Raw genomic sequence first — 57671 nt, 5'->3', positions numbered from 1 at the left:
CAAGGCGGTGTTCAATCTGCGCGGCGACGACGGCGCAAAGACGGGCGGCCTCGCGGTTGACAGCAATCTCGGCTGGAAGGGCGCGGAGTCCTATGTGGCGACTGTTCCCCAGGTCTTTGACCTCTGGCAGGACCCGCAGGAGCGCTACGACATCTTCATGAACAACTACACGGAGCGCACATGGTCCATGGTTACGATTAGTGGCGCGATCAAGGATCTGATGAAGACTTACGTGAAGTATCCTCCGAGGAAGATCCAGAGCGAGACCTACGCGGGACCGATCACGATCCAACAGTACGAGCGGTTCCAGTTCTTCAGGGAAGCGCTCGCAAAGGATGGCTTTGCCATAGGCCTGCCCAACGGCAACTGAACTCGCTCGACGGAGCGGTCCGAAATCTCGGGCCGTTCCGACATCGTGAACGGCTGTATCGGAGGACAAGTGGCTGTGAAGGGAAGCTCCGTTGATCGTCGTACGATTCTGGCTGGTCTGCTGGTGTCGGCGGCCACGCTGTCGGTCTCGGGCCGGTCTGCGCGGGCCCAGAGTGATCCTCTTCCGTCCTGGAACGAAGGACAAGCGAAGACGTCGATCCTGGACTTCGTCTCCGCGGTGACAAGGGAGGGAGCGCCGGACTTCGTGCCTGCGCCGGAGCGTATCGCGACCTTCGACAATGACGGTACGCTCTGGTGTGAGCAGCCGATGTATGTGCAGCTCGCGTTCGCGTTGGACCGGGTCAAGGCCTTGTCCGCCAAGCACCCGAAATGGAAGCAGAAACAGCCGTTCAAGGCAGTGCTTGACAACGATATCGCGATGCTTGCCAAGGCAGGTGAGAAGGGCTTGGTCGAATTGGTCATGGCGACCCATGCCGGCATGACCACGGCCGAGTTCGAACAAATCGCCAGCGAGTGGATTGGCAGCGCGCGTCATCCGAAATACGACAAGCCTTATACCGATCTGGTCTACCAGCCGATGCGCGAGCTGCTTGCCTATCTCAGGGCCAACGGCTTCAAGACCTTCATCGTCTCAGGCGGCGGCATCGAATTCATGCGGCCCTGGAGCGAGCGCATCTACGGCATCCTGCCCGAGCAGGTCGTGGGATCGAGCATCAAGACTCAGTTCAAGGTCGACAAGGACGGGGCGGTGCTGGTGCGTCTGCCGACCATCGATCTCGTCGACGATGGTCCCGGCAAGCCGGTCGGCATCAATTCGCATATCGGCCGTCGCCCCATTGCGGCCTTTGGCAACTCCGATGGCGACTTCCAGATGCTGCAATGGACAACCGGCGCGCGCGGCCGCCGCTTCGGTCTGCTCGTGCATCACACGGATGCTGAGCGCGAATACGCCTACGACCGCAAGTCGCCCTTCGGCAAGCTCGACAAGGCCATCGACGCGGCCGGCGCCAACGGCTGGACGGTTGTCAGTATGAAAGATGATTGGAAACGTGTGTTCAGCTTCCAATAGATGAAAGAGCCAACGATGACGATCAGAAGACGCCAAGATCTCCAGCAAGAGGTGATATCCGTCGTGAAGACAATCTTCGTCGCCATCGCCGTCGCGACACTTGCAGCGTCAAGTGCGCGGGCACAAACTCCGCTTTCGGCCTATGCTGATTCAAAAGGCTTTGTCGACGTGCAGGCGCTGACATGCGCGCAGCTCGCCGGAACGTATCAGGAAGACGCCGATATGCTGGCCGCGTGGTATAGCGGCTGGTACAACGGTCTGGCTAAGAAGCACTTTGCCCACATCACACGGGCAAAGTCCGGAGAGCATCAGCTCATCCTCTATTGCAGGGCCCATCCAGATCTCAAGATCGTTGAAGCGATCGACACGCTCCTGAAGAACGAGAAGTAACTCGGCAATGGTGCCCAAATCATTACCGCGCCGGGGCATGGAGTCCGTACCAATGTTGTCGTCTGCCAAACTCGCAGTCGATCCTCATGCGGGCTCAATCGAGGGCATGGTTTGGGTCCCTGGCGGGACGTTCCACATGGGATCGAACGACCATTATCCCGAGGAGGCGCCCGTTCATCGCGTGGCGGTGGACGGGTTCTGGCTCGATCGTACCCCGGTGACGAATCGACAATTCAAGCAATTCGTCAACGCCACAGGTCACGTGACGACGGCGCAAGTAACCCCGGATCCGAAGGACTACCCCGGCGCACGTCCCGAAATGCTCTATGCGGGCTCGCTGGTGTTCTTGCCGCAAGCGAAGATCTCAGACCTGCGCGACTGGAGTCAGTGGTGGTCATTTATGAAAGATGCGAACTGGCGCCACCCTTATGGCCCGAAGAGCAACATCAGGGACCTCGATGATCATCCGGTCGTGCACGTGGCCTATGCCGATGCGCTGGCCTACGCGCAATGGGCGGGCAAGGACCTCCCGACGGAGGCCGAATGGGAATTTGCCGCGCGCGGTGGCCTGGACGGCGTGGAATACGCATGGGGCGATGCATTCGTGCCGAACGGCAAGCATATGGCCAACACCTGGCAGGGGAGCTTCCCGGCTCAGAACCTCTGCGAGGATGGTTTTGAGCGCACCTCGCCGGTGATGACATTTCCGCCGAACAATTACGGCGTCTACGATATGATCGGGAATGTCTGGGAATGGACCTCCGATTGGTGGTCGACCAGGCATGAGGCCGATGCAGCCAAGGCGTGTTGCATTCCGCAAAATCCGCGTGGCGGGCCCGAAAGTGCGAGCATGGATCCCCGCCTGCCCCATATCCAGATTCCACGAAAGGTCTTGAAGGGCGGCTCGCATCTGTGCGCTCCCAATTATTGCCGTCGCTATCGTCCGGCCGCGCGGCATGCAGAACCGATCGACACGTCGACGAGCCATGTGGGCTTCCGATGCATTGTGCGCGCAGGACCTCGCGAGGGGGGTCAGTCGCGCAATTTGTGATGGCCATTCGCCGACTTGGCCGGAAGGAGACGAGACGATGTTTGAACGGATCGTGCAGGCGCTGCGCACTTCGCTTGTCTACGTAGGCATGATGACCCTCGTCCTGGGCCTTCAAGATGTGCCCGCATTGGCGCAGGCGCCGGCACCTGAGGCGTCGCCAGCCGCTCCAGCGAGTCCGCCTCAAACCCAAACCCCGCCTCAACCCCAAGGCGGCGGCGCGGCTCCCGGCGCGAGCCCAAGCCCTGCGCCTGCAACGAGTGCGGCCCCGCCGCCGACAGCCGCGCTGACCCAGGGACAGATCGAACAACTGGTCGCGCCGATCGCGCTCTATCCCGATTCCTTGCTCTCGCAAATCTTCATGGCTTCGACCTACCCGCTGGAGGTGGTGGAAGCCGCACGCTGGTCGAAGGAGAATACGAACGTCAAAGGCGAGGCGCTCGAGGACGCCATGCAGAAGCAATCGTGGGATCCGAGCGTGAAGGCGCTCGCCGCAATTCCACAGACTTTGCAGATGATGAACGACAAGCTGGAATGGACCCAGCAGCTTGGCGATGCATTTCTGGCGCAGCAGCAGGACGTCATGGATGCCGTCCAGAAATTGCGCGCGCAAGCGGATGCCGCGGGCAATCTCAAGTCCACGCCACAGCAGAAGGTGACGAAATCTGCGCCGCCGGCCGGTGTTGCGCCGCCGCCGGGTATGCAGCAGGCCATCGCCATCGAACCCGTCGACCCCGACACTTATTACGTTCCGGTCTATGATCCCGGCGTCGTCTACGGCGCATGGGATTATCCAGCCTACCAGCCGTTCTACTGGTATCCGCCTGGCTATGTTGCAGCAGGGGTGATCGGCTTTACCGCCGGCGTCGCGGTGGGCGCCGCGATCTGGGGACGTTGCGACTGGTGGCGGCGCGACGTGAACATCAACGTCAATCGTTACAACCGGTTCAATCGCACCAGCATCGTCAATGGCGGATGGACCCATAATCCGGCGCATCGCGGTGGCGTGGCCTATCACAATGCTAACGTCGCGGCCCGCTTCGGCGGCGGCAATACGGCTGCCGCGCGGGAAGCTCTGAGGGGTCGCTCAAATCCGGGTCAGCGGAATTTTTCCAACGCAGGCAGGGGTCCCAAGAACGCTGGCGCGCGGCCGGGAGGCAATCGCCCGGCGAACGTCTCGCGGGGTGGTGGCCATAAGCAGGCTGGACGCGCGCGGAGCGGCGCGGGCAGGCACGCCGCTGGCTCGGGGCGGCACGTCAGCCGTCCTGGCGGCGGTGCGCGCCCTCACATCAACCGTGGCGGCGGTGCACCGCAGATTCATGCAGGCGGCGGTGGTGGGCCGCGATTTCATGCGGGCGGCGGCATACGCGGCGGTGGCGCGATGCGCGGTGGCGGCGGCCATGGTGGCGGCTTCCATGGAGGCGGCGGTCGCCGTCGGTAGCACTCTGACAGTCAGGCGTAGTCAACTCGAAGAAGCAGGGAAAAGCTCATGAAGTTCGAAAAGAAAGACCATTGTCGGGGTTCCGGGATGAATGAAGGTCCCAATCGCCATTCCCGGTCCGGCGGGATGCTTCGAACTATCTTCGCTGCAGCGCTCGTTGCAACGAGCCTCTCTCCTCTCGTCTGCTCGCCCGCATCTGCGCAACAGCCCAACGTCGCAAAGCCGAACATCCTGGTGATCTTCGGCGACGATGTCGGTCAGTCCAACATCAGCGTCTATACGCGCGGATTGGTCGGTTACAGGACGCCGAACATCGACCGCATCGCCAACGAAGGCATGTTGTTCACCGACTATTATGCGGAGAACAGCTGCACAGCTGGACGCTCCACATTCATCACCGGCCAGGTCTGCCTGCGTACCGGCCTTTGCAAGGTCGGCATTCCCGGCGCCACGGTGGGCCTGCAAGATCGTGACGTCACGATCGCTCAGGCCATCAAGGCGCGCGGCTACGCTACCGGACAGTTCGGCAAAAACCATCTCGGCGACCGCGACGAGTTCTTGCCGACCAAGCATGGCTTCGACGAGTTCTTCGGCAATCTCTACCATCTTAATGCCGAGGAAGAGCCCGAACGGCCCTACTACCCCAAGAACGATACGACATTCACCAAAAGCAATACGCCGCGTGGCGTGCTCAAGGCCTCGGCCGACGGCAAGATCGAGGACACCGGCCCGCTCAACAGGAAGCGGATGGAGACGATCGACGACGAGACGACGGCTGCGGCTATCGACTTCATGCAGCGGCAGGCGAAGGCCAATAAACCATTCTTCACCTGGATGAACACGACTCGCATGCACGCGTTTACTCACGTTCGTCCGTCAATGCAGGGCCAGAGCGGCATGCCTGGCAACGAATATGCCGACGGCATGATCGAGCACGACGGCGATGTCGGCAAGCTGCTCAAGGTGCTCGACGATCTCGGCATCGCCGACAACACCATCGTCGTCTACACCACCGACAACGGGCCCAATCAATGGTCGTGGCCGGACGCAGCGACGACGCCGTTCCGCAGCGAGAAGGACACGAATTGGGAGGGTGCATTCCGGGTGCCGGCAATGGTCCGGTGGCCCGGGCGCGTCAAGGCTGGCGAAGTCTCGAACGAGATGATCTCCGGTCTCGACTGGTTCCCGACGCTGCTGGCGGCAGCTGGCGACACCGATATCAAGGACCGGTTGCTGAAGGGCACCGATCTGGGCGGCAAGACGTTCAAGGTGCACCTCGACGGCTACAATCAACTGCCGTTGTTGACAGGCCAGGGCAAGTCCGCTCGGAACGATTTCTACTACTTCAATGACGATGGCGAGATGGTCGCCTATCGCTACAACGACTGGAAGCTCGTGTACTGCGAGCAGCGGCAGCCGGGTGGCTTTATCGTGTGGGCCAACCCGTTCACATGCTTGCGGGCGCCGAAGGTCTTCAATCTGCGGATGGACCCCTTCGAGCGTGCCGATGTTGTCTCGGATCAGTACTACGATTGGCTGGCCAAGAATGCCTACCTTCTTCAGTACGGCACCTGGCGGGTGGCGCCGTTCCTTCAGACCTTCAAGGACTATCCACCGAGCCAGCGCTCCGCGAGCTTCAGCATCGACCAGATGATCGAGGCGATGATGAAGACGCTCGACAAGGCAGGGACGAAGTAGGGGTCGCAAGCACAATGCCCTGGTCGCCAATCGCGGCGGCCGGGCATCATTCAATCAATGAGAGCCATGCCGGAACCTCGCATCAATAAATCGAGTGCCGCGACAGAGCCCGAAAGTTCAAAGGGAGCTTCGGCCGCCCGCGATGCCGTGCTCGAGCTGAAATCGCGGATTGGAAAGTCTGTGCTCGGCCAGGACCATCTCGTTGAAAGCATGCTGATCGGGCTGCTTGCCAACGGCAATCTGCTGATCGAGAGTCTTCCCGGTCTTGCCAAGACCCGTGCGGTCAAGACACTGGCGAAACATCTTGCGGCCGATCTGTCGCGCGTCCAGTTCACGCCGGACCTGCTGCCGTCGGATGTGACCGGTGCGGAAATCTATGTCCAGACCGAAAAGGGCGGCCAATTCGAGTTCCAAAAGGGACCGATATTCGCCAATCTGGTGCTTGCCGACGAGATCAACCGCGCGCCGGCCAAGGTGCAGTCGGCGCTGCTGGAGGCGATGGAGGAGCGCCAGGTCACCGTCGCCGGCAAGACCTACAAGATGCCCGACCTGTTCATGGTGCTCGCGACCGAGAATCCGATCGAACAGGAGGGCACCTATTCGCTGCCGGAAGCCCAGCTCGACCGCTTCCTGATGCATGTCGTCATCACCTATCCCGATGAAGCCGTCGAAGGCGAGATCATCAAACTCAATCGCAACGAGAACGCGCAGAAGCCGAAGGATCACGCTGCGGAGCCCGCGCCCATACCGCAGCAGGCCGTCCTGGACGCGCGCGGCGAGATCGACGGCGTTTTTGTCTCCGACCTTGCCCAGAAGTACATGGTCGACGTGATCTTCGCGACGCGCTTCCCCAGCCGCTATGGCGATCCGCTGGGCAAATGGATTCAAGTCGGCGCCAGCCCGCGTGGCAGCCTCGCGCTCGATCGGTGCGCGCGTGCCCGCGCCTGGCTCGACGAATACCAGTTCGTGACGCCAGACCACATCCGCGCGGTGATCCACGACTGCCTGCGGCATAGGCTGATCCTCAGCTACGAGGCCGTGTCACAGGGGATTACGCCCGACCAGGTGATCGACAAGATCATCGAACTGGTTGCGTCAGCCTGAGGCCGTCAATGACCGAGACATTAGCCAAAACGCCTGGTGTCTATGTCGGTCTCGACGATCTCATCGCGCTCGAACTCCGCGGGAGCAAGATTTCGTTCCTGCCGCGCCAGCCCGTGCACAGCCTGCTGTCCGGCCGCTTTGCCTCGCGCGTGCGTGGCCGTGGTCTCAGCTTCGAGGAGATCAGGGACTATCGCGCCGGGGATGATGTCCGCTCCATCGACTGGAAGGTGACAGCACGGCTGCAGAAGCCCCATATCCGCGTCTTCAACGAGGAGCGCGATCGGCAGGCGGTCCTCCTGGTCGACCAGCGCCTGTCGATGTTCTTCGGCAGCCGGCTTGCGATGAAATCGGTGACCGCGGCGCAAGCCGCGGCGATCGGCGCATGGCGCGTGCTCGGTGTCGGCGACCGTGTCGGCGCCATCGTATTCAACGACAAGGATCTGATCGAGGTGAGGGCGCGGCGCAGCCGGGCAACCGTGCTTCAGATCCTGTCGGCCATCGTGACTCAGAACCAGGCACTCGGCGTCGGGCGCGGTCTCGTTTCCGCGCCCACGATGCTAAACGCGGCGTTGGAGCATGCGCGGCGCCGCGCCCTGCATGACGCGCTCGTGGTCGTGATAAGCGATTTCGATGGTGCCGACAATGCGACGCGCCAGATGATCGGCGCGATGGCGCAGCACAATGACGTCGTAGCCTTGCTGGTCCATGATCCCCTGCAGAGCGATTTGCCGCCTTCCGCCAGCATGACCGTGACCGATGGCGAGTTGCAGATCCAGCTCGAGGTTGGTCGCGACACCGTTCGCAAGAGCATTTCGCAGGCCACGGAGGAGCGTCTGAAGGGCGTGTTTGCGCTGACGCACGAGCTCGGTGTTCCCGTGCTGCCGCTCAGCGCAGCCGAAGGAACTCCAGCGCAGCTTCGCCGCCTGCTCGGCGGGATGCCGGCCAGGCACGGACGCGGCGGCGGTGGCCAAAGGACGGAGGCGACCCTTGGCTGACGCTCAACCCATCGATCCCGTTGCAGGGCTCATCGATATCCCACTGCCCCCAGAGATCAGCCTGTGGCCGCAGACCTGGGAGGCGCGGATTGCGATTGTGCTGCTGCTTGCGGTCGTGGTCGCTGTGCTCTGGCGCCTGGTGCATTATCGGCGCGTCAATCGCTATCGCCGGGAGGCGCTCGCCGAATTGCGGTTGATGGCGGAGACGAGCCCCGCTGGGCCTGAAGATTTGCTGACGCGACTGACCCTGCTGGTCCGGCGGACTGCGCTCGCGGCATTTCCGCGCGAGCAGGTGGCATCCCTGGCCGGCCCGGCATGGCTTTCCTTCCTTGACCGTTCTTATGGCGGGCAGGAGTTTTCGCAAGGTATTGGGCGCCTGCTTGTCAGCGGGCCCTATCAGAAAATTCAGCCGGACGAAGCCGAGCTGAAATCGCTCTCGAATCTGGTGTGCCGCTGGATCGGGGGACACCATGCTTGAATTCGCCTGGCCATGGATGTTTCTGCTGCTGCCGCTGCCGGTCCTCGTCTGGTGGTTGTTGCCGCCTTACCGCGCGCAACAGGCCTCGATCCAGGTGCCGTTCTTCGAGCGGTTGGCCGCCGCGACCGGGCAGACGCCGCAACGGGGTGCCGTGGTACTCGAGCGCCGCGCCGTGCAGATGATCGCAGCGATCGCGATCTGGATTCTCCTGGTTGCAGCCTTGGCCAAGCCGCAATGGGTCGGCGATCCCGTGACGCGGGAAGTTTCCGCGCGCGACCTGATCCTGGCCATCGACATCTCGGGATCGATGGAGCAGCGCGATTTCAAGGCGCCTGACGGCGCGACGCTGACGCGCCTCGACGGCGTCAGGCGCGTCATCAAGGATTTCATCGCGCGGCGGAAGGGCGATCGCATCGCGCTGATCCTGTTCGGCACCAGGGCCTATGTGCAGGTCCCGTTCACGCAGGATCTGCAGACCGCGCAGCAATTGCTCGACCAGACCGCCGTCGGCATGGCGGGCCAGCAGACCGCGATCGGCGATACTATCGGGCTTGCCATCAAGACGTTCGTGACGAGCACGGCAAAACAGAAGCTTCTGGTCCTCCTGACCGACGGCAACGACACGGCAAGCCGCGTGCCACCCGAGCATGCCGCGGATATCGCACGCCAGAACGACGTGACCGTCTACACGATCGGGGTCGGCGATCCCGCGGCATCCGGCGAAAATCGCGTCGATCTCAGCGTACTGCAGTCCGTCGCGAGCACCACCGGCGGTCATTCCTTCCGGGCCGAGGATGGTATGCAGCTGCAGGCAATCTATGCCGATATCGACCGGCTCGCGCCGGCCAAGCTCCAGACGCTGTCGTGGCGGCCGAAGCTGCCGCTCTTTCAATGGCCGCTCGGCGCGGCCGTCGTCCTCGGCCTGTTGCTGTGGATCGCATTGCTGCTCGGCAGCGAATGGCGCCGGGTGAAGGCTGTCAGCCATGCATGACGCCGCCGCCATATCGTTCCACCTGCTGCGTCCGCTGTGGCTCGCCGCACTCATACCGGTCGCCGCCGTGTTCGCGCTCTTGCTCTGGCGACAAAGCGTACGGGCGCAATGGGGCGGTGTGATTGCGCCGCATCTCCTAGCCCATCTGATCGTTCAGCCCGGCCCGGGGCGCAGCGTCAATCCGCTCTATCTCGTCGCGGCCGCCATGACGATCGGCATAATCGCGCTGTCCGGCCCGACCTGGCGGCGCGAGTTGCCGCCCTTCGTCGAGGACAAGGCACCGCTGATGATCGCGCTCGCGGTCGGGTCCTCGATGAGCGAGAGCGACGTCGCGCCCTCGCGCCTCGAGCGCGCCAAGCAGAAGATTGCGGACCTCCTCGCGGCCCGTGCCGGCGCCAGAACCGGTCTCGTCGCGTATGCCGGGACCGCTCATCTCGTGATGCCCTTAACCGATGACCGCGCGGTCATCGCGCCCTTCCTCGCCGCGCTGGCGCCGGGATTGATGCCGGCCGATGGCAAGGACGTGGCCGATGCGGTTGCCCTGGCCGCACAGTCGCTCGCGACCGAGCCGGTTGCCGGCACGATCATGGTTGTTGCCGACGACCTGGGCACCGCCGACGCTGCCGCGATCCGGCAGGCGGCTGGGCGCAACAATCTCGTGATGCTCGCCGTGGCCGCGGGCACCACATCCGCTGCACTCGGAAGCGACGCCGTCAAGGTCAGCATAGATGGAAGCGACATCCTGCGGCTGGAGCGGCGGATCGAAACGCGCTTTCAGTCCGCGCAGGGCGATGCTTTTGGCACGCGATGGCAGGACGAAGGCTTTTGGCTGCTGCTGCCGCTCGTGCTGCTGATCCTGCTTTGGTTCCGGCGCGGTACGACCGTGGCATGGGTTGTTGCCCTGCTCATCGTAACGCATGCCGGTCAATCGCGGGCCGGCGAGGCCTTGCGCGTCATTAATCTTTGGTTGACGCCGGATCAGCAGGGCCGGCTCGCGTTCGACCGCGGCGACTATCGCGCCGCCGCAACGCTATTTGCCGACCCGATGTGGCGCGGCCTTTCCGCATATCGCGCCTATGATTTCATTGTGGCTGCGCAGGAATTTGCAAAGGTCAAAACCCTCGATGGCACGTTTGCGCTGGGCAACGCCCAAGCCCAAAACCACGCCTTCGAAAAGGCGATCGCGGCCTACGACGACGTGCTGAAGGTGCAGCCGAACAATGTCGCCGCCAAGAGCAATCGTGCGATCGTGCAGGCCGCTCTCGACGCCAAGGAGACGAAGCGGCGCAAGCAGGAGCAAGGCGATGACTCGCCGCCGGATCAGAAGGCCGACGAGATGCGCATCGATCCCAAGCAGAAAGGCGGCAAGACGATCAAGGTTACGCCGCAGGACGTCACGACCGCAGGGGCGGCGGAGGCCTGGATGCGCCAGGTGCAGACTTCGCCCGCAGATTTCCTGAAGCTGAAATTCGCAGTCCAGGCGGCGGCGCCGGTGCAGAAGGGAGCGTCGCCATGAGGTGCTGGCTCGCCGTCTTCGCCGTTGCGATCGCGCTGCCGTCGCAAAATGCGCTCGCGCAGCAGGCTGTTGGGCCCGAGCCGGTCGTCAAAGTGACGATCGATCCGCCACGCGTCGTGGTCGGGCAGCCGGCGACGATCCATATCGTCGTGCTGGCGCCGAACTACATGACGTCACCGCCCGAGTTGCCGGGCTTTCAGGTGCGCAATGCCGTGACGCGGCAGCTGCAGAGCGTCAACACTAACGAGCAGCGGGACGGCGTCGCTTACGCGGGCGTGCAGTTCGAATACGCCATCTATCCGCAGGAGCCCGGCTCCTACGCCGTCTCCGGCCAGAAGGCACATATCAAGTATGCGGCTGAGCCACCGGCGACGCGCGAGGTCGACGTCACGCTGCCCGATGTTTCCTTTGAGGCTTTCATTCCCGACGCGGCCGTCGAGCTGCAACCCTTTTTGTCTGCCGGCAAGCTGACGGTCGAGCAGGAGGTCAAGCGCTCGTCGGATCAGCTCAGGGCCGGCGATGCCGTGACGCGCACAGTGACGATCAGGGCGGAAGGTACGCCCGCGATGCTGCTGCCGCCGCAGTCGTTCGCGACGATCGACGGGCTGAGGCTCTATCCGGCGCAGCCGTCGCTCGAGGACCGCACGGACGGACGCACCGACGTCATGACGTCGACCCGGATCGATTCGGCGACCTACATGCTGGAGCGGCCCGGCGATTATGTGCTGCCCGCGATCGATTTCGGCTGGTGGAATGTCGGAAGCGGTAAAGTCGAGACGGTTCATCTCGATGTCGTGCCGTTGAAGGTCGCGGTCAATCCCGCTGCGCTCGGCACGGCGCCTGCTGGCGGGTCGAGCAGGAGTTGGACCTGGGATGGCTTCGTCGACTTCGCCGCAGAACACTGGCCATTCGCACTGCTCGCCGTTCTCGGCATCGCCGCACTCGCGTGGTTCGGACCGGGCGTGGTGCGGCGATTCGCCGACCACCATCGCAGGCGGCGACAGGCTAATTTGCAATCCGAAGCCTTTGCCTTCGGTAGGCTTCGTCGCGCGGTTCGTCACCGCGATGCAAGGGCCGCGTACTTCGCCTTGCTCGACTGGTTGCCGCATCTGGATGCAGCGCCGCCGGACAATACGCTTGGCGCTTTCAAGGCGATTGCGCGCGACCCTTCGCTAGACCTGCAGCTTGGGGTTCTCGAAGGCGAACTATTCGGAGCTCAGCGCGACGCAGGCCACTGGTCACCGAGTCAATTGTGGCGCGGCGTCGCCGTCGCCCGGCGCAGCGTGCGCTCGCGCGCGCGGGTCCACACGAACACACGTCTACCCCAGCACCTGAATCCGGCCGCGGCTTCTAGCGCTTCGGCTTACGTGGGCAGAAAGCCTGCCCGATGAGCGAAGGAGGAGGCCGAGCAAGCAGACTGCAAGACCCGAACCAACGACCGTAATCAAAGTTGGACATCAAGGAGCGCCGAATGAGCACCGAGAAGAAGCAGGACAACACCGTCGCCGATCCTACCCATGCTGACAATTCCACCATGAACCGCCGCGCCGTGCTGCTCGGCTCGTCATCACTTGTCGCCGCAGCGACGTTAACATCGCAGGCACTCGCACAAGCGCAAAAGGCGGCTCCCGCAGCAACTCCGGCGCCAGGCGCCTCGGGCCGCAAGCCGAACATACTGGTCATCTTCGGCGACGACATCGGCATCCCGCAGATCAGCGCCTATACCATGGGCATGATGGGATATCGCACGCCCAACATCGACCGCATCGCGAGCGAAGGGGCGATCTTCACCGACGCCTACGGCCAGCAGAGCTGCACCGCCGGCCGCGCCTCCTTCATTCTCGGCCAGGAGCCATTCCGGACCGGCCTGCTCACGATCGGCATGCCCGGCGATCCCCACGGCATCCAGGACTGGATGCCGACGATCGCCGATGCCATGAAGACGCAAGGTTACGCCACCGGGCAGTTCGGCAAGAACCATCTGGGTGATCGCGACGAGCATTTGCCGACGAAGCATGGCTTTGACGAGTTTTTCGGCAATCTCTACCATCTCAATGCCGAAGAGGAGCCGGAGGGCTATTTCTATCCGAAGGATCCGAACTTCCGGAAGCAATTCGGTCCGCGCGGCGTCATCAAATCGTCCGCTGATGGAAAGATCGAGGACACCGGTCCGCTGAATACAGCGCGCATGCCGACGGTCGACGAGGAATTCCTTGGCGCAGCCAAGGACTTCATCGGCCGGCAAGCCAAGGCGGACAAGCCGTTCTTTGTCTGGTTCAACTCGACGCGCATGCACGTCTTTACCCATCTGAAAAAGGAATCGCTGGGCAAGACCGGCAAGGGCATCCATGCCGACGGCATGGTGGAGCATGACGGGATGGTGGGAGAGCTGCTCAAGCAGCTCGACGATCTCGGCATCGCCGACAACACCATCGTACTCTACACGACCGACAACGGTGCCGAGATCGCGCTGTGGCCCGACGGAGCCATGACGCCATTCCATGGCGAGAAGGGCACGACGTGGGAAGGCGGCATGCGCATTCCCATGATGGTGCGCTGGCCGGGCGTGGTGAAGCCCGGTACCCAGTACAACGACATCATCTCGCTGATCGACTGGTTTCCGACCTTGGCCGCAGCGGCAGGGATCCCTGATGTCAAGGAGAGGATGAAGACCGGTTTCGCGGGTGCCAACGGGAAGAACTTTAAGGTCCATCTCGATGGATACAATTTCTTGCCGTACTTGAAGGGCGATGCCAAGGAGGGCCCGCGCGACGCGATCTACTACTTCGATCAGGGCGGCAATCTCAATGCCATCCGGTGGAAGGACTGGAAGCTGAGCTTTGCCTCGTCGAAGGGAAACATCGCAACAGGCACGCGCGAGGTGACGGCTTGGTCGTTGATCACCAATCTGCGCATGGACCCATACGAACGTGGTCTGGAAGAAGGCGGAGAGGCGATGAAATTCCTTGCCCAGAACATGTGGTTGATCGTGCCGGTGCAGGGCAAGATCAAGGAGTTCTTCTCCGATTTCGACCAGTTCCCCTATCAGGAAGGCAGTTCGCTGAACGCGGGCAGCATCAACTACGGAATGCTCCGGCAACAGGCGGCGCTGAAACGGCTCAACGAGCTTGAAACGCTCAAGCCGCGATAGGAGACGGCCAGGGATGACGGCGCGGCGAAAAAGGCGATTGCCGATTTCGTCGCGCGCGTCGCAACACAACGATACCACCGTAAACAATCTCAAGAGGTGCTTTGATGTCCAATCACACCCGCACGATATCGTTCGCAACCGCCGTCCTGATGGTCACGTCGAGCGCTTCCATGCCGGGCGGAATTGCCTTGGCGGCGCCGCTGTCACCCGCGACAATTCACCAGAACATCAGGGCACCGCCTGATCTCATCGAGGTGCGCGCTGCCGGTCACCGCGGCGGAGCTGCCGTTGGCCCGCGCGGTGGCGCCGTGGTGCACCGCGGCGGCGCCGCGGTCGGCCCTCGCAGCGGAGCCTATCACGGCCGAACCGCGGTCCGCGGGCCGCGCGGCAATGTCGCGGTTCGCAGCACCACGGTTGTGCGCGGAGGCGGCGGCTGGGCACGGCCCGGCAACTACCGCTGGCCAAGAGGCGGCGCTATCGCCGCCAGTGCGGCGATCGGTTTCGTGAGCGCGGCCACGGCGGCTGCCTGGGCGGGTGCGGCACCCGCACCCGGCATGTGTTGGTACTACACCGACCCGTCCCGGACACAGGGATTTTGGGATTATTGCCGGTGATGCGGGGCCGTCCTGAGGCGATCGCCTTTGAAAGCAGCCGGGCCTTCAGCGGCCCGGTCCGGGACGTTGACGCAAGCGGGATGACACCTGCGATCGCCGATCAGGGCGCCGACAGGGGCAAGCGATCGATTCAAGTTCGAAAAATGAGGTTCGATGATGTTTCTTCGTGCTGTGGCAGCTGCTGCTTCCCTATTCGTGATCTCGTCAACATGCGCGTCCGCGCAATCCGTCTCCTCGGCCGAGGCCAAGGCGATTGCGAAGGACGCCTATGTCTATTCCTACGCGATGATAGAGAGCTATCAGACTTGGCGCACCCAGGCGGTCGACAAGGCCGCAAATGGGTATGTCGGCGGCTTCAACGTGTTCCGGCATTATTCGGAGCCGTTCACGCCTGATAACAAGGACATCGTGACGCCGAACAACGACACGCCGTACTCCTGGGCGTGGCTTGATTTGCGCGCGGAGCCGATGGTGGTCAGCGTGCCGTCGGTTCCGAAGGATCGTTACTACGTGATGCAATGGATCGACCTGTTCACCCAGAATTTTGCTTACATCGGCGTGCGATCGACGGGCTTCGGCGCCAGCAACTACCTGATTGCCGGACCGAAATGGCGCGGCAGGAAGCCGGCCGGAATCAAGGACGTGTTCAAGTCTGAAACCGAGATCGTCGGAACGCTGACGCGTACCGCGCTGCAGGGACCCGAGGACGTTCCGAACGTCAAGGCGATCCAGGCGCAATACAAGCTTCAGCCGCTGAGTGCCTTCCTGAAGCAGCCCGCGCCGCCGGCACCGCCGCCGATCGAATTCCCGCTATATGACAAGGCCAAGGCTCGCACCCATGATTTCATCGGCTATCTGAACTTCCTGCTGCAATTCGCAGAACCGCCCGTTCCAAGCGAGTTCGCGATCCGCAAGCGCTTCGAGAAGATTGGTATCGGACCCGACCGGCCGTGGGACGCTTCGAAGGTCGATCCCGCGACGCTCGCTGCGATCGATGCCGGCGTGAAAGAAGGGCAGGCGGAGATCGATGCACTGGCAGCCAAGACCTTCAGCACCAACGGTCTGTTCGGTTCCCGCGCGCAGTTGAAGACCAACTATTTGCAACGCGACGTCGGCGCCATGAAGGGACTTTACGGTAACTCGCTCGAGGAAGCCTGGTACGGCGGCTACGTTTGCGACGGCAGCAAGTCGGCCATGGTGCATTTTACCAAGCCCAATCTGCCTCCGGCAAAATTCTTCTGGTCGATGACCATGTACACGATCCCGGACCGGTTTCTCTACGCCAATCCGATCAACCGCTACTCGATCGGCGATCGTACCAAGGGCCTTCAATACGGCAAGGACGGCTCGCTGACGATCTATGTGAGCAACGCCTCGCCGGGAACGGACAAGGAGAGCAACTGGTTGCCGGCGCCGGCGGGGAAGTGCAGCCTGGTCGCGCGCGTCTATGGCCCGAGCAAGGCTGCCATGACCGGGGCATGGAAGCTGCCGCCGCTGGAGCCGATGCAATGAGGAAGGGCTGGACTGTACCGTACGCCTTTATCGGCCAGGGCCTGAGATCATGACCGGCAAGAGGGATATTCCAAGAACCGCAGCCGGCCAGCTAGAGGATTGCCAATGAGCGGTTACGACATCTTCGCCTGGATCGTGCTCGTCATCCTGCTGGTGAGCGCGATCGGGGTCGTCTGCATCGCGGGTTGGTTGCCGGGGCACATCGCGAAATCCCGCAACCACCCCTACGCGGAGGCGGTGACAGTCGCCGGCTGGATCACGCTGTTCTTCGGCTTCGCCCTGTGGCCGGTTGCGCTGATCTGGGCTTATGTCGACGTTCCCGCGCGCAAGGGGGGAGACGTCTGATGGCGGTCGCGATTCTCAATATCTACCTGTTGCTGCTGTTCTTGCTGGTGCGCTTCAAGATCGTGCCCTTCAATGCGTTCTGGAAGGCCTCGCCCTTCATCGTGCTGGTGCTCGTGATGTTTGGCCTCCTGGTTCCGATGGGCTGGGGCGCCCCGCAAGGCAACGCGCTCGTGGCGCGCAATGCCGTCTCGATCGTGCCGGAAGTGGCGGGCGAGGTGATGGACGTGCCGGTGGTGGCGAACACTCCGCTGAAGACCGGCGACGTGTTGTTCAAGATCGATCCGACGCCCTACGCGGCACAGGTGAAAACCATCGAGGCGCAGTTCAAGCTCGCCAAGACGCGGCTCGGCCAGATGACGCAACTCTACGAACGCGACGCCGGCCGCGCCTTTGACGTCGAGCAGCGCCAGGCTGAGGTCGACCAGCTCGCAGGGCAGCTCGAGGCGGCACAATGGAATCTCGACAAGACTGTCGTGCGCGCACCGGCCGATGGCTATGTCACCAATCTTGCTCTCCGCAAGGGGGCGCGAGTGGGGACTTTATCACTGTCTCCGGTGATGGCCTTCATCGACACCTCCAACACCATCATCGGCGTCGAGATTAACCAGATCGATGCGCGCTACGTCGGGCCAGGGCAGGCCGTCGAAGTCACTTTCAAGTTCGCGCCGGGACAAATCTATGCCGGCAAGGTCGAGAGCGTGCTTCAGGCGATCGCGACCGGCCAGATCCAGACCTCGGGTACGGCGGTGGTGTCGAAAGCGATCGAGGCCGCTCCTTTCATCGTGCGGGTCAAGCTTGATGACGGCGCCTTTGCCGACCGCCTGCCGGCCGGCAGCACCGGAACGGCCGCGATCTACACCGAGCATTTGAAGCCGACCCACATCGTTCGCCGCGTGGTCCTACGCCAGCTCGCAATCCTCAACTACGTCAATCCGTTCTAGGGAGAATCGGTCCATGCGGAAGAGGATCGTCAGAGTGCCTGATGCTTTTGCAAGAGGAGAGGTCATGAGAAGAATTGCCATTTGCGCTGCTCTGGTTGCTGCCCTGTTCGCAGGGATCACATGCTTCAGTTCGGCATCGCGAGCCGATACGGGAAGGGTCGCTGTGGTCTTCACCAAGGGCGGGTTCATTGTCGGGGTGGGTGGGGGCGAAGGCGTGCTGATCAATCACGGCAGGCAATACCCCTTCACCGTTTCGGGCATGAGCGTGGGCTTCACGATCGGCGCCTCGACGACTAGGCTCACGGGACGGGCGCTTAACCTCAGAGGACCTGCATCATTCGAAGGCAGCTACAGCGCAATCGGCGCCGGCGGCGCGATTGCGGCCGGCGCGGGTGGTGTTCAGCTCCAGAATGGCAACGGCGTGATCCTCCAGCTCAGTGGACCGAGAGTCGGGGCTGAAGTGTCGGCGGCCGTCGGCGGGGTCACTATTCGATTGAAATAGATATGCGCGATGAAGCTGCGCCCTCATCGCGGCTGGATGGGCGATGTCGCCATCCGGATGATTGTTGACCGCCACCCAGGGTTACGATTTGCGGCGGTCCAGGGTGTCTGGTTCTGAATGGAAGCCGGATGCGGGATGCAAATGGAGAACAGCGGCTGCAGTCATGCAGCCGGCTAAAGAAAGAGGAAAACGCGGGTAAAGGCTCGTTGGATTCCATCTCGTCGATGGCTGCTCCGGAGTTTTTCGGCATCTGCGAATGCGGGTGTGTGCGGTGGATGTGCCATGAGTTTTCGTGTCACTCTTACGACCTCAGTCATGTTGATGATCGGCCTGTTGGCCGCTCTGCTGGTTTTTGTCCAGATCCGCACGCTCGATCTTGCTATTGAAGACGCCGCCTCCTCGACGATGGAGGCGGCCAGCAAGAACACGATTTCGCTGCTGCAGTACCAGGTAGAGATGCTCTCGCGGGCAACCCGAACGCTGGCTTTCAGTCCGGCGATTGCCGGATCAGACGAGCCGGACGCCGCGAGTTCGTCGGCGGCGCTGATGAGAAACAATCTTTTACAGTGGCCCGCATTGGACAGCATCTATGTCGGTTATGGCAACGGCCACTGGCTCCAGGTTCAACGGTTGGTCGGCTTGAAGGGCGAGCAGCGCAGTCGGGTGGGAGGTCCACCCGAAGCGGCATTTGCCGTCACGGTCACCCGCTGGAATGGTGCTCAGGAAATGCCGACCACGCGCGTGTTTCAGGACGCGACCGGCAACCGGATCGCACAAATTGAAATACCGCCACGCGGCTACGATGCCCGGCAGCGCGATTGGTACCTCAATGCCCGGGAAACCGGGCAATTAGTCGCCTCCGCGCCCTATCTTTCGTTCAATCTGCGCGTCCCTATGATCACGTTCAGCGCGCCTATTCAAGGATCAGCGTTGGGAGTTGTCGGCGTCGATCTCAAGCTCGACGTCTATAGCGCTTCGGAGCCGATCCTGAAGTTCGGCAAGAGCGGCTATCTCTCGATCTTCGACGCCAGTGATACCGTGATCGCGCACCGCGACTACGCCGCCATGTTTGCTCGTTCGTCTGCCAATCCAAACGGCGCCAGGCTTCCAAGCACGGATGATCTCAAGGGCAGCATCGAGGGCGAGATCATCGCCGAGTGGGACAAGGCGAGTCCCTATTGGTGCAAGCTGCGTTGGAGCGACCACAAGGTGTATTTTGCTCGCCTCGAAACCATCGCCATTGGTCCAACATTGACGGGAAATGTTCTGCTTGTCGCGCCTGAGGATGATTTTGCTTCTGGCATCAGAGATCTCAACAGGAGGGCGAAGATCCTGGCGGTGATCGCATGCTGTCTGTTCATCCCGGCGGCCTGGATTTTCGGCAGCGGAATGTCAAAGACAGTCAAGGACATCACGGTCGAAGCAGACCGCCTCCACACCATGGCGCCGCCGCCAGGCCGGCCGATCGGATCTTTCGTCACGGAGCTCAATACCCTGGGCAGGACGATACACAAGTCTCAACGCGCCATCTGGTCGTTTTCGCGGCTCGTACCGCGCGAGATCGTCCGAGGTGTACTCGACTACTCGATCTCCACAGAGCTTGGCGGCAAAAGGCAGGAGATCACGACCCTGTTCACCGATGTAAGAAACTTCACCACCATCGCCGAAGCAGCCGATCCCGATACTCTCATGCAGCAGACGTCTCGATACTTCTCGGCCCTGACGGACGTGATCCTAACGCAGGGTGGCACAGTCGATAAATTCATCGGTGATGCCGTGATGGCGTTTTGGAACGCGCCGAATCCGCAAGCCGATCATTGCGAGCGCGCATGTCGTGCCGCGCTGCAAGCGAAAGCCGTCAACGAAGCCATCAATCGTCAGTTCGACGCAGAGGGATTGCCCCCGTTCCACACGCGCTTCGGAATCCATGCCGGCGAGGCCGTTGTCGGCAATGTTGGTTCGTCCGAACGCATGAACTACACGGCACTCGGCAACGTCGTGAATCTCGCCGCGCGACTGGAAGGACTGAACAAGGACTACGGAACGCAAATTCTGGTCAGCGACGCCGTGCACGCACGGGTCAAGCATCGCTTCCGCTGCCGGTTCGTAGATTCGGCCGTCGCCAAAGGAATGGCTGCCGAGACCCGGGTCTACGAGCTCCTCGAGGAGAAAGCTGACGGCGATGTCGAGGATTCGAACCCGTTGAATCCTACTTTGTGATCGAATGTTTCGTTGGTGTTACGGTTGACGTGGGGGCGGCATTCGAAATAGCGAAGGTCAACCACACGTTCCAGCCGTCCGGGCGATTCTCTGCCGCGAATTCTTTGTAACCCTTCAGGTTCAGATACCCCTGCTTGTCGCCGATTGGAAATAGATAGCCCAGTTGAGGACCTGCACCGAGAACGCGCGACCTGAATCCGCCCAGAAATGGTGCCGCGCCGAAGTCGTCGGTGATCTGCTGATAGGCATACCCGACGAGGCCGACAAAAAGCTGCTTGGACAGGAAGTGCGATGCTCCCCAGTCGAAGTGGAAATCGATGCCGTTTTGATATTGTGTGGTCGGATTCTTGAAATTGTAGGTGAACCCGGCGACGCCGGAGAACTCGTTGCCTGTCGCCGGATTGAGGTAGGTATAGCCGCCGCCCAGATCGATCCCGCCATGCCCAATGCCGATGTTGGATAGACGTGTCGATTCGTAGGCGCCCACGGGAATGTCGCCGAATCCGTACACCATATAGTTGTGAACACCCTGGTTCCACTTCAACGAGATCAGCGGATAGAGGTCACCTACGCCGGTCAGTGAATCCGACAAAAATCCATTGCGTGTCGCGACGATTGGTCCAACCTGCGCGGTCAGCGTGCCGGCGATGCTGGTGTCGAGGTGGCCGACAATCCCGGTGACGCCGACGGCAAGCTGACCGCCGAGCACCGGCGTGGCGAACGTATATGTCGGTGCAACAAAAAATAAATCGCCATTGGCCTTGAGATTGGCGTTGAGACTGACGTTTGCCGTTGCAGGGACTTGGCCTATCTGGATTTGACGTGCTGCCGCAACGTTGCCTGAAGCTTCCACGCTGGTGTGATAGGCCACCATCCCGAGCGACCAGCCGGGAACGGCCGGCGCAGCAGCGAGGCTGCCGAACTGGCCCGGAAGCCAAAGCGAAACACCATTTTCATCCGCGCGAGCTGCTTGAGAAAACAACGCCAGCGCCGCGGAAGCGGCGATCGCGATTCGGCAGACAGTTGAGAAAACAATCTTCATTGTACCCCCGAACGCCGTCAAGATCACAAGTAGAGCAGAATCGAAGCCGGGAATCTGTAGCCGTTCGGTCACAAGTCGCTGCGAAATCGAAGTGGATCTTTGCAGTGCATCTCCAAATGTGCCGGCCTCACAATACCGTCGAGCGTGCAGCTTTAATCCCTTACCTTGAAATCCTTCACCCGAAGGCGGCTTCGGTGGTCCGCACGCGCTTCCTCGCCAGACGGATTGAGGCCACGAAAATATGCCTTCTGCCAGCGCTGCTGCGTTGCTTCCGATCCCGGCTGCTGCAAGTCGCTATTGAAGGCGCTGCGACCGTCAGACCATAGCTTGTATTCACGCTCGGTGTCGGGTGCCCCCGATAGGGGCAACGTCTCCGGCTCGATTTGCTCGAGACTTCCCCGTTCTACTGGAAAGAGATGGCAATATGGCTCCCCGTGCTCAAACCGGATTTTCGTGCTCGAACGCGTGAATCGCCAATTCATCGTGAAGGTGTACGGCGACCAATCCGTTTCGATAATCCCGCTCAGCGGCGCAATGGCGTCTTTCGGCCTGTTGATCGGGCCGGTCACAAAAAGGTCGAAACCGGGATCCGTGCGAAACAGGCAGGGGACATGGAACGTCAAAACGCCATGACCGAAATGGCTCACGGCGGGCGCCACTGTGCCGAGATCAGGTTTGATCCGAATGGTCTCCTTGTGGTTGAGCCCGTCCCAGCGCGCCGAGAACCCGGACGGGCAGAGCAGTTCCCAGCCGTGAGCATTTGCGATGTTCAGCGGCAGGCAGCGATACGCGAACCGCTGGTCGCTGGCATCCATCCAGTCGCGTTCGAGCGGAGCAGGACGGATGTCCAGTTCATGTCCGTCGAGCGTGTAGGCCACAAGCTTCGGCATCGATCCTGCTATTGTCTCATTGCGCGAACCAGCCGGTAGCTCCATTTGGCGCACCGGTGAATTTGTAGCTCAACCCTAGGCGAATGACGTCGTCGCTCAATTTGGCCGAATGTGTCCATGCAAATGGGCTCAGCGCACCGACATTCTGTGGTGCCGGGGCGCTGCGATCGCCGAGGTCGACGTGAAGATACTCGAACTTGGCCGTCCACGGGCCGCTCACAACGGTTTCCCAGCCGAAGCCCGCCGTCCAGCCCGGCTTCACGCGCGAGTCAGCCCCCGCAAATCGAAAGCCGGAGAAGCCAGGGAAATCCGCCGCGGTCGCAAAGGCAAACTCCGCATACGCCAAGCCCGCGGTCACGTAGAACATGTTCGAAGGGTTGGCCAGGAACCCGAGGCGTCCGCGGATGGTCCCGAGATAGTTCGATCGAAAGCTGTTCTCCCAGGTGTTGTTGACTCCCGGCGCCAGCGGGAATGGTCCGCGCAGCTCCGACGATTGCAGATCGGTGTAGTTCAAATCTGTTTCGAGCCCGACGACCGTCTTGCCATACTGCACATTGCAGGAGACGCCTCCGCCGGCCGTAGCCCCGCCTTTGCGTCGAGCGGCGTTCGAGCCCGCCTGCTGGGTTGCAAGTTGGGGGAGAGTTCCGGTGATCTGAGCAAACTCAACGACGGCTCCATTCGGCGCCGAAGAGAATTCGGCATTGGCCGAACCATAGCCGGCGTTCACGCCGATGCTGCAGCCGGTCCAGCTATACGGCAGAATCGGCTTGGCCTTGACCGGCATGAAGGCAGCAAACGCCGAGCTCGCCTCGTCGAACCGCATGCGAAAATGCGCCTTCGCCTCCCACGCATCGATCCCGGGCGTAAAGAAGGACAGATAGCCGCCTGAGAGCCACAACTCAGCCTGGGATCCGAGCCGGGTCCGGACGCCGCCGCGCAATTGCCCGTGCAAGCGCGAGAGCTCGATATCCGTGCCGTTGATCGTTGTGATGGTGTTGACCAGTTGCTGCGTGTCGTACCGCAATGTGGCCTGGACGAACGGCTGCAGCATAAATCGGGAATCAAGACCGAAATCCCGGTTGAGCTCCACCGAGCCTTCCACATGGCCCCAGCTATAGGCCTGGCCGGGGATGGAAAATCCCTGACCGCTCGTGACACCCGAGACGTCGTCGTGAGCATGAAAAACCGTAAATCGAGGCAGGACACGCATCCAGGGCGTATCGATGATCTGGGTGATGCTCGAGGACAGGAAGACGCGGTCGACGGGCATATTGGCGCCGTGCCCGAAAGCGTCGAAGGCGCGATCGAGTCGCGCGTACCCAAGCCAGGCATCGAACAGCGTTGTTGGGGTGATGAGCCATCCCAGATAAGGCCCGCCGCCAATTCCCGATTGGTAAATCGACGCATTCAGTCCGTCATACGTGACTTTGGTGCTTTCCGGATTGAGCGCGATACCCGCAATGAGGTCCGGGCCGACACGATAGTCGAGCCCGTACGTGAGTTCCGACAGCGTGCCCTGCGACGTGAGCCCGACGACCCGGTCGGTGAAATTGACCTGGCGCGGCGTGACCCATGCGTGCCAACCGTGGCCCATCGATGCCGAGGTCGGACTGTTGGCAACGCTTGCGTACTGGTTGAACCCGGCCAGGATCGCGTCCGAGAGGAAGTAGCTGCGCGCAAAATCCGTCCCCAATGCGCGTGCGAAATTCGCATGCGGCACCGGCATCGGCGGCGGAGGTGGAGGTGGCCCGGGTGGTGCTGGCGGCGGCGGTGGCCCCGGCGGAGGTGGCGGAGGCGGTGGTGAGGGCGGTGACGGCGGCGGGAATGGCCCGAAATCTGGAAACGGTATGAAGCCGTTCCAGTGCCGTGGAAGCCGCGGAATTGGCGGCGGCGGCGGCCCCGGCGGTGGTGGCCCCGGTGGAGGCGGCGGCGGTGATGGCGGCGATATGGAACACAACTGGTTGGTGAATGCATTCACCTCGTTCGAAAGGGACTTTTCACCGAGCAGCGGTCCCAGGGCACTGCCATAGGCCCTGAACTTCTCATGATCATCGAATGACGGGGGGAATACTTCGATGGCCGGGTCTGTCCTCATGTCGAGGAAGGTCGGCCCGCCGGTCAGCGTTCCGCTCTTGCTGAAGCGCCACATGAAACCGATTTGCGGATCGCCTTGTACGCTGCTCGCATTGATGCAGTAATCATTCGTTGCGGGCCGGTAGCCATCGTATCGAAGGTGGATGCGATCCGCCGCAACCGCGACCTGGCCGTAGGCGAGCGTTACCGCCGTTCCCAATAGCAACGAGCGGAACCGCCACAGGTCGGCGGGGAAGCACAAGCGCTGCGGGTCGAATGCGACCGGATCTCCGGCTGGCGTTACCGAAGGCGAAGCCGATTGAATTCGCGGTACATCCATCCGCGGTCTCCAAAGCCAGCCCGATTCAACTCTAGTATTCGTCGATAGAATTTTCAGCCGCGAAAATGCGGCGCGAGGGATTGCCACTACAGATTGTCTGCCGGTGTTGTACCGCGCAACTTCTCGTTACAATTGCTGATATTGCCACGTCGTCGACGGCCGACGTCCGCCGCGGCAAAGACGCTGCGGCGTGGGAACGCAAAGCACTCTCGACGTGCGGATCCTTCGTTGACGTCGTCAAGCAGCCAAGTTCTTCGCTCCAGGCCCGGTCTGGTGGTTCTCACAGACAAAGCCTAAGCCGAAGCAGATGGGACAGTTGAGATGGAAGCGCAGGCGACGCGATGTGGCTGCGCAGCAGTACGGTTTCATCAAGCACGCCAACGCGCCCGAGACAGTCCATCCCAGCCTGTGGCGGCAATCCCGGCTCATCAACATCTCCGCCCTGTTCGAGATAGTGGAAGGCATCTATCAGGTCCGCAACCAGGACCAGTCCAACATGACGATCATCGAGGGCAGCGAAGGCATCACGATCGTCGATCCGCTGGTCTCGGCGGAGACGGCGAAGGTCGCCCTTGCGATATTGTCCCTAGTAGGACGGAACCTAGTCCCCAATCAACGAACCTCAATGAGAGCGCGGCAAATGGCTCGCTGTGAGTTGTTCTGATACATGGCCAGACCCTTCGGGCCGACCAGTTAGACGCCATGAATGCTCTTGGCATTATACGTCACTTTTCCCCAGCCAACGACTTTGATTCGTTCGGGCGCAGTTTTGTCCATCCAGCAGTCCGGGTTGATTTCACTCGAAACAATTCTCGCGATTTGTCTAAACCTCTGGGAGCGAATTCCTCGGCAAGCCGACGACCCTGTTCTTCTTTGGACGCCGTTTTCGACATGACCAACCGCAGCGCGGGTTGACGCCTCCATGCAGCGGTTCCGTAGGACCGGTGCGAACATGTCCGTATCTTGATCGCCTCTGTTCTTGAAGCAAACTTTCGAGGGCTAAGCTGCCGGTTGAGCCGGTGGGATGGGCTATCCAAGAAGCAACGGATCAAGGGAGAGGATGATGTTGAATGCAAGAACACTGAGCACTTTAGGCCTACTTGTGCTGGCGCTTGGCAGTGCCCGTCCAGCCGATGCTGCGCCAAAGAAAGATACCGACGCAATCCGTGCTGAATGTTTCAGACAGGCGAACGAAGCTGCCTCGGCTGCTGCCGGCAGCATGACAAGCGGAGCCACGGCCATGCGAAACTCCGCAGGCTATTCCGCCTACCGCGATTGCGCGCGTAAGAACGGGATTCGCCCGTAACCGTGCCCAGTCCCTTCACGGCTGACAGAGGGCCGCCGACAGGCGGTCTTTTGCCGGCGCGAACCAAAGCGAACAGGCCGCGTTTGACCGGATTGAAAGTTCTGCCCGGGTCAATGTGACCGCGCCTTGCGCAGGCCAGTCGTGAGAGCGTCAACAACTTGATCAGCCGCGCCATTGCGGCGAAGAAAACCTGCGGGATCGCTCGCCAATGGTTCATGTCGCGACAGCTTTGCAAGTGCGACCTCAGCGTCGTCGCGACGATCCAGTTCTGCATTCGCGATCGCGATCAATAACTGGCTGAACCCCGTATCGCTCAACGCCGCCTGTTCGGCTACATGCAGCATCTGCTCATACTGGCCTTGGATATACAGATCAACGGCGATGAAATGAAAATACCAGGGCGGAGGGCTCAACGAGCCTTCTATCGCCCGCTTGAGCAGTGGGACGCCCTCGGCAAAGTTTCCTCGGATCGAGAGCCGCCAACCGAACTGGCCGAGCGCATCGGGATCGTTCGGATTGAGTCGGATCGCTTGTCGGCTAATGCGATCACTTTCTTCATAGCGGCCCAAAAAATGATAAGTCGCGGCAAGGGCTTTCAGCGCAAGGGGACTATTTTGCTGGAGCTTGACCGCGCGCGACGTTGCTTCCAGAGCTTCGGCGTATTCCTTTTGAGTATTGCCGGCCCCGGTGTAGCCCAGGCGTCCCGCGTGAACATGCAGCCATCCGAGCATCGCCCATGCGTCACTGTATCGGGGATCCCGTCGAACGGTTTCCTTGAGACACTCCATGACAGGAGCGAAAAGCGCATGCGAGAAAGTGCGCTGATATTCATAAGCCCGCAACACGCAGTTGTAGCTTGCCATGCTGCGCGGGGACGGGCTGTTGCGAATGTCGTTCCGCAGCACGCCCGACGGTTGGCCGATGAGACCCGCAATTTCGCCCGCGAGTTCCTTTTGAGTCTCCATGAGCAATCGGGGATCGGCCGATCGGGTGTATGTTCGCGCCCAAACTATCTCCCTGTTGCTCGCGTTTGATACAGTTGTCGTCACCCGCACTTCGTCGGCATTAGTTTGCACGCTTCCGCTGATGGCGTAGACAACGTCAAGGCCGTTGCCGAATTGCGCGGCGGCTGAACTCGGGGGCTGGCCGCCACCTGTCGGCGAGGTGAAAAGCCGAAAGCCTTCAAACTGAATCAGATTGCTGGTCAATTCTTGACCAATGCCCGCGGCGAAATGGCGCGCACTTTCTCCAGGGCTCAGTGCCTCAAACGGCATGAGGAGGACCGCAGGCTCGCGCGAGGATACAAGCGGGGGCGATCGTGGCATCCAAATCCACAGCGCGGCGAGCCCAATGGACAGAATGGCCGCCGAGGCGGCAGCGATCAGCACTCTCCAAGAGAGGTCGGACCTCCTTGGATCGCGGACGCGCTTCGCGCCGTTCACTTGCGCAGTATCAGCAGACATCAACGGCGGTACGGGCGAGCGGGCGAACCACCCGAAATAAGGAACATACGATCCCTTGGGGACGACAATACGCACGGCATCGTCTCGTCCGGCGCCTACATAGTAGCTGTCCAAGTCTCGCCGCAAGCGGCGCGCCTCGAGACGGACGACCGGATCAGCTTGAGGATCGAACGTCTCCTTGCGGCCGAATACGGCCAAGGCAACAGTATAGCCCTTCAGGCTATCGCCACGGCCGGCAAGCGTCTCCTCGACAATAAAGCGCAGGAATGCGCGACGACGCTCGCTGGCCGGGAAGTGCTGGCTAGAGAGAATGCATTCCAACTCGGCACGTACGTGTGTTGGCGGGACCTCTGCGTCCTCGCGAGCCACGACGTCCACAGAACCGCTTCCCGGCTCGGGAGACAAGGGTACATCACGCATTAGACTGGCGAGCCCATGATTGCTCGACGAAACGATAATTTTTACCAGCGCTTTTTGCTGCGCGGCGATCGGCTTTTCCGTGCTTTTTCGTCGGATCCTGGAGAGCGGCGATGAAGACGTCGGCGGCCCGCGTCCCCGTTACAGTGACAGAGAAGCTGCCAGCCATGTGCGAACGCTAGATTCACCGCCCTAAAAGCCTTGTCGTCGGCGATCGCTGAATACCCGACGCAATCCAGGCCTTTGCCAAGCGGAGGGACGTAGTAGGGCCGCGTCAGCCAGGCGGTCTTGCCTTGGGGCGATCCGTCTTCCATGGAGCAAATTGGCAAGAGGGCCACAGGCCAAGGCACATTCCGACTCCTCGTTAGCGTGAGCGCCGCCGCGCCGCCTCGCACTATCCTTGAAAGAAACGCGCCAAATCCGCCTCCAACCGAGGCAGCACGATGCCATTCAAGGAAGAGCTTGCCGCAGGCGAGGTCTGTGCGTGAGCCGGCGACGCTGTCAAGAGTACTGCGCCGACGGCTGCTGCAGCGAGAAGCGAATGCTTCATGACGACTTCTCCATCTTAGAGGAAAAGAATCGTTCCTGGTTCAACCCGCGCCGCACAGCGGCCAGCAACCCGCTGAACCGGCGACAGCAAGCTCCCGCCGATCACGCTCGACAAACGCATTCGACGGCACGTACATCGAGGTAAATAGCGGATTGATTGAATTTGGATACCAAAACTCGCGCAAGATGTCAATGTGCCATTGATGGTCCGTCGGATTTGTGGAACTCTAAGCGCTTACGAGTAGGCTCAATAGCGATGAAAGCACAAAATAGCGTCGCGACGGGAGAGGCTGCACGCCGATTGAATGTCGCGCCCGCAACGATCCAGCGATGGGTCGATAGCGGTCTATTACGCGCAGAACGAACAAACGGCGGTCATCGACGCATACCCGTGGCTGAATTGCGGCGTCTGATCGCATCGATGCGTCCTCCAGAGTTGGCAAAGCCGCTGGCTGCGTGGCTCGATGCTATGCTCACCGGAGATTCACTGCGACTAAAGACGATGTTTCTCGTTGCTCGAGAGCGCTGTGGAGATTGGGCGCAGGTGGCCGACGAGCTTGCGTCGGTCATCGTTGAAATCGGGAGGCTTTGGGAAGCTGGTGATTGCAATGTGTTCCAGGAACATATTGCAAGCGAGGCGTTCCGACGCGCTGCGGCGGCCTGCGTTAATGAAATTTCGTCGGATGGCAACGCCTCACGTGTTGCCATCCTGCAGACTATGCCTGGGGAGCGACACACGTTGGGACTGTCGCTCGCGGAGTTGGTGCTGGTAGAAGCGGGTTTGCAAGTTCACTGGGTCGGCGAAGGCCCGCCCGCGGAAGAACTTGCTCCCCTACTCAAAAAGTTGAAGCCGGACGTTCTTGTCGTCTCGGGGTCTTCATACATGACCCGCCGGGCGACAGCGACTTATCAAGATCACCTGCGTCAAACGCTTACGAGTCGGCGTCTTAAATTGTTTCTGGCGGGAAGTGCGCCATGGGTACCGATGCGGAATGCGCGCCTCGTGGGTTCCTTCCGGGAGCTTCACACATTGCTCGGGCGGCTCCCAGCGAGCAACATGGGGCCAAGAAAGGCGCAGGTGGTCCAGCGTTCAATGCGCACTAAGGAACGGTAATTCGAAGCGCCAAGCGCAAGTAACCATTGAGTGCCCGGCATCATTCTCAGGACCGAGTTTGCGGCCCGAGCTTATCATGTTCTATCTCCTCAAGTGAGGAGCCTCAAATGAGGCGCTGCCGGCAACCAGCATGGGAATTACTTAGCCAGACGACGCCGGAAATGCCTGACGCACACAAGCTTGGTGGCATCGCCAATCTCAGCGTTGGTAACAGCGACGAGATTGACACTTATGTCGATCTCGTCGAAGCGAGCACCGTGCAGGCCTTCCTCGAGGAGCTGAATGCCGGTCGCGTGCAGTTCACCAACATCGACATCGATCGTCGCCCCGCCAGCCATGTTGGGGCGATCGATGATACCGATCGGCTGCGGGTCTTCGTCGATGGCAGGCCCACGCTGCGCGTTGCCGTCCCGCCCCTCTAGCCAGTTATCCCGATCTTCCGTCAGGAAACCGTAAAGGCGTTAAAATTCAGAGAGCTGGAGGCCGTTTCGTCGCCGTGAGTAAACCGGAGCGCGGTCACGACTGCCGCAATAGCCTCAGGGTTCTTCAGAGCCACCGTAGGTCCGCTTCGCCCAGCAAAACCATAATGCGGGATTCCGCCCCTTTAGTGCAACCGGAATCGACTCGCGGCCAGCTGTCCCAATGGCTAAATGCTCAGGGCGAGCCGCTCTTGCGAAACTCGATCAGCGGAGCAGACGGGAAAGCTGCGGCTGGAGACGCTTGAGCCGTTCTCACGGTCCTCCGACTATGAGGCCTCAACGACAGGCCGTACCTTGAGGGGCGCTCGCCGCTTCACGCTGGCCTGCCGTGCGGCGAAGGCCGCAGCGGGAGGTTAAGTCGCTGCGGCCCACGCGTCGTCAAATGAAGCCGGGTTAAAAACACCAAGTGAAATATGCAGCCAGCCCGTAACAAAAAGTTCTGCCGCACCTTTGTCTCTATTGCAAACATAAGTTCGTCGAAACCGAAACCCTCTGTTCCGAGGGCGGAACAATTCTGGTTTCTGCCGCTGCGAAGGCACAGAGACCCGGTCATGGTGGGCTCGGTCGAGACCCGGTTACTGGCATTTCGCTAATAGGACCGACTGCGGACGGCCTTGAGTCCTCAGCCCCTCGCTGAAATTAAGCTTTCCGGCGGGTTCTTTTTGACTGTGCGGGATTGAGCGCGTTCACTCTATAATGTTGATGGAGATGAGGGTGATCAGTTGGTTGTTAGTCATCATAATCGCCGCCAGCGTTGCGGTCCTGATAGCTCCACGCGATTGACGCCATCCGTTCTGAAGCCGAGCGCAGCGGCGGAAAGTGGCGCCTAATCTGATGACGCGGAAACAGTCGGCTTGCTTGTAACGATCGCCCAATTAAAGACGGTCCTAGACTGATGAGAATTGTCGGCAAACCTTATCAGTCAGCAGCAATTGATATTCGGCGAAATCTACGTGGTGGATACTCGACGAGAAGCGCCATGTGTGCGCGTTTCAATTTAACCTGAGTTAAGCAGGACGTCAGCAGAAGCAGGGTGGCCACAAAAATGGCCTTTAGTAGACCAAATTGTTTGTAGCCTCTGCAGGCGGGGCAGGACACGCGTAGGAGTCCTGCATGTTGAAGCTTGTCTTTTTCACTTCGCTTGTTTTCATCACCGGCTCAATCCCATCTGAGGCGCGTCCCTTCCGCAACCAGAAAATCGCCGAATGCAACGTGTCGATGCCGTGTGACTTCTCGTACCTGAACGCTGGTCCCAGGAGCGCACGACGCGCGGGTTGGCTGCAGATGCGCGAACGAGGGACTTCAACTGAAAATGCTTTGAATGCATTTGCGAGCGCGAGTGAGCCCGAGGGCAGCGTGATCGGTGGTCGTCCGGCCGGATGCCCGCCCTCATATTGCGGTTGTGGCGCCGCGATCCTTGCGTTCGGTCGGGTCATTCCGGAGTTGAACGTTGCGGCGAATTGGCTCCGTTTGCCCCGTACACGCCTGCACCGGGAATGGTCGCTGCACGCCACGGCCACGTGTTTGTATTGGAACAGCACGTTGGGGGCGACATGTGGATGGCGTACGACGCCAACTCTGGCGGGCATGCAACACGCGTTCATGCTCGCTCATTGCGCGGATATACAGTCGTGAATCCGCACGCGACCTAATCGGGGAACCCATCCTTAATGCGGCGCTCTCAGCAACGAAGCCTCTGTCTCGGAATTGGTCAGGCGTTCGCGCGCAAATGATAGGCGCCGGATGATGCCAATCTGGCAATACGGTTGCTACTGATTACCGGCTGGTGAGTCCTTGGGGGATTGGATTCCCACGCCGCCGCAAGTCGGGCGCTTTTGAGCTGGCCGTCGTCGGAGCGACGAGCCATCCCAGATGCTGCGCCTCCATCGTGACGCTCACATTTCTACGACTCTGACTGTGGCGCAAGAGAGCAACACTCCGCAGGGCTACAAATGTTAATTTGCGCAGCTACCGCGAGTCAGGCCACCTCCGTGCAATGAACCACCAGGTACGGAGGTAGCAATGAAGGTCGCGTCTGCCGTTTTGTTCCTGATCACGATGAGCTCTGACGCGTATGCCGCACGCCAACACAGGCCCGGAGACCGGATCTCCTGCTCGGAAGTCAGATACTACGTAGCAAGGTATTCAGCAGCCCTGGCTGAAATGTATGCCCGTAGTCAGGGTACTACCGACGTCCAGATAGAGCGGGCGCGGCGTTGCTTGTCTTCGAACAAGACGGCCGAAACAGGGCAACAGCGATCCTACAGTGAATGAGAAGGGCCAATGAAGCCGCAGCTGTGGTCGCTTAGTTATGCAAAAGAGGCGGTTTCGCCGCCAGTAGGCTCCAAGTAAACCGAAGCCATATCATCGACTGATTAGCTTTCGCACGGAAGCCTATTTTATGATGTAGAGAGCGCGGGTGCTACGGCTCCTTGCAACGGAGCCGCCAGCTTCCGCGATAAGATCACACGATTGTTTTTAGATACAGACTGGGGTCGAAATATTTGCTTGCCGGCGTGAAATCCTTGATGCCTGCATTGGCCATGAAGAAATCCGTAGATTGCTGCAGCCAGTTGGTGACCGTCCCGTCTGAATACATGCGCTTCCAGTCCTTGGACGTGAACATCTTCTGGGCCTTAAATGACTCGTTGATGTCCGCCAGCGGTGTTTGGCTATAGTGGTCCTTTTGCAGTTTATCCATTGCTTCGGTACTGTTCGCGATGATGTAGTCATTGGCATCCGCCCAACCACGGATGAGCTTCGCCAGCGTTTCCTTGTTTGGCTCGTAATAATCGTTGGCCGCCGCCCAGCCGCCGATGATAGCGGCCTTTGGATAGTAGGCTGATGCATCGGCGAGCTTGACCGCGCCTGGCACCTTGTCGCGAACCGTGACGTTGAAGGGTACCCAAAGAGCGACGGCCGGTACCGCGCCGGAGATAAAGGCGGTCACGGCGGCTGGCATGGTCTGGTTAACGAGTTCGACCTCCCTCGGATCGACCTTGTTGGCGCGAAGCGCGGTATCCAAGAACACATGCGCGGTGGTACCGGTCGCGGTCGCGATCCGCTTGCCCTTAAGGTCCTCAAACGACTTGATGCCCTGGTCGCCGCGAACCCAGAGCTGTGCCGTCGCGACCTCAATGTCGTTGATCAGGAACACCTTGCCCTGACCCCGGGCCGGGAAGTTCGAAAGCACGGCGCCGGTTGCCAGCACGTCGAGGCTGCCGCCGATCAGCGCCTGGAAGATCTCCAAGCCGGTGTTGAATTGTCGCAGCTCGAGATCGAGGCCCTGCTTTTCGAAGGAACCGCGATCCATGCCGGTCCAGATCTGGCCATCGACGGCGACAGTGTGAAGATAACCGACGCGGACCTTCGTTTTCGCTTGCGCGATCGCCGGTGCCGAGGCCGTGAAGGTGCCAAGCGCAAGGCCCGCCGTCGTGCCCAGAAATTGTCTGCGATCCATGGTGTATCCTCCAGTTTGCTTGTTATTCCGAGAATGATGCCGGACGCATTTGCGCCTGCTGGGCGCGATACTCGTCCATCACCAGTTGCTTGATGTAGCTTCGCAGCTCGCCGAATTCGGGCCGCTCCTGGATCGATTCATCGCGCGGATAGGCGAACGGCACGTCGATGATCTCCCTGATCCGTGCCGGCCGGGCGGTCACCACGACGATTCGGGAGGCGAGATAGATCGCCTCTTCCACGGAGTGGGTGATCAGCATGACCGTCTTGCCTTCAGTCTCAAGCACCTTGAGCAGCAGGTTCTGCATGTTGGAACGGGTCTGGGCATCGAGTGCGCCAAACGGCTCATCCATCAGCAGGAACTGCGGCTTGACAGCGTAGGCACGCGCGATCGCGAGCCGCTGACGCATGCCGCCGGACAAATGCTTGGGATAGGAGCTGGCGAAGTCGGACAATCCCATCAGACCCAGATAGTGATCGCAGATGGCATCGCGCTCGCCTGCCGCGACGCGGTTGGCGCTGAGCGTCAGGCCGAAAGCGATGTTCTGCTTCACAGTCAGCCACGGGAAGACTCCATACTCCTGAAAGATGACGCCGCGCTCGGGTCCGGGACCCGCGACGGGACGTCCGTCGAACAGCACATTTCCGGTCGTCGGCCTCTGGAAACCCGCGAGCATGCTCATCATCGTGGTCTTGCCACAGCCGGAGGGCCCGATCACGGCGATGAAGTCGCCATCGTTGATGTCGTAGCTGACGTCCTCGACGACGTTGAGCCGGCCCTTCGGAGTCTCAAAAGACAACGAAACGTTTTCGAATCGCGCACGCTTCGTCATGCGACGACCCGATCCTGCCACACCAACAGCCGCGCCGTGATCCTGCGCAGGATCATGTCCATGATCAGAGCGATGAGGCCGATGCAAATGATGCCGACATAAATGACATCGAGCAGGAAATAGGTCGAGGCATTCTGGATCATCGCACCAAGTCCGCGCTGGGCCGCGATCAGCTCGGATGCAACGAGAGTCGCCCACGCCACACCCAATGCGACCCGCAACGCGGTGAGGATATGCGGGACGGTGAGGGGAATGATGACCTTGCGGAAGATTTCCGCCTGACTCGCGCCGAGCGTCTGCGCTACGCGGATGTAGAGGGGCGTGATCTGCGAGACGCCTTCATACATCACGATCACGCCGGAGAAGAATGAGGCGTAGAACAGGATGACCAGTTTTGCGACCTCGTCCACGCCGAAATAGACAATCACCAGCGGGATCAGCGCGATTGGTGGCAGCGCGCGGAAAAAGTTGATCATCGGGTCGGCGAAGGTGCGGGCCGGGCGATACCAGCCGAGCAGGAAGCCAACGGGCACCGCTGCAAGAATCCCGAGCGCGACGCCGAAGAAGACGCGTCTGGTCGAGACGAAGATGTCGACGAGGAGGCCTTCCTTCGTGAGGAGCTCGAAGAACTTGGCGGCGACCTGGTGCGGCGCGGGGATCAGCGAGACATTGACGAAGCCGCTCCAGCGCACCGTGTACCAGAGCAGGATTGCACCGACCCACGGAATCAATCCGAGACCAAAGCGTCTTACGCCAGCTCCGTTCATTCGACGCGTCCACCTGGATAGCGGTTGATGTTTTCCAAGTCATATTATAAATAGGATGACCATACAAGAGCGCCTTTGGTCATAGGCATAGCAGGCCTTTTGAGCATGACATCGTCGTCTTTCACCATTCGCAGCCTCCAGGCTTTCGGCTATCGCTATCCGTTGACGACACACGTCACCACCTCGTTCGGGCGGATGGCCGATCGGCCTGCTGTTTTCGTTCGCGTCGAGGATACGGACGGTTACGTGGGTTGGGGCGAGGTGTGGTGCAATTTTCCAGCGCCGGGCGCCGAGCATCGTGTTCGGCTGGTCAACGAGGTGCTCGCGCCGGCCCTTGTCGGATTCAAGGCGCAAGGACCATCAGCTGCTTTCGAGCGCCTGACGCAGGGAACCTCGGTGCTCGCGCTGCAATCCGGCGAAGCGGGTCCCTTCGCGCAGGCGATCGCCGGCATCGATCTTGCTGTCTGGGATCTCCACGCGCGCCGCCAGAACGTTGCGCTGTGGAAGTTGCTCGGCGGATCTCGGAACAGGATCAAGGTCTACGCCAGCGGCATCAATCCGATCGGATCGGAGAAAACGGCGGAGGCAGCGCTTGCACGCGGTTACCGCGCCCTGAAACTGAAGATAGGTTTTGATCCAGCTGTCGACCGCGCCAATCTTGCAGCACTGCGGCGGCTTGTTGGCGAGGGCGTGCTTGCCGCCGACGTCAACCAGGCCTGGACCATCGCTCAGGCGCTTGAGCTTGCTCCGCAGCTGGAGGCCTTCGGCCTCGGCTGGCTCGAGGAGCCGATCCGCGCCGACCGCCCGCGGCAGGAGTGGAAGCAGCTCCGCGAGAAGATCCGCTTTCCGCTCGCCGCCGGCGAGAACATCGCCAGCCACGCCGGATTTGCCGAGGTGCTGGGCGAGCCGGTTCTCGGCGTGGTCCAGCCTGATATCGCGAAATGGGGTGGACTGTCGGCTTGCGAGGGCATCGCCCGCGACATCCTGCAGTCAGGAAAGATGTTCTGTCCGCATTATCTTGGCGCCGGCGTCGGACTTCTTGCATCGGCCCACCTTCTGGCCGGCGTCGGCGGGGACGGGCTGCTGGAAGTCGATTGCAATGAGAACCCGCTCCGCGATCGCTTCTGTGGTCCCGTGCTTGAAGTCCGGGACGGAACGATCGAGCTCGGCGACGGGCCGGGTCTCGGCCTCACGCCTGATCTCGCGTCGATCGAACAGTACCGGACCGCCTGATGTCATCGCACGGCTACGATTACATTATCGTCGGCGCGGGCTCCGCCGGCTGCGTGGTCGCAAACCGGTTATCAGCCGATCCCGCCTGCCGCGTGCTGCTGCTGGAAGCCGGTGGATCGAACCGGAACTTTTGGCTCAGGCTTCCGGTCGGATACTACCGGACCATCTACAACGAACGCTTCTCGCGCCTGTTCAGGACAGAACCATCGGAGGGAAGCGGGGGCCGCGCCATTGTCTGGCCGCGCGGTCGTGTGCTCGGCGGGTCCTCATCGATCAACGGCCTGATCTTCATCCGCGGCCAGCACGAAGATTTTGACGATTGGGACCGCCTCGGCGCCGATGGCTGGAGCTATCGCGAACTCCTGCCTTATTTCCGGCGCTACGAACGCTACCGCGGCGGCGAGAGCCAGTTTCACGGTGGCCTTGGGGAGTTCGAGGTCTCTGATCTCCGCAACGACAATCGGGCATCCAGGGCCTGGGTCGAGGCGGGTGTGCAGTTTGGCCTGCCACCCAATCCCGACTTCAACGGCGCAACCACGCTCGGCGTCGGCACTTACCAGCTCGGCATCGGGCGCCACTGGCGGACCAGCTCCGCCTCCGCGTTTCTGCAACCGGTTGCCGGCCGTCGGAATCTTTCCATCATCACCCATGCGCATGTCAGCAGGGTCGTTTTCAACGGTCACGTCGCGACCGGCGTCGAATGGATTAGCAATGGACAGGTGCACAGCGCAACAGCCGATCGCGAGGTCATCCTGTCGGGTGGGGCCCTGCAGTCGCCGCAGATCCTCCAGCTCTCCGGCGTCGGTCCGGCTGATGTACTGCGCAAGCTCGGCATCCCCGTCGTTTCCGATGCTCCGGAAGTGGGCGCCAATCTTCAGGACCACTATCAAGCTCGGCTGATCGTCCGCCTGAAGGAGCGGATCTCGCTCAACGATCAGGTCCGAAATCCGGTCGAGCTTGCGAAGATGGGCTTGCAGTGGATGCTCGCTGGCAGCGGTCCGTTGACGGTTGGCGCGGGGCAGGTCGGCGGCGCAGCCTGCACGGAATACGCGGTCGGAGGCCGGCCGGACGTGCAGTTCAACGTGATGCCGCTCTCAGTCGACAAGCCCGGTGAGCCGCTGCACAGCTATTCCGGCTTCACCGCCTCGGTTTGGCAATGCCATGGAAAGTCGCGTGGACGGCTTGTGATCAGCTCGACCGATCCGTTCAAGCAGCCGCGCATTGAGCCGAATTATTTTGCCGAGGAAATCGACCGCAAGACCATTGTTGCGGGCCTGAAGATTCTGCGCGAGATTTATCAGCAGAGGGCGTTTCGCACGCTCTGGGACGTCGAGATGGTGCCGGGCGAGGCGGCAAGGGATGATGCCGGGCTGTGGGACTTTGCGCGTAATACCGGGGGCACGGTGTTTCACTGTGTCGGCACCTGTCGCATGGGCAGGGATGCGCAGGCCGTGCTCGATCCGCAGCTGCGCGTGCGCGGCGTCGAGCGGTTGCGGGTGATCGATGCCTCGGTGATGCCGCAGATCACGTCGGCCAACACGAATGCGACCAGCCTGATGATCGGCGAACGCGGTGCCGCGCTGGTCATGGCTTGATCGCGCGGCCTGAATTCCGGAGGGCGAGATGGAATTGAGTTCCGACAGTCACGTCCCCAAGTACGCGCAGATTGCCGACATCTTCCGCCAGCGGATTGCGCGCGGCACCTGGACCCGTGGCTTTCGCCTGCCAGCCAACGAGGACCTTGCGGCCGAGTTCGGCGTGTCGCGCGTCACCATCCGTCAGGCGGTCGAGCTGCTTGCCCGCGACGGCGTGATCGAGGCCCAGCAGGGACGAGGCACGTTTGTCACGGGCACCGTGCGGCAGGATCGCTGGCTTAAGGTCGAGACTACGCTGTCCGATCTCGCCGACATGTACCGCGACACCTCTCCGGAGATCATCAACATCTCGGAGAGCCGCAGCAACGCGCCGCTGCTTGCCGAGGACGGCAAGCCGGCCGAGAAATACGTCTTCATGCGCCGTCTGCACTCACGCGGGAAGCAGCCTTACTGCGTCATTTCCATCTATCTCGACGAGAAGATCTTTCGCAGGTCGCCAAAGCGTTTCCGCAATGAGACCGTGATTCCGATCCTCAACGATCTCAAGGATCCCGCGATCGCCAGCGCCCGTCAGACGCTCACGATTGGCACCGCGGATCTCGAGGCGGCGCGGCTGCTGCGCGTGCCCCTGAACTCTCCCGTGGCCGAAGTCCGTCGCGTCTTCACAACCAGCGACCGCACCGTGATCTATCTCGGCGAAGTCACCTATCGAGGAGATTTCGTGCGTATCGACATGGACCTGCGGCCATAGAGCCTAATCCGTAAGAGCGCAGAGCGGCTTTCGGGCAAGGTCACGCTCAAACCCGGACTTTGACCGTCTAACGGGAAAATAATTCCTGGTTCCGACGCTCAAGTTCTTCGCCATAGGTCCGCAGCACGTGGGATTCGCTCAGCGTGCCGATCGCTGTGCGACTGTCGGCGCCGTCGACGACTGCAAGGACGTCGGCCTCGCTGCGCTCGAAAGCTTTCAGGATCTCGCGGACCGGGGTGGTCGGGAGCAGGTATTCACCCTGTTGCTGCGCCAGCGACCCGAGCAGTTCCTCGTCCTGACTGGCCACGGAATGCAGCGTGGCGGCGGGCACGATGCCCGCATAGATGCCGTTGGGATCGCGCAATACGATTTGGCGGACCAGCGCCGGCGAGAACTGCCTTTGCGCCTCGCCGATCGGCATCGTCGTCAGCGCATTCTCGAAGTCGGCGCGCATCAGGGATGCCGCGCTCATCTGCCGGACCCAGCCAATGTCCTGCGGGCCGCGGATCGCCTCGCCGCGCAGATGGAAGCGCCATGTCGCGAAGCTGTATCCGAACAGCTCGCGGACGATCAGCGCGCAGACCGACGAGGCGACCACGGCGCCAACGGTGACGGAGAAATCGCCGGTGATCTCGAGCGCGAGACAGACCATGCTGAAGGGTGCTCCGAGCACGCCGGTTCCGAGCGCGGCGAGCGCTGCAATCGCGGCGGTGCCGGGCTGAAGCGCGATCGTGGGAAGAGGCCCGGTCAGCACGACGCTGTAGAGCTGCCCGATCAGCGCGCCGAGCAGGAGCGAGGCGAAGAACAGGCCGCCGCGAAAGCCCGAGCCGAGCGAGATGGCGGAGGCCAGGATCTTGAACACGATGGTGGTCGTGAGCAGGAGCCAGGTCGGATTGCTGACCAGCAGAATCTGCATCGCGCCGTGGCCGGCGCCGAGCACGGTCGGCGTCAGCAGGGCGAGGCCGCCGAGCAGCAGGCCTCCGAGGATCGGCCGTACGAATCCCTTGAATACCGTGATGCGCTGAAAGCACCGTTCCGAGAACGCGACTGCGAGCATGACGATAATGCTGACGAAGGCGCAGATGACGCCGATCAGCACGGTTTGCCCGATCATCTCGACGGACACCGGTGAGGGGAAGCCGGGCACCATCAGGAACGACTGGTGCGTCAATTGCCGCGCGACCAGCCACGCAGTAACGGCGCTGGCGGTGACCGGAACAAGTGCGGCGGAAGTGTACGCGCCCAGCACGACCTCGAAGGCGTAGAAGGCGCCGGCCAGAGGTGCAGAAAACGCAGCGCTGATCGCACCCGCGGCGCCGCAGGCGACCAGGAGCCGCATGTCGTTACGTCGTGCGGCGAGGCGCTGGCCGACATGAGAACCGAACATCGCGCAGATCTGCGTGTAGCCGGCCTCCAGTCCGACCGACCCGCCGAAGCCGTTGGAGAGCAGGGTCTGCATCGAAATCAGGAGGCTGCCGCGAAACGACAGCCGGCCGCCATAGAGGGCATTCGCCTCGATCGCGTCGGCGAGCTGCTGGCCCTTTACGCGTCGGGCGAAGTAGAGCCCGATCAGCGCGAGCACAAGGCCGCCGAGCATCGGGATCAGCAGTGTTCGCTGCCACGAAATCACCCCGGTGGCGCTGAGATGTGCGTCGAAGGGAATATCGAACAGCAGCGCATGTGACACCTGGCTGAGGCCCGAGATGGTGGCGACGAGAACGCCGCTGAGCAGTCCGATGACAATGGCGACCAGCACAAGGCCGGTCTCGCGATTGCGCACGAAGTTGCGCAGAAAGAGCGGCAGCAAACGGATGCCGGCAGCTTGAGCCGGCTTCCCGGCATGTGAGGCTGGCGCCATCCTATGCCGGATCCCGCGGGGGTTCAGCGCGCACGACACGGAAGCCGGTATTACTCGATGACGAATCGGGTGAATTGGAGCTTCGCGCCGCGACGCGGTAGCGGTTGCAGTAGGATTCGTGGCAAAGGAAGGATCCGCCGCGCATCGAGCGGTTCGGGGCTAGTTCGCGATTCAAGGGATCGTGAGATGTTGTGAGGCGGTGATAACTCGGCGAAAAGTAGTCCTCACACCATTCCCAGACATTTCCGGCGACATTGTGCAGGCCGCATCCGTTCGGCGCAAAGGCGTGGACGGGCGACGTGCCGAGATAGCCATCGTCCAGAGTGTTGCGGCTCGGAAAATCGCCCTGCCAGATGTTGCAACGATGCTCGCCGCCTGGCTGAAGCTCATCGCCCCACGGATAGGTGGCCTGGTCCAACCCGCCGCGTGCGGCCATCTCCCATTCCGCTTCGGTCGGAAGCCGCGTGCGCGACCACGCGCAATAGGCCTGAGCGTCATTCCAGGAGACATGGACGACCGGATGATCGAGCCGGTCCAGAATGCTGCTCGACGGGCCCTCCGGTTGCGCCCAGTAAGCATGCAACACCCGGATCCACCAGGGCGTTTCGCGAACGCGCGCCGTTTGCGCAGTGCGCGTCTCTTCCGGCAGGAGCCCCTCGAAGACGAAACTCCAGCCGTAGCGTTCGGCTTCGGTCGTGTAGCCTGTGGCACGGACGAAGTCGCCGAACTGCAGGTTGCTTACGGCGTGACAGGCAATAGCGAACGGCGACAGCGTGACGGGCCGCACCGGGCCTTCGCCATCTTCAACGAAGCCCCTGTCGGCAGATCCCATGTGGAAGGTTCCGACGATCATTGAGCTCCAGCGGCGCGGGATCGGGGTTAGACTGGGAAGGATCGCTGCCTGCGCATCGTTGCCCGTCGCCGACCCCTTGTCGGCGGCGCTCTCGGTGCAACAGTGCGAGCGATCCTTCGTCATGTCCTACGTCTGCTTCTCTTCCTCCCAAAAGGCCGTGCCGCCCGCGGCCTTCATCAGTTCGAGAATCTTCTCGCGCGGGATCACGCCACAGCGATTGGCCCATTGCTGATACTGCGCCGCCATCTCGTGGACGCGATCCGGATGCTGCGCGGCCAGATCGTTCATCTCGGTGCGGTCGGTTTCCATGTCGTAGAGTTCCCAGGGGCCGGGATATTTCCGCACCAGCTTCCACTTGCTAACGCGCACGGCCGCATTGCCTTCATGCTCCCAGAACAGCGGGCCCCGATTGCCATAGGCCGCCGCGAAAGATGGCACCAGGCTCTCGCCCTCGCAGGGCAAAATAGTGTTGCCGTTGTATTCACTGGGGTAGGTGGCACCGGTGACGTCGAGGATGGTCGCCATCACATCGGTGAGCTGGCTTGGATTGTGCCGCAGGCCGCCCTTCTCGGCGATGCCGCGCGGCCAGTGCACAATGAACGGCGTGGCGATACCGCCCTCGTGGACCCAGTGCTTGTAGAGCCGGAACGGGCTGTTGGAGAGATTGGCCCAGGCGGTGCCGTAGCTCTGGTAGGTGTCCTCGCCGCCAGGCATGAGCCTTGGATCGTTGCCGAAGCGCACCGGCCTGCCGTCGCGCGTCTTTGCCTGCGCGATCATGAGCTGGTCGACCAGCTCCTTCGCGGTGACGCCTTCCGGAATGTCCTCGGCGCAGGCGCCATTGTCCGAGAGGAAGATGATCAGCGTGTTGTCCATCTGGCCGGTTTCTTCCAGCGCCTTCAGGATACGCCCGATGCCTTGGTCCATCCGGTCGATCTGGGCCGCGTAGACCTCCATGCAGCGCAGCGTCCATTCGCGCTGCTCGGCGTCGGTCCACGCGGGCTGGGTCGGGTCGCGGTCGGTCAGGCGCCAGTTCGGATGGATGATGCCGTCCTCGACGAGGCGCTTGAGGCGCTCCTCGCGCAGCTTGTCCCAGCCGGCGTCGAAGCGGCCCTTGTATTTTGCTATGTCCTCGTCATGGGCGTGGAGCGGCCAGTGCGGGGCGGTGTAGGCGACGTACTGGAAGAACGGCGCGTCGGGCTTTTCCGACCTGTGCTGGCGGATGAAGGCGGCAGCTTGGTCGCTGATCGCATCCGTATAGAAGAACGACGGGTCCTTGACGGCCTCGTGCTCGATATTGTCGTTGCCGCGGGTCAGCGTATTCGGGTGATAGAAGCTGCCGGCGCCGATGATGGTGCCGTAGAAATGGTCGAAGCCGCGCTGCATCGGCCACGCGTCGGTCGGCTCGGTGAGGCTGCTGGCGATGTGCCACTTGCCGCTGAGATAGCTCGTATAATTCCTGCTCTTGAGCGCTTCGGCGATCGTCACGCAGCTCTTGTTGAGGTTGCCGGCATAGCCTTCCGGGCCGTTGCTGTAAGTGAGGATGCCGATGCCGGTCTGGTGCGGATGCAGACCGGTGAGCAGCGAGGCGCGTGACGGGCTGCAGCGGGCGGTGTTGTAAAACTGCGAATAGCGCAAGCCGTTGGCCGCGAGGCGGTCCAGGTTCGGCGTCTGGATCTCTCCGCCGTAACAGCCGATGTCCGAAAAGCCCATGTCGTCGTTGAGTATGAGCAGGATGTTGGGCTTATCAGGGGTCTTTGCGCCATTCGGCATGTTTGTGTCCTCGTTATTGACGTGTGGCGATCTCAGTGGCGGCGAGTCAGGCTGATGCTGAGGCGGAAATAGTTCGGCAAATAGACCGCGCGCAGAAGCTCCAGCGCCCGTCCGTCCTTGCCGAAGGTGACGCGCTCGATGGCAAGCAGGGGGGACCCCACCTTCACGCCGAGCAGTTTTGCGCTGCTGGCGTCGGCAAGATCGGCGCTTATGGTTTGCTGCGCATCCTTGATGGCAAGGCCGAACTCGTCCTCGAAGACGCGATACATGATAATCGAGACCAGGTCGCGCTTTTCGAGCTCGAGCCCGATGTCCGGCGGATAGAAGGCGTGCTCGATCGCGATTGGCGTCTCATCTGCGAGCCGGAGACGCTTGAGTTGCCAGACGGCGCGCTCGCGCAGCTGATCGCGAACGGCGGCGTCGTGGCGATTGGTCATGCCTTGCTGCAAAATCCTGGCGCCGGCATGGTAGCCGGCGTCGCGGATGGTCTCCGAAAAGCCCATGAGGCGGCCGACCCAGTTCTCGGGCTGGTTCGAGCGCAGGAATGTGCCGCGGCCGCGTGAGCGGTCGAACATGCCTTCGTTCACCAACGGCGCAATGGCATTGCGGATGGTGATGCGGCTGACGCTGAAATGACGGCCGAGCTCGGCCTCGGTCATCAGACGGCCAGTTGCGTCAATCAGCTTGCCGTCGCGAACCTGACTGCGAATGGACTCGCGAATCTGGACGTGCAGGGGCGTCGAGCCTTCCGCGACGACATCGCTGCCGAGCGGAGCGGGTTTCTTCTTGCGGGTTTGAACAGCCATGGTGTCAGAGCCGCATGCGGGTCGTGGGATCAAACAAGTGAATGTCCCGGGGTCGGGCGGTGATCGAGATGGTCTCGCCTTCGCTGGGAATGTTGCCGTCGCTGACGCGCATGCGGATCATGGTGCCAGCGCAGTCGAGATCGAGCACGGCGGTATCTCCGAGGTCCTCGATCAGGTCGACGCGCGCGCCGAGTCCGCCCTCCGTCATGCGCAGGGCGCCGGGACGAAGCCCGACCACCACATCACGCTTGCCCGCGGTTGTGGTCGTCGTCTTGAGACGATGCCCGGCGATGATCACGTCGCCGTCGACATAGCGGGCGGGAACGAGGTTCATCGGGGGATTGCCGATGAAGCCGGCAATGTCGATCGAGTTCGGGCGCGCGAAAACCTCCGCGGGCGTGCCGATCTGCTGGATCTCGCCTGACATGAACACCGCCATGCGGTCGGCCAGCGTCATGGCCTCTTCCTGGTCATGGGTGACGTAGACCGCGGTGACGCCCAGCGAGCGTTGCAGCTTCTTAAGCTCCGCGCGGGTCTCCAGCCGCAGCTTCGCGTCCAGGTTTGATAGCGGCTCGTCGAGCAAAAAGAGCCGCGCCTTGCGCACAATGGCGCGGGCGAGTGCGCAGCGCTGCTGCTGACCGCCCGAGAGCTGGCCCGGCTTCCGATCCAAAAGGTGGTCGATCTTCACTTTTCTTGCCGCTTCTTGCACGGCGGAAGCAATTTGTGCCTTTGGCAGCCTGGCCATCTCAAGTGGGAAGGCGATGTTCTCTGCGACCGTCATGTGCGGATAGAGCGCGTAGCTTTGAAATACCATGGCGATGTCACGATCGCGCGCGTCAGTCGAGGTGACGTCCTTGTCGTCGATCAGCACGCGGCCGGCGGTGGGCGCATCCAGGCCGGCGAGAATGCGCAGTGTGGTGCTCTTGCCCGAACCAGAGGGGCCGAGCAGCGCGAAGAACTCGCCCGGCTTGATGTCGAAATTGACGCCCTTGAGCGCGGCGAACTCGCCGTGCATCTTGACGATGTTGCGAAAACTGACCTGACCCTGGCCGCTCATCGGCGCCCTCCGCCTTTGACTGCACCGACCGTCAAGCCCTTTACGATATGCTTCTGTGCGACTACGCCGAGCACGACGACAGGCAGCATGGCAAGGACCGAGACCGCTGCGAGCTTGGCCCACAGCGTCTGCTCAACGGAGACGAAATTGAACATGGCCACCGTCACCGGCCGCACCGTGTTGCCGCTGAGCACAACGGCGAACAGGAACTCATTCCACGCATTGAGGAACACAAACACGACGGTTACGGCGATGCCGCCGCGGACCTGCGGAATGATGATGCGCCACAGCGTCTTGAGCCTGCTGGCGCCGTCGAGATAGGCGGCTTCCTCCATCTCGAAGGGAATGTCCTCGAAATAGGAGACCAGTAGCCAGATCGCGAACGGCAGGGAGAACGACAGATAAATCAGGATGATGCCCTGATAGGTGTCGATCCAGCCGATGTTCCGCAGCACCAGGAAGTAGGGGATGATGATGCCGACTGGTGGCAGCATCTGGGTTGCCAATACGTAGAAGCCCGCGAACTTCTTGCCGCGAAAGCGCAGGCGCGCCAGGGCATAGGCCGCGGGCACCGCCATCAACATGGTGACGATAGTAGTGCCGACCGAGATGATGGCACTTGAAAGGAGGTTCGGGAGGATCGATCCGGAGCCGAACAGTACGTCCCGATAAGCCTCCAGCGTCGGCGAGAAAACGAGCTTGGGCGGATAGGCGAGCACGTCGGAATCGGTCTTGAGCGAATTCAGCACGCTCCAGATGATCGGGAAGGCCCAGGCCAGCAGGAAGACCATGGAAATCGCGAGCAAGGCGATGGCGCGGAGACGCTTTGCCGTCACTTCGCCCTCCGCAGGGCAAACAGGATGCCGGAGATGATGATGGTCACGATCAGCAGCGCCACCGCCAGCGCCGCACCGTACCCGATTGACAGCTCGGTGAAGGATTTCCTGTAGGCATAGAGGTTGAGGATCTCTGTCGCAGTCCCGGGACCGCCGCCGGTGACGGTGAAGATCGCAGCAAACGCGGTCAGCGCCACCATCGTCCGCATGATGATGACCATCACGATTGCGGGCCGCAGCAAGGGCAGGGTGATGCGGCGGAAGCGCTGCCAGGCGGAAGCCCGATCAAGCCGCGCGGCCTCATAGATGTCCTCGGGCAGTGAGGCCAGCGAGGCCAGCAGCACCATGAACGCGAACGGCGTCCATTGCCAGGTATGGATTGCGATCACCGAGACCATCGCAAGCGTGGGATCGCCGAGCCAGTTCTTGCTGCCGAGACCGGCGTTGATGGCGAGGAAGTCGACGATGCCGAATTCCGGCGCCAGCATGAAGGTGCGCCAGATCATGCCCACGACGGCCGGCGACAGAACGACGGGCAGGATTGCGATAACACGAAACCAGCCCTGGCCGCGCTTCATGTCCATGACCAGCAAGGCGAGCGCCAGCCCGATGATGACCTGGAGCGCGACGGTCGAGCCGGTGTAGACGAGGCTTACCAGCAGCGACGTCCAGAAGCGCTCGTCGGAGAGCAGCACCTGGTAGTTCTCGAATCCGACAAAGCCGTTGGTGAACGGCATCGCCAGATCCAGCCGGAACGCGCTGGTATAGACCAGGAAGAGCAGCGGGAACGTCGTCGTGGCGAGCAGGGCGAGAAACGCCGGTGCAAGCAGGGCCGCTGCAAACCGGCGCTCGCGCTGCGCCAAGACCCGACCGAAATCGCTGCGAGGCGCCTCACTCGCGATCCCGGCTGATGTCGCCGCTGTCGTCGCCATGGCTCAGCCGCGCATCATGGGTTCGATGCGGCGCTGCGCATCGTCCAATGCGGCCTTGATCGTGGCTTGGCCGGAGAGGGCCGACTGGATCGCGGTTGCCATGGTGTCGCCGATCGCCGGCCATTGTGGCACGCGCGGGCGCCAGTCGACGTCGGTATCATCCTGCAGAGCGCCCATCGTGGCTTCGACGAAATTCTCGCCAAAGCCGTTCATGAGCTTGATGTATTCCGGATCCTTCCAAACCGAGGTGCGGTTGACGCCGGAGCGCTTGGTCGGGCCTGCAAAACGATGCGCGGTGCGCGCCTGGGTCTCGGCGCTCGCGGCCCATTGAATGAAAAGCCACGTCGCCTTGCGCTTCTTCTCGGGCAGCGCGGAATTGATTGGAAAACCCCAGTTCCAGATCGAGGTGGTGCGCGTGCCCGATGGGCCCTTGGGCCAGCGCGCAAAGGCGACCTTGCCGATGACCTTGGACTTCTCGGGATTGTTGATGACCGAGGCCGAGGAATGCGCGTCGATGTAGCTGGCGACGGTGCCTTGCGAGAAGGCGTCGGCAATATCGGGCCAGTTCCAGTTCGCAGCCGCCGTCGGCGCGTACTTCTTCATGATATCGACGTACCAGGCGAGCGCCGCCTCGGCCTCGGGGCCATTGACGGTGAGCTTGCCGCCCTTCATCCAGTCGCCGCCGAATTCGCGGAAAATTGACGGATAGATGTACATATTCTGGCCGGCACCGGCGACGCCGCGCAGCGCTGCGCCCCAGATGCGGTCGTTCGGCGTGTTCAGCGCCGCGGCGTTCGACATATAGGCTTCGAGCGTGTCGGCCGGCTTTAGACCCTTCGCGTCGTAGAGATCCTTGCGATAAACCTGAATGGTGACTTCGCCGTCATAGGGCATGCCATAGAGCTTGCCGTCGATGCCATTGGCGCTGCGCCAGGCCGGAATGATGTCGTCGAGCTTGAACCATGCCTGGTCGGTCAGCGACTTGTCGTTCAGATAGGTGTCAAGCGGCTCCACCCATTTGTTCGCGGCGTAGAGCGCGTAATACATGGGGTCCGCGGCATGGGTCGCGTAGGTGCCGGTCTTCGAGGTCAGGTCGATGACGCTCTTCTGACGGATCTGCGCCGGCGGAATCTTTTCGAAACGGACATCAATGCCGGTCAGCGCCTTGAACTGCGGCGTAAGCGTGATGAGGTTTTCGAAGTAGCTCGCCGGGATCACGGCGACCGTGATGGTCTCGCCGGAGACCTGCTGCCAGTCGATCTGAGCGGATTTGTAGGGCGCGAGGTCGGTGTCCTGTGCTGCGGCTTGCCGGAGAAAGGCCGGACCAAGCGTCGCAACGGCGGCGGCTGCGGTTCCGGTCTTGAGTAGCGTTCGTCGCGTCGGCTTGAATGACGGCATGCGGTCCTCCCGAAAATCCGGATTTATAATTCCGGTTAGTTAAGACATTTACTTAAATGTTATAACATGTCAACCGCGACCAGCCTGTGTCTGCTTGAGAGCGACTGGCCAATGTCGGCCATTACACTGAATGAGGTCTCAAAGTCGTGGGGTGCGATGCCCGGCCTCGATGACAGCAGTCTGACGGCGGACAAGGGGCTCGCTGCTGGTGCTGCCAGGACCGTCGGGGCTATGGCAAGTCGACCACGTTGCGGCTGATCGCCGGTCTATCGCGAGATCATGGCGGAGCTCCCCAAGCTCAGGCTTGGTGAGTTGAGGTTGTGGAAGGAAGTCAACGGCACGAACCGCAGGTCCGGCCGAAGGATGAGCGATGCGATCTTCCTGAGCAGGAAGGCCCCGGGCCCCCCTCAAGCTCGGCGACAAGAAGGAGCTCGACCGGGCGGAATGGCGAAAGCGCGCGGGTGGAAATTGCCTCCAACCTCGCGCTACGCGCCAAGCTGATTCCGAAATAGGCGGCGTGCCTTGCCGCGCTCTGTGCAGAGTAGAACGGGACAGTCTAACCTGCTGCGCGCGGGAGCATGCCCCTGGTCGTGATCTCCGCCGAGAGTTCTTCGATCGTCTTGCGCTGCTCCATCGCGGTTCTGCGGATCAGGGCAAAGGCGGCAGGTTCGGCGAGCGCATGCGAATGCATCACCTGAAGAACGGCAGCCAGAACGACGCGACGTGATCGCAGGCGCTGTTCGAGCTTGAGAATCTGCTGCTTCAGTTCGCTGGTGCGTTCGTTGCGCTCGAACGCCATGACGACCGCTGCGTAAATGCCGGCCGATCGCAACGGCTTGATGAGGAAGGAAGCCGGATCGAGTTCGAACACCAGCTTGAGGCGGCTTGGCGTCTCGGTGCCGAGCAGGGCGATGACAGGCGATCGCGCGAGGAACGCACGTTGCGCCGCTTGCAGCAGGGGCAGGAACTCGTCGTCGATCAGCGACAGGTCGGGAGCGAAGGTGACGGGCTCCGCAGGCGACCATGCAACCCCCTCGATCCCGAGACGCTCGAACTGGCGTCGCACGATGGTTGCGTCGCGTTCGTCCTTGATGGCGACGAGCGCCTTGCGTCCGCGTAGCGAAAATGAAGACGGTCTGCTCATTTTACAACCCGCAAATGCGGCGCGTTCGGCAATGCGCCGCCCGCCGAGGTTTCTTTCGACGGACTGACGGCGACGTCGAGCTGCGTCAGGTAAGGATCAGGTTTAACAGGCGCGTCGGCTTCCCAGAAGATATCAAACTGTCCTTGCGGATTGGATACCGCAAGCCGCGGTGTAAGGACGCAATGATTGTTGCCACCGTCGATCCACACCGGTCCTTGCGGCGAATTGTAGCGATATCCGGCCGCGGCGCGTCGCACCTCGGAGATGTCAGACGTGCCCGCGCGTTGCAGCGCGCGCGCCAGCAGATAGACTGCGACATAGGCGGATTGCCCGTCGACGGAAGGGCTGCTGTCCTCCCCGTAGCGCGCCCTCCAGCGCGCGACGAAGGCGCGGTTCTCCGGCAGGCGGATGCTCTCGAAATAGGCGGACGACGTGATGCATCCGGTCGATGCCGGCCCGACAATCGCCAGTTCCGGCTCGCACAGGCTGCAGCTCAGCATGGGAATCACCAGCCCCGCGGCCCTGGTGCCGGCGTGAAATGCGCGGATGAAGTCGTAGCTCGAGCTTCCGACCAGTGTGTTGAACACGATTGGCGGCTTGCGGCGAACGATCTCGTCGACGATGTGACCGACGGCGCTCTCGCCGAGCTCGAGCAGCCGCTCGGCGAGGATGTGGCCATCCGCCGCGCTGACCAGTTCACGGGTGACGCGATTGGTCTCCCAAGTCCACACGTAGTTGGAGCCGACGCAGAAGATCTCCCGCGACAGATTGTCGAGCACGTAGCGGACCAGCGGCAGCACGTTGTGATTGGGAGAGGCGCCGACATAGATCACGTTGTCCGAGCACTCGAAGCCTTCGTAGCGGGCGGGATACCAGAGCAGGCGATCGGTGCGCTCCACGATGGGAAGCACCTGCTTGCGCGAGGCCGAGGTGTAACAGCCGATGATGTGCGCGACGCCGACATTTCGAATGAGGTCGTCACAGACGGTGTGATACTCGGAGACGATGCCGCGAGGATCGCGAACATGAGGCGCGATCGCGAAGTCGAAGTCCGTCTGGCTGTTGATCTCGTCGACCGCCATCATCGCGCTCTTGAGGATCTCGCGTCCCATGGCCTGATAAGGCCCGGACTGCGAGCAGATGATGCCAACGGGAACAGACGGCTTTGTCATTGACAGCTTTCGATCAAGTAACGCGAAGATGAAATCATCATCGCGGATGACTGCGCAAGTGGCTTGCCGTTTTGCTGCGCAGCACTCTCGAAATTTAGGCAGACAGCATCGTTGACAACGCGATAGGCAGTTACTTAGACTTTTCTCCTACAGGGCAACCTGTCGAACCTCGCGTGCGCCGATCTGGCCGATGACGTCCAGTTCCTTGCACTAAGTGCTTCGTTCGATCACGGACCCTAAGCGACAGATCATAGCCGCGGCATTTGAGCCATTCGTCGCCTCATTCGGGAGGGACGGGTGGCTTTTTTCGTTTGCCGCCGAAGAAGCTGGCGATGCGTCCGCGTCGCCAGAACGGTGGCGCATGCGCGAGACGGCGGTGTGTCATGTGAGCGGGAGGATAAAGAGCGATGGCGGAAACGGATCTCCACTATCTCGGGCTCGTCGACCTTGGACGAAAGATCCAGGCGAAAGAGCTGTCGCCGGTCGAAGCGACCAAGGCGATGCTCGGGCGGATCGAGAAGCTCGACGGCAAGCTCAAGAGTTTTGCCTATGTGATGGCTGACTCGGCGCTCGCCGATGCCGCCGCGGCCGAAAAGGAGATCGTCTCCGGCAAGATCAGGGGGCCGCTGCACGGTGTGCCTGTGGCGGTGAAGGATCTCTGCTGGGCCAAGGGTGCACCTGCCGCGCATGGCATGACGATCCATGGTGACTTCCGCCCCACCGAGGATGCAACGGTCGTGGCGCGGCTGAAGGACGCCGGCGCCATCATCCTTGGCAAGCTGCAGCAGACCGAAGGCGCCTACGCCGATCATCATCCGAAGATCGACCCACCGAAAAATCCGTGGAACGCGGATCTCTGGCCGGGCGCATCGTCGAGCGGTTCCGGCGTCGCGACGGCAGCAGGCCTCTGCTTCGGCTCGCTCGGCACCGATACCGGCGGCTCGATCCGCTTTCCCTCCGCGGCCAATGGCGTCACCGGCCTCAAGCCGACCTGGGGACGGGTCAGCCGCTACGGCGCTTTCGAACTCGCCGCGACGCTGGACCACATCGGTCCGATGGCGCGAAGCGCGGTCGATTGCGGCGCCATCCTCGGCGTAATCGCGGGGCAGGACCCCAAGGACACGACGGCGGTGCCGCTGGCGGTTCCTGACTATCTTGCCGGGCTGACCGGTGATCTGCGCGGCGTGACCATTGGCGTCGACCGGCGCTGGACCAGCGACGGCACCGACGGCGATGCGGCAAAGGTGCTGGCCGAGGGGTTGCGGGTGGCGGCCGATCTCGGTGCTAAGATCAAGGAAGTTGCCTTTCCCGATCCCAAGGCGATTATCGACGACTGGTTCCCGCTCTGCGGCATCGAAGTCGCGGTCGCGCATGAGGAGACCTATCCGGCACGCAAGGACGAGTACGGCCCGGCGCTGGCGGGCCTGCTCGATCTCGGCCGGCAACAGTCCGGCATGGACTATCAGAAGATTGTGCTCCGACGCGAAGCGTTTCGCGGCGCCGTGCGTGCGCTGTTCGAGACGGTCGATCTTCTCGCGATCCCGGCCCAGGCGTTCGCCGCGCCGACGCTTGCCAAGATGGCAGCGCTCGGTGAGGACGCCTCGCTGATTGGAGGCTTGCTCCGCTTTACATGCCCGTTCGACATGACGGGGAGTCCGACCGTGACATTGCCCGGCGGCTCCGCGGCGAATGGCGGCCCGGTCGGTTTCCAGTTCGTCGGCCGTCACTTCGAAGAGGCCGGCCTCGTTCGCGCAGGCGATGCGTTCCAGCGCGTCACCGACTGGCACAAGCGTCATCCCGCGATCTGAGCCGAGGAGCCGATCTCATGTCCGAAGACTGGTTGAACACATCCATCTTGGCCAGGCGCGCCGTCGCCAAGGGCGCGACCGGCGCGACCCATAGCCTGACCATCGAGCAGCAGGGGGACTTCCATTACGTCTACGGTCCCTATGCCAAGCCGACCCTGTCGATCGACCCGGGCGGGGTGGTCGTCATCGAAACCGAAGATGCGTTCGGCGGCGTGCTGACCAAGGAGACCGACAGCCCCACCGCCAAGCTCAACTTCCCCTATCTCAATCCGCAATGCGGGCCGATCGCGGTGAATGGCGCCAAGAAGGGCGATTGCCTCGCGATCTATATCCGCGACGTCGAGACACGGGGCGAGCAGCCGGCCGGCACGACCTGCATCATTCCGGAGTTCGGCGGGCTGGTCGGGACCGGGTCGACGGCGCTGCTCAATCCGCCGTTGCGGGAGCGCGTGAAGAAGCTGCATGTCGACAAGAGCGGCGTGCGCTGGAACGACAGGCTCACGCTACCCTACGAGCCCTTCATCGGCACCATCGGCGTCTCGCCGGAGATCGAGGCGATCTCGTCGCTGCAGCCGGACTATCACGGCGGCAATATGGACCTGCCCGACGTCGCGCCAGGGGCGATCATCTATTTCCCGGTACATACCGACGGCGGGATGCTCTACGTCGGCGACTGCCACGCGACGCAGGGCGACGGCGAACTCTCCGGCGTTGCGCTCGAGCAGCGTGCGACCGTCACGCTCCAGGTCGATTTGATCAAGAACTGGAGCTTCGCCTGGCCGCGGCTCGAGACCAAGGACTTCATCATGACGATCGGCAGCGCGCGTCCGCTCGAGGATGCGGCGCGCATCGCCTATCGCGAGCTGGTGCGATGGATGGCGGCCGACTACGGCTTCGACGAGATCGACGCCTACATGCTGCTCAGCCAGGCCGGCCGCATGCGCCTCGGCAACATGGTGGACCCCAAATACACGATGGGGGCGTCCATCCTGAAGAATTACCTCAAGCCATGACACCCAGCCGCTTTCCATAGAGGGGACATCACGATGAATTCGGGACGCAAATTACGGATGGTTTTGCTCGGCGCCTTGCTCGGCACAGTGGCGTCGATGAGTGTTGGGCGCGCAGCGGAGCCGCCACTGAAGGTCGGCCTGCTCGAGGACGTGTCCGGCGATCTCGCCTTCATGGGCATGCCGAAGCTGCACGGCTCGCAGCTCGCTGTCGAGGAGATCAACAAGAGTGGCGGTATCCTGGGGAGGCAGATCGAACTGATCCACCTTGATCCGCAAGGCGACAACGCGCGCTATCAGGAATTTGGCCGCCGCCTGCTCAATCGGGACAAGGTCGACGTGCTGATCGGCGGCATCACCTCAGCCTCGCGCGAGGCGCTGCGTCCGATCGTCGATCGCACGACGACGCCGTATTTCTACACCAACCAGTACGAGGGTGGTGTCTGCGACGCCAGCATGATCAGCATGGGCGCGGTGCCCGAGCAGCAGTTCTCGACGCTGATCCCCTGGATGGTCGAGAAGTTTGGCAAGAAGGTCTATGTCATCGCCGCCGATTACAACTTCGGTCAGATCTCGGCGGAGTGGAACCGCAAGATCATGAAGGACCTGGGCGGCGAGGTCGTCGGAGAGGAATTCATTCCGCTCGGCGTGTCGCAATTCGCGCAGACCATCCAGAACATCCAGAAGGCGAAGCCGGACTGGCTGCTGACGATCAATGTCGGCGCCGCCCAGGATTCGTTCTTCGAACAGGCGGCCGCGGCCAACCTCAACCTGCCGATGGGCTCGTCGATCAAGGTCATGCTCGGCTTCGAGCACAAGCGGTTCAAGCCGCCGGCGCTCAACAACATGCACGCGACCGCGAACTGGTTCGAGGAGATCGACACGCCCGAGGCCACCGAGTTCAAGAAGCGATGGCACGCGAAATTCCCCGACGAGCTCTACATCAACGACATGGGGTACAACGCCTATAACGCGCTTTACATGTACAAGGCGCTGGTCGAGAAGGCGAAGTCGATCAAGCTCGAGGACATGCGCAAGGTCATCGCCACCGGCGATGCGTGTATCGATGCTCCCGAAGGCAAGGTCTGCATCGATCCCAAGAGCCAGCACACGTCTCACCGCATGCGCCTGATTTCGGTTGGACCAAAGCATGAGGTGAAGGTCGAGAAGGACTATGGCACGATCCAGCCTTATTGGCTCGGCGAGATCGGCTGCGATCTGACCAAGAAGAACGACAAGGATCAGTACACGCCAAACCATCTTCCCAAGAAGTCGTGATGTTCGGGCACGGATCTTGCTCGTGTTGAGTCTTACGATCCTGAACAAAACCGGCGCCGCAACGACGCGGCGCCGGGAGCGGCGGGGGTGACAGGATGTCGGCTGAAGTGTTCTCGGTATTCTACCAGTTCGCCGACGTCTTCGCGTTCCTCATTCTCTCGGCCGCGGGTCTCGCCATCGTGTTCGGCATGATGGGCGTGATCAACATGGCGCATGGCGAGTTCATCATGTGCGGCGCCTATGTCACCGTTGGCCTGGTGAATCTCGGTGTGCCGCTCGCAATCGCACAGATCCTGGCCGCGGTCACCGCGGGTCTCATCGGAGTTCTCGTCGAGTTCCTCGTCGTGCGGCGATTCTACAAGCGGCCGCTGGATTCGCTGCTCGCGACCTGGGGCCTCAGCCTTATCGTGACGCAATCGATGCTCCTGATCGTCGGCTCTGCCGTGCGCGGCATCGGAACGCCAGAGGGAAGTTTTGCGATCGGCGGCTATACGTTCTCGACCTATCGCCTGGTTCTGTTCGGTTGCGCGGTGGCCGTGCTGGCCGGCCTCTACATCATCTTTATGAAGACGCGGTTCGGCGTGATCGCCCGCGCGACCATGCAGAATGCGGCGATGGCGAAGGCACTCGGCGCGCGCACCGGACGCATCTATGCCATCAGCTTCGGGATCGGCACCGGCCTCGCCGGGCTTTGCGGGGCGCTATACGCGCCGACCATGACGCTGATTCCGACCATGGGGGCGACGTTCGTCGTCGAGAGTTTCGTCACTGTCGTGATCGGCGGAGCCAATGTGCTGCTCGGAACGGCGCCGGCGGCGGTGTTCCTGGCGATGATCCGGATGGCGCTGAACGCGAGTTACGGCCAGATTATAGGGCAGATCGGCATGCTGGTGGCCGTCATCCTGATCATCCGCGTGCTGCCCGAAGGGCTCTCCAGCGTGCTGGTTCGGCGTGGGCGGTAAGAGGAGATGTTGATGTTCAAGCTGCTGGAAGGTCCACAGACCCTTGGACGTGGCAGGATGTTCTGGTCTTGCTTCCTGGTTGGGTTGGGCGCGGCGCTGACCTACCCGCTGTTCGCCGACTCCTACGATGTCGGCAATTTCGCCTACTTCCTGATCTGGATCTTCATGGCACTTGGCCTCTGCCTGATGTGGGGCTATGGCGGGATGCTCTCGTTCGGCCAGACCCTGTTCTTCGGTATTGCCGGTTACGGTTACGGCGTGCTCGCGATCAACATGGGCGGCGGGAGCGCGACGATTGCCGCGCTCGTGCTCTCCGTGGTGCTCGCGATGATCGCGGCGGGCATCCTCGGCTACTTCATGATCTGGGGCGGTATCAATGGCATCTTCTTCGGCATCGTTACGCTGTCCGCAACGCTGGTGCTGGCCTTCTTCCTCGGCCAGACGGCTGGACCGGAATGGCATATCGGTCCGGCCCGGCTGAACGGCTTCAACGGCATGAAGGGCATGGACCCGCTGACCGTGGGTGACTTCTACATCGAGGGATCGGCGCTCTACTATGTCATGGTCGCGCTGATCGTGATCGTCTATCTCGCGCTGCGGATGCTGGTGAACTCGGGGATCGGCAACGTCATCGTGGCGACGCGCGAAAATCCGCAGCGTGCGGAAATGCTGGGCTATGACGTCCGCAAATATCAGCTTCTGACATTCGTGATCGGCAGCGGCCTCGCTGGGCTGAGTGGTGCGCTGTACACATCCTGGGGGCAGTTCATCACACCGTCCAGCATCGGCTTGCCGGCTGCCGCGATGCCGATCGTCTGGGTCGCCTTCTCCGGGCGCAGCGATCTGACGGCGACGTTGGTCGGGTCGTTCCTGCTGCTGTTCGGCTTTCAGACCATCACCGTCTACAGCCAGCAGGCCGCGCTGGTGCTGATGGGGGCGTTGCTGCTCGCCACGGTGATGCTGGCGCCGCAGGGCTTCGTGCTCGGCATCGGCAAGCTCGTTGCGGACTGGTCGCGCGGACGACGTCGCGGTGACGGTGACGTCATCGCGGAGGCCGGTCGCTTGCAGTCGGAAGAGTCCTGATCATGGCGCTGGTCGAGGTCAAAGGCGTATCCAAGCGGTTCGGCGGATTGACCGCGGTCTCCGGCGTCGACCTCACGGTCAACGCCGGCGAGGTCCACTGCCTGATCGGTCCCAATGGCGCCGGCAAGAGCACGCTGTTCAAGCTGATCGTGGGTCTCTACCCCCCGACCGAGGGCAGCATCCTGTTCGACAGTGTCGACATCACCAAGGAGCGTCCCTATGCGCGCGTGCAGCGGGGCATGAGCATCAAGATGCAAGCCCCGAGCGTGTTCAAGGAATTGCCGGTCCGACAGAACATCCAGACTGCGCTCCAGGAGCGATTGTCCGGCGCGGAACGCATCGCGGAGGAAAATCGCCTGCTGACGCTGCTCAACCTCGCACCGGACAGCGACAAGCTCGCGGGCGCGCTGTCGCATGGCCAGCAGCAATGGCTCGAGATCGGGATGGCGCTGGCGCTCAAGCCGCACCTCCTGCTGCTGGATGAGCCGACGGCCGGCATGTCGCCGGAAGAAACCTACAAGACCGGGGAGCTGATCAAATCGTTCAATGCCGAGGGAATGACGGTGCTGGTCGTCGAGCACGACATGGCCTTCGTACGCCAGGTGGCCCAGCGCGTCACGGTGCTGCATCTCGGCAAGATCTTTGCGCGCGGTGATCTCGAGAGCATCTTGCAGGACGAGAAGGTCGCGGAAATCTATCTCGGCAAGACCCATGCTCACTAAGCCCAAACCCACCGACCGGATTTTGCACGTATCGGAATTATGGGCCGGATATGGTGCGACGCCGATCCTGCAGGGAGTCACCATGTCGGTCGCGCGCGGCGAGATTGTCGGCGTGATCGGCCGCAACGGGGTCGGCAAATCGACCTTGATGCGATGCCTGATCGGCCTGCTGCAGACGTGGCGCGGCACGATACAGTTCATGGAGCAGGACGTCACGGCGCTGGAAGCCGATGCACGGGCGCGGGCCGGCTTCGGCTACATCCCGC

52 protein-coding genes and 1 pseudogene (2 of these 53 running past the window's edge) are annotated in these 57671 nt (G+C 61.8%); 35 read left to right on the top strand and 18 right to left on the bottom strand.

The window, feature by feature from the left end; all coding sequences use genetic code 11:
* From GWG67_RS06590 to GWG67_RS06500, 19 genes are all read left to right on the top strand, one after another.
* Positions 1–370 carry the 3' end of an arylsulfatase gene (locus GWG67_RS06590; RefSeq protein WP_275168304.1) on the top strand. It extends 1340 nt beyond the left edge of the window, so 370 of the gene's 1710 nt are visible here — the last part of the coding sequence; its start codon lies beyond the left edge, outside the window; it ends in the stop codon at positions 368–370.
* Between the two features lie 75 nt (positions 371–445).
* Positions 446–1459: an HAD family phosphatase gene (locus GWG67_RS06585; protein ID WP_275168303.1), complete on the top strand. Its 1014-nt coding sequence runs from the start codon at positions 446–448 to the stop codon at positions 1457–1459.
* A 15-nt stretch (positions 1460–1474) separates the two neighbouring features.
* The gene (locus tag GWG67_RS06580) at positions 1475–1849 is read left to right on the top strand and encodes an HdeA/HdeB family chaperone (protein ID WP_275168302.1); all 375 of its coding nucleotides are present in this window, start codon (positions 1475–1477) and stop codon (positions 1847–1849) included.
* A gap of 106 nt (positions 1850–1955) precedes the next feature.
* A complete protein-coding gene (locus GWG67_RS06575; RefSeq protein ID WP_275168411.1) occupies positions 1956–2900 on the top strand; it encodes a formylglycine-generating enzyme family protein in 945 nt (314 codons plus the stop codon).
* 37 nt (positions 2901–2937) lie between these two features.
* Positions 2938–4338: a DUF3300 domain-containing protein gene (locus GWG67_RS06570; protein WP_275168301.1), complete on the top strand. Its 1401-nt coding sequence runs from the start codon at positions 2938–2940 to the stop codon at positions 4336–4338.
* Positions 4339–4464: 126 nt separating this feature from the next.
* Positions 4465–6036 (top strand): arylsulfatase, encoded by a 1572-nt coding sequence (locus tag GWG67_RS06565; protein WP_275168300.1) that lies wholly within the window; start codon positions 4465–4467, stop codon positions 6034–6036.
* Between the two features lie 66 nt (positions 6037–6102).
* Positions 6103–7140: a MoxR family ATPase gene (locus tag GWG67_RS06560; RefSeq protein ID WP_275168299.1), complete on the top strand. Its 1038-nt coding sequence runs from the start codon at positions 6103–6105 to the stop codon at positions 7138–7140.
* An 8-nt stretch (positions 7141–7148) separates the two neighbouring features.
* Positions 7149–8135, top strand: coding sequence for a DUF58 domain-containing protein (locus GWG67_RS06555; protein ID WP_275168298.1), 987 nt, complete (start codon positions 7149–7151; stop codon positions 8133–8135).
* Positions 8128–8613 (top strand): DUF4381 domain-containing protein, encoded by a 486-nt coding sequence (locus GWG67_RS06550; protein ID WP_275168297.1) that lies wholly within the window; start codon positions 8128–8130, stop codon positions 8611–8613. The genes GWG67_RS06555 and GWG67_RS06550 overlap by 8 nt, the downstream gene beginning before the upstream one ends.
* A complete protein-coding gene (locus tag GWG67_RS06545; RefSeq protein ID WP_275168296.1) occupies positions 8606–9604 on the top strand; it encodes a VWA domain-containing protein in 999 nt (332 codons plus the stop codon). The genes GWG67_RS06550 and GWG67_RS06545 overlap by 8 nt, the downstream gene beginning before the upstream one ends.
* Positions 9597–11120: a VWA domain-containing protein gene (locus GWG67_RS06540; RefSeq protein WP_275168295.1), complete on the top strand. Its 1524-nt coding sequence runs from the start codon at positions 9597–9599 to the stop codon at positions 11118–11120. Before GWG67_RS06545 ends, GWG67_RS06540 begins: the two co-directional genes overlap by 8 nt.
* Complete coding sequence (locus GWG67_RS06535; protein ID WP_275168294.1) at positions 11117–12511, top strand: BatD family protein; 1395 nt, start codon at positions 11117–11119, stop codon at positions 12509–12511. Before GWG67_RS06540 ends, GWG67_RS06535 begins: the two co-directional genes overlap by 4 nt.
* Positions 12512–12591: 80 nt before the next feature.
* Positions 12592–14271: an arylsulfatase gene (locus GWG67_RS06530; RefSeq protein WP_275168293.1), complete on the top strand. Its 1680-nt coding sequence runs from the start codon at positions 12592–12594 to the stop codon at positions 14269–14271.
* Positions 14272–14375: 104 nt separating this feature from the next.
* The gene (locus tag GWG67_RS06525; protein WP_275168292.1) at positions 14376–14885 is read left to right on the top strand and encodes a hypothetical protein; all 510 of its coding nucleotides are present in this window, start codon (positions 14376–14378) and stop codon (positions 14883–14885) included.
* Between the two features lie 153 nt (positions 14886–15038).
* On the top strand, positions 15039–16397 hold the full coding sequence (locus GWG67_RS06520) for a DUF1254 domain-containing protein (protein WP_275168291.1): 1359 nt from the start codon (positions 15039–15041) through the stop codon (positions 16395–16397).
* A gap of 105 nt (positions 16398–16502) precedes the next feature.
* Positions 16503–16742: a DUF3302 domain-containing protein gene (locus GWG67_RS06515; RefSeq protein ID WP_275168290.1), complete on the top strand. Its 240-nt coding sequence runs from the start codon at positions 16503–16505 to the stop codon at positions 16740–16742.
* On the top strand, positions 16742–17683 hold the full coding sequence (locus GWG67_RS06510; RefSeq protein ID WP_275168289.1) for an HlyD family secretion protein: 942 nt from the start codon (positions 16742–16744) through the stop codon (positions 17681–17683). Before GWG67_RS06515 ends, GWG67_RS06510 begins: the two co-directional genes overlap by 1 nt.
* Positions 17684–17747: 64 nt before the next feature.
* On the top strand, positions 17748–18185 hold the full coding sequence (locus GWG67_RS06505; protein WP_275168288.1) for a hypothetical protein: 438 nt from the start codon (positions 17748–17750) through the stop codon (positions 18183–18185).
* Between the two features lie 315 nt (positions 18186–18500).
* Complete coding sequence (locus GWG67_RS06500; RefSeq protein ID WP_275168287.1) at positions 18501–20405, top strand: adenylate/guanylate cyclase domain-containing protein; 1905 nt, start codon at positions 18501–18503, stop codon at positions 20403–20405.
* Here GWG67_RS06500 and GWG67_RS06495 read toward each other — a convergent pair.
* The 3 genes from GWG67_RS06495 to GWG67_RS06485 form a co-directional block, all read right to left on the bottom strand.
* Positions 20395–21447 (bottom strand): transporter, encoded by a 1053-nt coding sequence (locus GWG67_RS06495; RefSeq protein WP_275168286.1) that lies wholly within the window; start codon positions 21445–21447, stop codon positions 20395–20397. The genes GWG67_RS06500 and GWG67_RS06495 overlap by 11 nt on opposite strands.
* A gap of 152 nt (positions 21448–21599) precedes the next feature.
* Complete coding sequence (locus tag GWG67_RS06490; protein ID WP_275168285.1) at positions 21600–22337, bottom strand: DUF6065 family protein; 738 nt, start codon at positions 22335–22337, stop codon at positions 21600–21602.
* A gap of 16 nt (positions 22338–22353) precedes the next feature.
* Positions 22354–24750, bottom strand: coding sequence for an autotransporter domain-containing protein (locus GWG67_RS06485; RefSeq protein ID WP_275168284.1), 2397 nt, complete (start codon positions 24748–24750; stop codon positions 22354–22356).
* 343 nt (positions 24751–25093) lie between these two features.
* Between GWG67_RS06485 and GWG67_RS06480 the strand changes: the two genes are divergently transcribed.
* Complete coding sequence (locus tag GWG67_RS06480; RefSeq protein ID WP_275168283.1) at positions 25094–25414, top strand: hypothetical protein; 321 nt, start codon at positions 25094–25096, stop codon at positions 25412–25414.
* Positions 25415–26166: 752 nt separating this feature from the next.
* Here the strand turns inward: GWG67_RS06480 and GWG67_RS06475 are convergent.
* Both GWG67_RS06475 and GWG67_RS06470 read right to left on the bottom strand, forming a co-directional pair.
* Positions 26167–27840 carry a hypothetical protein gene (locus GWG67_RS06475; RefSeq protein ID WP_275168282.1) on the bottom strand — a complete coding sequence of 558 codons (1674 nt, stop codon included), beginning with the start codon at positions 27838–27840 and terminating at the stop codon, positions 26167–26169.
* 91 nt (positions 27841–27931) lie between these two features.
* Complete coding sequence (locus GWG67_RS06470) at positions 27932–28105, bottom strand: hypothetical protein (protein ID WP_275168281.1); 174 nt, start codon at positions 28103–28105, stop codon at positions 27932–27934.
* 636 nt (positions 28106–28741) lie between these two features.
* Between GWG67_RS06470 and GWG67_RS06465 the strand changes: the two genes are divergently transcribed.
* From GWG67_RS06465 to GWG67_RS06450, 4 genes are all read left to right on the top strand, one after another.
* Positions 28742–29599 carry a helix-turn-helix domain-containing protein gene (locus GWG67_RS06465; protein ID WP_275168280.1) on the top strand — a complete coding sequence of 286 codons (858 nt, stop codon included), beginning with the start codon at positions 28742–28744 and terminating at the stop codon, positions 29597–29599.
* Positions 29600–29760: 161 nt separating this feature from the next.
* Positions 29761–30021: a hypothetical protein gene (locus tag GWG67_RS06460; protein WP_275168279.1), complete on the top strand. Its 261-nt coding sequence runs from the start codon at positions 29761–29763 to the stop codon at positions 30019–30021.
* Between the two features lie 1170 nt (positions 30022–31191).
* Positions 31192–31713, top strand: coding sequence for a hypothetical protein (locus GWG67_RS06455; RefSeq protein WP_342761023.1), 522 nt, complete (start codon positions 31192–31194; stop codon positions 31711–31713).
* Positions 31714–32136: 423 nt separating this feature from the next.
* Positions 32137–32352 carry a hypothetical protein gene (locus tag GWG67_RS06450; RefSeq protein ID WP_275168410.1) on the top strand — a complete coding sequence of 72 codons (216 nt, stop codon included), beginning with the start codon at positions 32137–32139 and terminating at the stop codon, positions 32350–32352.
* A 190-nt stretch (positions 32353–32542) separates the two neighbouring features.
* Here GWG67_RS06450 and GWG67_RS06445 read toward each other — a convergent pair whose 3' ends face one another.
* From GWG67_RS06445 to GWG67_RS06435, 3 genes are read right to left on the bottom strand one after another with little or no spacing between them, the layout of a single operon-like run.
* Entirely contained in the window at positions 32543–33538 is a 996-nt protein-coding gene (locus tag GWG67_RS06445; RefSeq protein WP_275168278.1) for an ABC transporter substrate-binding protein, read from the bottom strand.
* 22 nt (positions 33539–33560) lie between these two features.
* The gene (locus GWG67_RS06440; protein WP_275168277.1) at positions 33561–34370 is read right to left on the bottom strand and encodes an ABC transporter ATP-binding protein; all 810 of its coding nucleotides are present in this window, start codon (positions 34368–34370) and stop codon (positions 33561–33563) included.
* The gene (locus GWG67_RS06435; RefSeq protein ID WP_275168276.1) at positions 34367–35137 is read right to left on the bottom strand and encodes an ABC transporter permease; all 771 of its coding nucleotides are present in this window, start codon (positions 35135–35137) and stop codon (positions 34367–34369) included. Before GWG67_RS06435 ends, GWG67_RS06440 begins: the two co-directional genes overlap by 4 nt.
* Positions 35138–35242: 105 nt before the next feature.
* Here GWG67_RS06435 and GWG67_RS06430 point away from each other — a divergent pair, with 105 nt between their 5' ends.
* From GWG67_RS06430 to GWG67_RS06420, 3 genes are read left to right on the top strand one after another with little or no spacing between them, the layout of a single operon-like run.
* Positions 35243–36370, top strand: coding sequence for a mandelate racemase/muconate lactonizing enzyme family protein (locus tag GWG67_RS06430; RefSeq protein WP_275168275.1), 1128 nt, complete (start codon positions 35243–35245; stop codon positions 36368–36370).
* Positions 36370–37965 (top strand): GMC family oxidoreductase, encoded by a 1596-nt coding sequence (locus tag GWG67_RS06425; RefSeq protein ID WP_275168274.1) that lies wholly within the window; start codon positions 36370–36372, stop codon positions 37963–37965. Before GWG67_RS06430 ends, GWG67_RS06425 begins: the two co-directional genes overlap by 1 nt.
* Before the next feature lie 28 nt (positions 37966–37993).
* A complete protein-coding gene (locus GWG67_RS06420) occupies positions 37994–38716 on the top strand; it encodes a GntR family transcriptional regulator (RefSeq protein WP_275168273.1) in 723 nt (240 codons plus the stop codon).
* A 67-nt stretch (positions 38717–38783) separates the two neighbouring features.
* Here the strand turns inward: GWG67_RS06420 and GWG67_RS06415 are convergent, their stop codons facing one another.
* Genes GWG67_RS06415 through GWG67_RS06380 form a run of 8 tightly spaced genes read right to left on the bottom strand, consistent with a single transcriptional unit; the run spans position 38784 to position 48226 of the window.
* Positions 38784–40574, bottom strand: coding sequence for a chloride channel protein (locus tag GWG67_RS06415; RefSeq protein ID WP_275168272.1), 1791 nt, complete (start codon positions 40572–40574; stop codon positions 38784–38786).
* 1 nt (position 40575) lies between these two features.
* A complete protein-coding gene (locus GWG67_RS06410) occupies positions 40576–41550 on the bottom strand; it encodes a formylglycine-generating enzyme family protein (RefSeq protein ID WP_275168271.1) in 975 nt (324 codons plus the stop codon).
* A 3-nt stretch (positions 41551–41553) separates the two neighbouring features.
* Positions 41554–43197, bottom strand: coding sequence for an arylsulfatase (locus tag GWG67_RS06405; RefSeq protein ID WP_275168270.1), 1644 nt, complete (start codon positions 43195–43197; stop codon positions 41554–41556).
* Between the two features lie 32 nt (positions 43198–43229).
* A complete protein-coding gene (locus GWG67_RS06400) occupies positions 43230–44003 on the bottom strand; it encodes a GntR family transcriptional regulator (protein WP_275168269.1) in 774 nt (257 codons plus the stop codon).
* Positions 44004–44007: 4 nt separating this feature from the next.
* Positions 44008–45060, bottom strand: coding sequence for an ABC transporter ATP-binding protein (locus GWG67_RS06395; protein WP_275168268.1), 1053 nt, complete (start codon positions 45058–45060; stop codon positions 44008–44010).
* Positions 45057–45896, bottom strand: a complete 840-nt coding sequence (locus tag GWG67_RS06390; RefSeq protein WP_247447685.1) for a carbohydrate ABC transporter permease — start codon at positions 45894–45896, stop codon at positions 45057–45059. The genes GWG67_RS06395 and GWG67_RS06390 overlap by 4 nt, the downstream gene beginning before the upstream one ends.
* Entirely contained in the window at positions 45893–46828 is a 936-nt protein-coding gene (locus GWG67_RS06385; protein ID WP_275168267.1) for a carbohydrate ABC transporter permease, read from the bottom strand. Before GWG67_RS06385 ends, GWG67_RS06390 begins: the two co-directional genes overlap by 4 nt.
* Positions 46829–46831: 3 nt before the next feature.
* Entirely contained in the window at positions 46832–48226 is a 1395-nt protein-coding gene (locus GWG67_RS06380; protein ID WP_275168266.1) for a sugar ABC transporter substrate-binding protein, read from the bottom strand.
* Positions 48227–48490: 264 nt separating this feature from the next.
* Between GWG67_RS06380 and GWG67_RS06375 the strand changes: the two are divergent.
* Positions 48491–48727 (top strand): annotated as a pseudogene (locus GWG67_RS06375) (NUDIX hydrolase); the annotation flags it as partial.
* A 55-nt stretch (positions 48728–48782) separates the two neighbouring features.
* Here the strand turns inward: GWG67_RS06375 and GWG67_RS06370 are convergent.
* The gene (locus GWG67_RS06370) at positions 48783–49370 is read right to left on the bottom strand and encodes an ANTAR domain-containing response regulator (protein WP_275168265.1); all 588 of its coding nucleotides are present in this window, start codon (positions 49368–49370) and stop codon (positions 48783–48785) included.
* Entirely contained in the window at positions 49367–50542 is a 1176-nt protein-coding gene (locus GWG67_RS06365; protein ID WP_275168264.1) for a transporter substrate-binding domain-containing protein, read from the bottom strand. The genes GWG67_RS06370 and GWG67_RS06365 overlap by 4 nt, the downstream gene beginning before the upstream one ends.
* Before the next feature lie 407 nt (positions 50543–50949).
* On the opposite strand from GWG67_RS06365, the gene GWG67_RS06360 reads away from it, so the two are divergent.
* The 7 genes from GWG67_RS06360 to GWG67_RS06330 form a co-directional block, all read left to right on the top strand.
* Positions 50950–52350, top strand: coding sequence for an amidase (locus GWG67_RS06360; protein ID WP_275168263.1), 1401 nt, complete (start codon positions 50950–50952; stop codon positions 52348–52350).
* A 17-nt stretch (positions 52351–52367) separates the two neighbouring features.
* Entirely contained in the window at positions 52368–53363 is a 996-nt protein-coding gene (locus tag GWG67_RS06355) for an acetamidase/formamidase family protein (protein WP_275168262.1), read from the top strand.
* Between the two features lie 57 nt (positions 53364–53420).
* A complete protein-coding gene (locus GWG67_RS06350; RefSeq protein WP_181956203.1) occupies positions 53421–54638 on the top strand; it encodes an urea ABC transporter substrate-binding protein in 1218 nt (405 codons plus the stop codon).
* A gap of 95 nt (positions 54639–54733) precedes the next feature.
* Positions 54734–55600, top strand: coding sequence for a branched-chain amino acid ABC transporter permease (locus GWG67_RS06345; protein WP_247385980.1), 867 nt, complete (start codon positions 54734–54736; stop codon positions 55598–55600).
* Between the two features lie 12 nt (positions 55601–55612).
* Positions 55613–56683, top strand: coding sequence for a branched-chain amino acid ABC transporter permease (locus tag GWG67_RS06340; protein WP_275168261.1), 1071 nt, complete (start codon positions 55613–55615; stop codon positions 56681–56683).
* A gap of 2 nt (positions 56684–56685) precedes the next feature.
* Positions 56686–57405 (top strand): ABC transporter ATP-binding protein, encoded by a 720-nt coding sequence (locus GWG67_RS06335; RefSeq protein ID WP_275168260.1) that lies wholly within the window; start codon positions 56686–56688, stop codon positions 57403–57405.
* On the top strand, positions 57395–57671 hold the 5' end (the start) of the coding sequence (locus GWG67_RS06330) for an ABC transporter ATP-binding protein (RefSeq protein ID WP_275168259.1). 449 nt of this gene lie beyond the right edge of the window; the window shows 277 of its 726 coding nt (coding positions 1–277); the start codon lies at positions 57395–57397; its stop codon lies beyond the right edge, outside the window. The genes GWG67_RS06335 and GWG67_RS06330 overlap by 11 nt, the downstream gene beginning before the upstream one ends.

Origin of the sequence: Bradyrhizobium sp. CSS354 (genome assembly GCF_029051725.1) — a bacterium.
Classification (GTDB): Bacteria; Pseudomonadota; Alphaproteobacteria; order Rhizobiales; family Xanthobacteraceae; genus Bradyrhizobium.
The sequence above is the reverse complement of the archived record's forward strand: the minus strand, read 5'-3'. Positions and strand labels throughout refer to the sequence as shown.

What these genes read in the sequence shown, in the direction of transcription:
- GWG67_RS06410 (WP_275168271.1), bottom strand. Translation starts at nt 41,550, where the DNA reads ATGACGAAGGATCGCTCGCACTGTTGCACCGAGAGCGCCGCCGACAAG.
- GWG67_RS06395 (WP_275168268.1), bottom strand. Translation starts at nt 45,060, where the DNA reads ATGAGCGGCCAGGGTCAGGTCAGTTTTCGCAACATCGTCAAGATGCAC.
- GWG67_RS06345 (WP_247385980.1), top strand. Translation starts at nt 54,734, where the DNA reads ATGTCGGCTGAAGTGTTCTCGGTATTCTACCAGTTCGCCGACGTCTTC.
- GWG67_RS06540 (WP_275168295.1), top strand. Translation starts at nt 9,597, where the DNA reads ATGCATGACGCCGCCGCCATATCGTTCCACCTGCTGCGTCCGCTGTGG.
- GWG67_RS06420 (WP_275168273.1), top strand. Translation starts at nt 37,994, where the DNA reads ATGGAATTGAGTTCCGACAGTCACGTCCCCAAGTACGCGCAGATTGCC.
- GWG67_RS06350 (WP_181956203.1), top strand. Translation starts at nt 53,421, where the DNA reads ATGGTTTTGCTCGGCGCCTTGCTCGGCACAGTGGCGTCGATGAGTGTT.
- GWG67_RS06435 (WP_275168276.1), bottom strand. Translation starts at nt 35,137, where the DNA reads ATGAACGGAGCTGGCGTAAGACGCTTTGGTCTCGGATTGATTCCGTGG.
- GWG67_RS06500 (WP_275168287.1), top strand. Translation starts at nt 18,501, where the DNA reads ATGTTGATGATCGGCCTGTTGGCCGCTCTGCTGGTTTTTGTCCAGATC.
- GWG67_RS06570 (WP_275168301.1), top strand. Translation starts at nt 2,938, where the DNA reads ATGTTTGAACGGATCGTGCAGGCGCTGCGCACTTCGCTTGTCTACGTA.
- GWG67_RS06430 (WP_275168275.1), top strand. Translation starts at nt 35,243, where the DNA reads ATGACATCGTCGTCTTTCACCATTCGCAGCCTCCAGGCTTTCGGCTAT.
- GWG67_RS06525 (WP_275168292.1), top strand. Translation starts at nt 14,376, where the DNA reads ATGTCCAATCACACCCGCACGATATCGTTCGCAACCGCCGTCCTGATG.
- GWG67_RS06335 (WP_275168260.1), top strand. Translation starts at nt 56,686, where the DNA reads ATGGCGCTGGTCGAGGTCAAAGGCGTATCCAAGCGGTTCGGCGGATTG.
- GWG67_RS06460 (WP_275168279.1), top strand. Translation starts at nt 29,761, where the DNA reads ATGCCTGACGCACACAAGCTTGGTGGCATCGCCAATCTCAGCGTTGGT.
- GWG67_RS06360 (WP_275168263.1), top strand. Translation starts at nt 50,950, where the DNA reads ATGGCGGAAACGGATCTCCACTATCTCGGGCTCGTCGACCTTGGACGA.
- GWG67_RS06445 (WP_275168278.1), bottom strand. Translation starts at nt 33,538, where the DNA reads ATGGATCGCAGACAATTTCTGGGCACGACGGCGGGCCTTGCGCTTGGC.
- GWG67_RS06355 (WP_275168262.1), top strand. Translation starts at nt 52,368, where the DNA reads ATGTCCGAAGACTGGTTGAACACATCCATCTTGGCCAGGCGCGCCGTC.
- GWG67_RS06505 (WP_275168288.1), top strand. Translation starts at nt 17,748, where the DNA reads ATGAGAAGAATTGCCATTTGCGCTGCTCTGGTTGCTGCCCTGTTCGCA.
- GWG67_RS06510 (WP_275168289.1), top strand. Translation starts at nt 16,742, where the DNA reads ATGGCGGTCGCGATTCTCAATATCTACCTGTTGCTGCTGTTCTTGCTG.
- GWG67_RS06340 (WP_275168261.1), top strand. Translation starts at nt 55,613, where the DNA reads ATGTTCAAGCTGCTGGAAGGTCCACAGACCCTTGGACGTGGCAGGATG.
- GWG67_RS06385 (WP_275168267.1), bottom strand. Translation starts at nt 46,828, where the DNA reads ATGGCGACGACAGCGGCGACATCAGCCGGGATCGCGAGTGAGGCGCCT.
- GWG67_RS06380 (WP_275168266.1), bottom strand. Translation starts at nt 48,226, where the DNA reads ATGCCGTCATTCAAGCCGACGCGACGAACGCTACTCAAGACCGGAACC.
- GWG67_RS06515 (WP_275168290.1), top strand. Translation starts at nt 16,503, where the DNA reads ATGAGCGGTTACGACATCTTCGCCTGGATCGTGCTCGTCATCCTGCTG.
- GWG67_RS06520 (WP_275168291.1), top strand. Translation starts at nt 15,039, where the DNA reads ATGATGTTTCTTCGTGCTGTGGCAGCTGCTGCTTCCCTATTCGTGATC.
- GWG67_RS06555 (WP_275168298.1), top strand. Translation starts at nt 7,149, where the DNA reads ATGACCGAGACATTAGCCAAAACGCCTGGTGTCTATGTCGGTCTCGAC.
- GWG67_RS06530 (WP_275168293.1), top strand. Translation starts at nt 12,592, where the DNA reads ATGAGCACCGAGAAGAAGCAGGACAACACCGTCGCCGATCCTACCCAT.
- GWG67_RS06545 (WP_275168296.1), top strand. Translation starts at nt 8,606, where the DNA reads ATGCTTGAATTCGCCTGGCCATGGATGTTTCTGCTGCTGCCGCTGCCG.
- GWG67_RS06405 (WP_275168270.1), bottom strand. Translation starts at nt 43,197, where the DNA reads ATGCCGAATGGCGCAAAGACCCCTGATAAGCCCAACATCCTGCTCATA.
- GWG67_RS06425 (WP_275168274.1), top strand. Translation starts at nt 36,370, where the DNA reads ATGTCATCGCACGGCTACGATTACATTATCGTCGGCGCGGGCTCCGCC.
- GWG67_RS06470 (WP_275168281.1), bottom strand. Translation starts at nt 28,105, where the DNA reads ATGGCTGGCAGCTTCTCTGTCACTGTAACGGGGACGCGGGCCGCCGAC.
- GWG67_RS06580 (WP_275168302.1), top strand. Translation starts at nt 1,475, where the DNA reads ATGACGATCAGAAGACGCCAAGATCTCCAGCAAGAGGTGATATCCGTC.
- GWG67_RS06565 (WP_275168300.1), top strand. Translation starts at nt 4,465, where the DNA reads ATGCTTCGAACTATCTTCGCTGCAGCGCTCGTTGCAACGAGCCTCTCT.
- GWG67_RS06455 (WP_342761023.1), top strand. Translation starts at nt 31,192, where the DNA reads ATGTTGAAGCTTGTCTTTTTCACTTCGCTTGTTTTCATCACCGGCTCA.
- GWG67_RS06535 (WP_275168294.1), top strand. Translation starts at nt 11,117, where the DNA reads ATGAGGTGCTGGCTCGCCGTCTTCGCCGTTGCGATCGCGCTGCCGTCG.
- GWG67_RS06370 (WP_275168265.1), bottom strand. Translation starts at nt 49,370, where the DNA reads ATGAGCAGACCGTCTTCATTTTCGCTACGCGGACGCAAGGCGCTCGTC.
- GWG67_RS06415 (WP_275168272.1), bottom strand. Translation starts at nt 40,574, where the DNA reads ATGGCGCCAGCCTCACATGCCGGGAAGCCGGCTCAAGCTGCCGGCATC.
- GWG67_RS06495 (WP_275168286.1), bottom strand. Translation starts at nt 21,447, where the DNA reads ATGAAGATTGTTTTCTCAACTGTCTGCCGAATCGCGATCGCCGCTTCC.
- GWG67_RS06440 (WP_275168277.1), bottom strand. Translation starts at nt 34,370, where the DNA reads ATGACGAAGCGTGCGCGATTCGAAAACGTTTCGTTGTCTTTTGAGACT.
- GWG67_RS06560 (WP_275168299.1), top strand. Translation starts at nt 6,103, where the DNA reads ATGCCGGAACCTCGCATCAATAAATCGAGTGCCGCGACAGAGCCCGAA.
- GWG67_RS06465 (WP_275168280.1), top strand. Translation starts at nt 28,742, where the DNA reads ATGAAAGCACAAAATAGCGTCGCGACGGGAGAGGCTGCACGCCGATTG.
- GWG67_RS06365 (WP_275168264.1), bottom strand. Translation starts at nt 50,542, where the DNA reads ATGACAAAGCCGTCTGTTCCCGTTGGCATCATCTGCTCGCAGTCCGGG.
- GWG67_RS06450 (WP_275168410.1), top strand. Translation starts at nt 32,137, where the DNA reads ATGAGCTCTGACGCGTATGCCGCACGCCAACACAGGCCCGGAGACCGG.
- GWG67_RS06490 (WP_275168285.1), bottom strand. Translation starts at nt 22,337, where the DNA reads ATGCCGAAGCTTGTGGCCTACACGCTCGACGGACATGAACTGGACATC.
- GWG67_RS06485 (WP_275168284.1), bottom strand. Translation starts at nt 24,750, where the DNA reads ATGGATGTACCGCGAATTCAATCGGCTTCGCCTTCGGTAACGCCAGCC.
- GWG67_RS06400 (WP_275168269.1), bottom strand. Translation starts at nt 44,003, where the DNA reads ATGGCTGTTCAAACCCGCAAGAAGAAACCCGCTCCGCTCGGCAGCGAT.
- GWG67_RS06575 (WP_275168411.1), top strand. Translation starts at nt 1,956, where the DNA reads ATGGTTTGGGTCCCTGGCGGGACGTTCCACATGGGATCGAACGACCAT.